Raw genomic sequence first — 53622 nt, forward strand, 5'->3', positions numbered from 1 at the left:
GGCGTCCTCGCCGGCCTCGGAACCGAGGGCTACCAACTCGCAACCCGAAGAATCTGCTCAATCTGCAAGGAAAAGGCCTGATCGCCGCCTGCGCCCCGTCGAGGGGTGCAGGCGGCGCGGGGGCAAGGCCCCCGGGGGCCTCAGCGCGTCGGCACGGGATGCTCGCCCGAATAGTCGTAAAAGCCGCGGCCGGTCTTGCGGCCCAGCCAGCCGGCCTCGACATATTTCACCAGAAGCGGGCAGGGACGGTATTTCGTGTCCGCCAGCCCCTCGTGCAGCACGTTCATGATCGCAAGGCAGGTGTCGAGCCCGATGAAATCCGCCAGTTCCAGCGGCCCCATCGGGTGTTTCGCCCCGAGTTTCAGCGACTGGTCGATGGAACTGACCGATCCCACGCCCTCATAAAGCGTATAGACCGCCTCGTTGATCATCGGCATCAGGATGCGGTTGACGATAAAGGCCGGGAAATCCTCGGCGCTGGCCGCGGTCTTGCCGATCCTGGCCACCACCTCGGCCAGGGTCTTATAGGTGGCCTCATCGGTGGCGATGCCGCGGATCAGTTCGACCAGTTGCATCACCGGCACCGGATTCATGAAATGGAAACCCATGAAGCGCTCGGGGCGGTCGGTGCGGCTGGCCAGCCGGGTGATCGAGATCGAGGAGGTGTTCGAGGTCAGGATGGTATCGGGCTTGAGATGCGGCAGCAGGTCCTCGAAGATCGCCTGCTTGACGGTCTCGCGCTCGGTCGCGGCCTCGATGATCAGGTCGGTCTTGCCCAGATCGGCAAGCGACATGGTGGTGGCGATGCGCTTCATTGCCGCGGCGTGGTCGGCCTCGGAGATCTTGCCGCGATGGACCTGGCGTTCCATATTGTGGTCGATCAGGGCCAGCGCCTTGTCCAGCGCTTCGCGCGAGATATCGGTCATCAGCACGTCATAACCCGCCAGGGCAAAGACATGCGCGATGCCGTTGCCCATCTGCCCGGCACCAACCACGCCCACCGATTGAATCGCCATGAGGTCCATCCTTTTCCCGATCAGCCGGGACGATAGGCACAAGCCCGGGGGCGTTCAATGCCAAAACCGCCCGGGGATGCCGAGCGGCGGCGGGGCCGGTGGCCGGGGGCCTGGCCCCCGCGCCTGCGCGCGCCCCTCGACGGGGCGCGCGCAGGCGTCCCGCCGGGGATCTGCGCGGGGCTAGAGCTTGCCGGTCAGTTCCGGGACCACGCTGAACAGGTCGCCCACAAGGCCGTAATCGGCGATCTGGAAGATCGGCGCCTCCTCGTCCTTGTTGATGGCGACGATCACCTTGCTGTCCTTCATCCCGGCGAGATGCTGGATGGCACCAGAGATCCCCACCGCGACGTAAAGCTCGGGCGCCACGACCTTGCCGGTCTGACCCACCTGCCAGTCGTTCGGGGCATAGCCGCTGTCCACCGCCGCGCGCGAGGCACCCACCGCCGCGCCCAGCTTGTCGGCCAGGGCCTCGATGATCTCGAAGCTTTCCTTCGAGCCAAGGCCGCGCCCGCCCGAGACCACGCGCTTGGCCGAGGTCAATTCGGGCCGGTCGCTTTCGGCGACCTCGTCGGCGATCCAGGCCGACAGCGCCGGATCGGCGGCGCTCGCGGTGTCGGCGACGGCGGCCGCACTACCTTCGCCCGCCGCGTCGAAGCTGGCGGTGCGGATGGTGAAGACCTTCTTGCCGTCGCGCGATTTCACCCTCTGGATGGCATTGCCGGCATAGGTCGGGCGCTCGAACGTATCGGCGTCGATCACCGCCGAGACATCCGACAGCACCATCACGTCCAGCAGCGCCGCGACGCGCGGCATGATGTTCTTGGCATCCGTGGTCGCGGGCGCGGCGATATGGCTGAACTCGCCGGCCAGCCCGACGATCAGCGCCGCCGTCGGCTCGGCCAGGCGGTGGCCGTAAAGCGGCGCCTCGGCCACCAGCACCCGGCTGACGCCGGCGATCCTGGCCGCCGCCTCGCCGGCGGATTTCGCATGTGCGCCGGCGCAAAGCACGGTCACCTCGCCCAGGGCCTTGACCGCCGACACCGCCTTGGCGGTGGCATCGCGGTTCAGTTCGCCATTGGTGACTTCACCCAGCAGAAGAACGGCCATCAGATCACCCCCGCTTCTTTCAGTTTGCCGATCAGCTCGTCCACCGAGGCGACCTTGATGCCGGCCTTGCGGCCCTCGGGTTCGCGGGTCGAGACGATCTCCAGCCGCGGGCTGACATCGACGCCGTAATCACCGGCGGTCTTTTCATCCAGCGGCTTCTTTTTCGCCTTCATGATATTGGGAAGGCTGGCATAGCGCGGTTCGTTCAGGCGCAGGTCGGCGGTGATCACCGCCGGCAGCGCCACCTCGACGGTCTGCAGCCCGCCGTCCACCTCGCGGGTGACTTTCGCCTTCGCGCTCTCGATCTCGACCTTGCTGGCGAATGTCGCCTGGCCCCAGCCCAGAAGTGCTGCCAGCATCTGGCCGGTGGCGTTCATGTCGTTGTCGATCGCCTGCTTGCCGGCGATGACCAGCTGCGCACCCTCGGTCCGGGCCACTTCGGCCAGGATCTTGGCGACGGCCAGCGGCTCGATGTCGGTGGCGACATCATCGGCGGCGACGACCAGGATGGCGCGGTCGGCGCCCATGGCCAGCGCGGTGCGCAGCGTCTCGGCCGCCTGCTTGACGCCGATGCTGACGGCGACGACCTCGCTTGCCACGCCCTTTTCCTTCAGCCGGATCGCCTCCTCGACCGCGATCTCGTCGAACGGGTTCATCGACATCTTCACATTCGCCAGATCGACACCGGATCCGTCGGCCTTTACCCGGGCCTTCACGTTATAGTCGATCACGCGCTTGACCGGCACGAGAACCTTCATCGGACTCTCCCCCTCTTGTTGCGTCTGCTGTCGGCAGCGTGTTAGCGGCCCATCCCCGGCAATGACAGGGAAAAATCGTCCGAGCGGCGCGGTGACGCGGCGATCGGGCGATGTTGACGCTAACGGCTGGCGCCCGGCACCCAGAGGATGTCCTGCCGGCCCTGGTCATTGGCGACGCGCCCGGCCACGAACAGCCAGTCCGACAGGCGGTTGAGATATTTCACCGCCGCGGGGTTGGCGTCCTCGGCGCCGGAAAGGGCCACGGCGGCGCGTTCGGCACGGCGGGCCACGGTGCGTGCCAGATGCAGATGCGCGGCCAGCGCGCTGCCGCCGGGCAGGATGAAGCTGCGCAGCGGCGCGATATGGGCGTTCATCGCGTCGATCTCGCGCTCGAGCCGGTCCACCTGCGATTCGATGATGCGCAGCACCGGATGCGGGGCGGCGGCGTCTTCGTGCATGCGCGGGCGGGCCAGATCGGCGCCAAGATCGAACAGATCGTTCTGGATCACCGCGATGCGCTCGGCCAGCTCGCCCGCGCCATGCAGCCGCGCCAGGCCCAGCGTCGCGTTCAGCTCGTCCACCGTGCCATAGGCGGCGACGCGCAGGCTGTCCTTGCGCACCCTTTCGCCGTTCGAGAGCGCCGTCTCGCCCTTGTCGCCGGTGCGGGTATAGATCCTGTTCAGGACGACCATCATTTGCTCCTTGCCCAGAGATAGATCAGAAAGACCGCGATGGCGACGGCCTGGGCATAGATGCGCCAGCGCATCATGCGGTTGCCATGCTTGCGGTTGAATTCGCCGCCCCGGGCAAAGCCGCCGATGCCGGTGGCCAGGATCACCACCACGGCCAGACAGCAGATCGCCAGCAGGTAGAAAAGCGGATCGTCGCGCATTCCGGGTCCTTTTGCCGCACCCTAGCTGCGGCGCGCGAACCAGTCCAGAGCGCGCGTCGACAGCAGCCGCCGCCCGATCCCCGAGACATGGGTGGGCGTGGTGACGTAATAACGCGGCCGCGGATCCGGCGCCTCCAGCGCCGTGGCGATGCGGGCGCTGACCGCGGCGGGCGGCAGTTCGAACCGGTCCTTTTTCGCCGCCGGCTGATAGAGCCGCTTCAGCAGCGTGGCGCGGTATTCCCCGGCGCGGGGGCTGGCCCGCCAGTCGATCCAGCGCTCGAAATGCGGGATCGAGTTCAGGCGGATGCGGGTGCCGATCGGGCCGGGCTCGATCAGGACGATTCTCACCCCGGTGCCCTGCATTTCAAGGCGCAGCACGTCCGTCAGCCCCTCGAGGGCGAATTTCGTCGCCACATAGGCGCCGCGCCAGGGGATGCCGACCAGCCCGAGGACCGAACTTATGTTCACCACCCGCCCGCCATGGGTGCGGAAATGCGGGATCAGCTGCCGCGTCAGGTCATGCGTGCCAAAGAGATTGGCCTCGAAGATGGCGCGCAGCGCCCCGCGCGGCAGGTCCTCGACCGCGCCGGGAATGGCGAAGGCGGCGTTGTTGACCAGCGCATCCACCCCCAGCGCCGCCGCTTCCTCGGCGCAGGCGGCGACGCTGGCTTCGTCGGCCAGTTCCAGATGCAGCGCGTGAAAGCCCTCGGCGCGGCGTGCCGCCAGGTCCCCGGGCTTGCGGCAGGTCGCCAGCACCCGCCAGCCGCGCGCCCGCAGGTGATGCGCCGCATCCAGGCCGATGCCGGACGAGCAGCCGGTGATCAGAACGGTCCTCATGCGTGCCCCCTGTTGCCGCATGGTTCTGCGCCAGTCCGGCCGCTGGCGCAATACGCGCATTTCCGGCTGGACCGGCGCCCGCGGCGGCCCTATGCAATTCCCCATGTCCGACGATCCGAACAATGCCGGCCCGAACGGGGGCCAGACCTCATCCGAGCCGCTGTCGCGCGCCATTGGCGAGCGCTATCTGACCTATGCGCTGTCCACGATCATGCACCGGGCGCTGCCCGATGCCCGCGACGGGCTCAAGCCCGTGCACCGGCGCATCCTTTACGCCATGCGCGAACTGCGCCTGTCGCCCGGCGGCGCCTTTCGCAAATCAGCCAAGATCTCGGGCGACGTGATGGGCAATTATCACCCCCATGGCGATGCCGCGATCTATGACGCCATGGCGCGGCTCGCGCAGCCCTTTGCCATGCGCTATCCGCTGGTGGACGGGCAGGGAAACTTTGGCAATATCGACGGCGACAACCCCGCCGCCAGCCGCTATACCGAGGCCCGCCTGACCGCGGCTGCCGAGGCGCTGATGGACGGTCTGGCCGAGGACGCGGTCGATTTCCGCCCGAACTATGACGGCACCCTGCAAGAGCCGGTGGTGCTGCCGGCGGCTTTCCCGAACCTTTTGTGCAACGGTGCCTCGGGCATCGCGGTGGGCATGGCGACCAACGTGCCGCCCCACAACCTGCACGAGGTGATCGACGCCTGCCTGCATCTGATCAAGGCGCCGGATGCGCGCGACGATACGCTGGTCTCGATCATGCCGGGGCCGGATTTCCCGACCGGCGGCGTGCTGGTCGAGACCCGCGACACCATCGCCGAGGCCTACCGCACCGGCCGCGGCAGCCTGCGGCTGCGCGCGCGCTGGACGGTCGAGGACCTGGGCCGCGGCAGCTGGCAGATCGTTGTCACCGAGATTCCCTATCAGGTGCAGAAATCGCGCCTGATCGAGCGTCTGGCCGAGGTCATCCAGCAAAAGAAGGTGCCGATCCTGGCCGATGTGCGCGACGAATCGGCCGAGGACATCCGCATCGTCCTCGAGCCGCGCGCCCGCAGCGTCGAGCCCGAGCAGCTGATGGCGGCGCTTTACCGCGTCACCGAGCTTGAGGTGCGCTTTGGCCTGAACATGAACGTGCTGATCGACGGGCGCGTGCCGAAGGTCTGCTCGCTCAAGGAGGTGCTGCGCGCCTTTCTCGACCACCGGCGCGAGGTGCTGGTCCGGCGCGCCAACCACCGGCTCGACAAGATCGCCGCGCGCCTCGAGGTGCTCAAGGGCTACATGATCGCCTTCCTGAACCTCGACCGGGTGATCGCGATCATCCGCCACGAGGACGAGCCCAAGGCGGTGCTGATGGCCGAATTCGCCCTGTCCGAGGTGCAGGTCGAGGCGATCCTGAACATGCGCCTGCGCGCGCTGCGCAAGCTTGAGGAGATCGAGCTGCGCGCCGAGCGCGAGGCGCTGTCGCAGGAGCGCGAGGGCCTGCTGGCCATGCTGGCCGACGACGCCAGCCAATGGGCGAAGATCGCCGCCGAGCTGCGCGAGACGCGGATGAAATTCGGCAAGTCCGCCCCCGGCGGCCAGCGCCGCACCGAGATCGCCGAGGCGGGCGAACCGACCGAGATCGACATGGAATCGATGATCGAGCGCGAGCCGGTCACCGTCATCCTGTCGAAGATGGGCTGGATCCGCGCGCTGAAGGGGCATCAGCCGCTGGACGCGGAACTGAAGTTCAAGGACGGCGACGGCCCCTTCATGGCGCTGCATGCCGAGACCACAGACAAGCTGATGCTCTACGGCGCCAACGGCCGCTTCTATACCCTGCCGGCCAGCAACCTGCCTGGCGGGCGCGGCATGGGGGAACCCCTGCGGCTGATGATCGACCTGCCCAATGACGCCGAGGTGATCGACCTCTTTCCCTGGCGCGAGGGCGAGCGCTATCTGCTGGCGTCAAAAGCCGGCGACGGCTTCATCGTCGCGGCGGGCGACATCCTGGCGCAGACCCGCGCCGGCAAGCAGGTGCTGAACGGCGACGCGCTGCTGATCCGGCGCATCAGTGGCGACCATGTCGCCGTGGTCGGCGAGAACCGCAAGCTGCTGGTCTTTGCCCTGGACGAACTGCCCGAGATGGCGCGCGGCAAGGGCGTACGCCTGCAGAAGTTCAAGGATGGCGGGCTGTCGGACGCAATCTGCCTGACGCTCTCTGACGGGTTGCGCTGGCAGGAAAGCGGCGGGCGCACCCGCACCGAACCGGACCTGACAGAATGGCTGGGCAAGCGTGCCACCGCCGGGCGCATGGCGCCGCGCGGATTCCCGCGCGACAACCGCTTCACCTGAAAACGCAAGGGCGGGATGATCCCGCCCTTGGTCGTTCAACTGCTGGCCTTGGGCCGGATCACCGGGCCGTCGGGTTGCGTGGTCGTGGCACTCTGGTCGGCCGAGATCTTCTTGTGGCCGGCGCAATCCGCAAATGCCGGAGCCGCGATCACCGAAAGCGCCAGGGCCAGGGCGGCGGTCTTGCTGAGCATCGGGCAGCCTCCTTGAGCTCCGCGGGCCTGGGCCCGCCCGGTGATGGTCGCATGCGCGGGGCCGCCGGTCAATTCCGCGCTATTCGTCGCGGATCTGCTTGCGCCCGGTGATCATCGGCCCGATCAGGTCCTCGCGCTTCCAGAAGCGGTAGAAATAGATCATGCCGACATGCAGCGCCACCAAGAGCAGGATCAGCAGCGCGCCCAGATTGTGCCAGCCCACCGCGCGCGAACGCGTGGCCGAGCTGACATGCTGCGCCAGCGGCCCGACATTGATGAAATCATCCGGATCCGAGATCAGCCCGGTGGTCACCTGCGCCGCCAGCACCGCCAGCATGGCGATCACCGACAGCGCCCCCATCGGGTTGTGGCCGGGCCAGTAGCTGGGCTCGCGCAGGAACAGGCGCCGGGCATAGGCGGCAATCGCCCCCGGCCCGCGCAGGAACTGCGAGAACCGCGCCGGAGGCGGGCCGACAAAGCCCCAGACCAGGCGAAAGACCAGCAGTCCCGCCACCACATAGCCCGACCAGAAATGCAGCGTCATCCTGGCCGGCCCGAACTGGCCCAGGCTCCAGGAGATCACCACGAAGACCAGCAGCAGCCAGTGGAAACTGCGCAAGAGCGGGTCCCAGACCCGCGCCTCGCGCACCGGGCCGCGGCCGGCCATCAGCTTTTCTCGCGGAAGGAATCGTGGCAGGCCTTGCAGGCGCCGCCCAGCTTCTGCACCAGGGCGCCGACATTGGCCGCCCCGCCCTTGGCCGCATCGGGGGCGCCGACAGCGGCCTCTTGCAGCCCCGAGAACTTGGCGCGAAACTGGTCGGGATCGGCCCAGATGTCGGGCCGTGCCGCCGTGCCCTTGACCTTGTCCGAGCCGCTGCCCTCAAGGAACAGGCTGGGCAGGTCGTAATGCGTCAGCGTCTCGATATTGGCGGCGGCGCGGCTGGCGGCGGTCTCGTCATAGGGCAGGTCGCCCTTGGCCATGCCGGCCAGCTTGCCCATATTGATCGCCAGCATCTCGTAGAAACCCTGGCGGGCCTCGATCGCCTGTTCGATCGGATCGTCCTGGGCGCTGGCGGTCAGGGGCAGGATGGCAAGGGCGGCGGCAGTCAGAACAAGGCGCATGTCGTCGTATCCTCTCATGTGGCGCGGGCTGCACGTGTCAATTGCATCACGCCAGCCTGACACAAGGAAACCCTTCTGCCAATGCGGGCGCGGATGCCGTTCTCGTGAAGGCGGGTTCCGGCCGCTCAGCGGCAGCGCGCCGGGTTCACCCCCACCGCGGTCAGACCCCAGCCGGTCATCTGGCGCACCAGCTCCTGGCCGGCGGCGTCGAAGGCCGGGATCAGGTCGGCGGTCCTGGTCGAGGGCGCGCTGGTCTCGGCGGTGAACTGGCCGCGCGCCACCACCCGGGCGTCCATCTCGCGCACCATCTGGGCGCTGACCGACAGGCGGATGAGGGCGCCCTTGCCCGCGACCTCGGCGTTGAAATCGTTGATCTCCGAGATCAGCGCGAAATCCCCGGCCGTGCCCAGCGGCGCCCGTCCGACATGGGTGAAGGCGTCATAGACGCGGAAGCTGCGCACCAAAAGCGTCTGCAGCGTCACCGGCACCGTGTCGCCCCAGCGCGCATCCGGCAGATATTGCGTCTGCAGCGCGTTCGGGCGGATCATGATGCGGTCGGTGTCCAGCGTGCCGCGCGCCTTGGGCGGCTCGATCACCAGCTCGGCCAGGCGGCCGTGGCCGCAACGCTGCGGCGTGTCCGACGGCGGGCGCAGTTCGAACACGTCGCGATTGGGCTCGCCCTGCAGCGCGCTGAGCGCGCCGCAGCCGGGCAGGGTCAGCACCAGGGCAAGAAGGGCGGCGGTGGCGCGCATCATGGTCTCCTTCAGCGGCGGAATTCGGGGACGTTCGGTCCCGAGATGATCTGTGACGGGTTGCGGCGCAGGCCCGTGACCAGCCGGTTCATGTTGCCGACCAGGTCACGCATGTCGCCGGTCAGCCGGGTGATCTGCGCCAGCCCGTTGCGGGCGAAATCCTGCACCGGGGCGCTGATGCCGGCCAGCAGCGTGTTCATGGTGCCAAAGGCGGCGCTGGCGCTTTCGGCGGCGATGCGCATCTGTCCGGTGATCTGCGGCAGGTCGACCACCACCTGGTCGATGGCCTCGTTGGCCTTGCCAAGCGTCACCCGCAGGTCCGACATCACCGGGCCGACATCGGTATTGATCACCCGGTCGGCGCCGTCAAAGGCGCGCTCGGCCGCCGCCAGGGTGCGGTTGCCGATCTCCAGCGCCTTGTCGAGGCTGTCCATGCTGCGGTCGGCGCGATTGGTCAGCCGCGTCAGGTCGGTCTGCAGCGTGTCGGCGGTCTGGCCCAGCCGCCGCGTCAGCGGCCTGAGGTCGGCCTCGACATAGGACTGCACCGTATCCAGCGCCTTGGTTCCCGAATCCAGCGCGCTGTCGGTCCGCGCCAGGGTCCTTTCGGCCGCATCGCCCAGCGTGCCGATGCGGGTACCGAATTCCGAGATGTCGGCGGCGGCCGAGGCGATGGAATCGGTCGCGCGCGAGATGTCGGACAGCGACTTGTCCAGGTTGCCGCTTGAACGTTCGACATTGCCGAGGATGGCGTTCACCCGCGCCTGGTTCTGTTCGCCCAGCAGTTCGGTCAGCTGTTCGGCCACGGTGTTCAGCCGCGAGATCATCTCGGGACCCTGGTCCGACAGTGTCTGCAGCGCCGAGCGGTTGGCGGCGATGACCGGCACGGGATCGGCGCTGGCCTCGCGCAGCAGCGGCGCTTCCGGCGTGCCGGCGGTGATTGCCACGGTCGAGATGCCGGTGACTGCCTGGCTCTCGACCGAGGCGCGGGAATCGACGCGCACCGGCGTGTCCTCGGCCACCTCGATGCGCACGCGCACCGGGCCGTTCTCGTTGCCCGAAAGCCGGATCTCGGCCACGCGCCCGACCGAAAGCCCGGCGAAGGTCACGTCCGACGAGGGGCTGAGCCCGGAAACCTCCTGGAAATAGATGTCATACCAGGCGAACTGCCGGTTCAGCTCGAGTTTCGCGAACCACATCAGAAACAGCAGCAGGCCGAGGAAGCCGGCGATGGTAAAGGCCCCGATCAGGACGTAATTGGCCTTGGTCTCCATGCTCTACTCCTTGCTCCGGCTGCTGGTCATCGCGGCGCGGGCGCGCGGTCCGTGGAAATATTCATGCACCCAGGGGTGATCGACCTGCAGCATCTCGGCCATGGTGCCGGTGACCAGCACGCGCTTTTCCGCCAGCACCGCGATGCGGTCGCAGCAGGTGTGCAGCGTGTCAAGGTCATGGGTGACCAGAAACACCGACAGGTTCAGCGCATTGCGCAGTTCAAGGATGAGGCGGTCGAAGGCATCGGCGCCGATCGGGTCCAGCCCGGCGGTCGGCTCGTCCAGAAAGACGATCTCGGGGTCCAGCGCCAGCGCGCGGGCGATGCCGGCGCGTTTCTTCATGCCGCCCGACAGGTCCGAGGGGTATTTCGCATTGGCGATCCAGGGCAGGCCGGCCATCGAGACCTTCAGCTCGGCCAGCCCCCGGCGCGTCTCGTCCGAGAGGCCGGGCACGGCGCGCAGCGGCACCTCGACATTCTCGCGTACGTTCAGCGAGGAAAACAGCGCCCCGCTTTGAAACATGACGCCCCAGCGCCGCTCGAGCGCCTCGCGCGCCGGGCCATGCAGCGCCGCGACATCCTCGCCAAAGACCCGGATGGTGCCGGCCGCCGGGCGGCTGAGCCCGGCGATGCTGCGCAAGAGCACGGATTTGCCGGTGCCCGAGCCGCCGACCACGCCGAGGATCTCGCCCCGCTTCAGGTCGAGGTCCAGCCCGTCATGCACGACATGGCTGCCGAACTGCGTGCGCAACCCGCGCACCTCGATGACATTGCCGCTCATAGCCCGACCGTCGAGAAGAAGATCGAGAACAGCGCATCGGCGATGATCACCGCGAATATCGCATGCACCACCGCGGCCGAGGTCTGCGCGCCCAGCGATTCCGCGTCCTTGCCGACCTTCATGCCGGCATGGCATCCGACGATGCCGATGATCAGCGCAAAGATCGGCGCCTTGCTGAGCCCGACGATGGCGTGATCGACGCTGGTCTCCATCAGCCGGTAGAGAAACAGCGGCGGCGAGATGCCGAGGTCGATCCAGGACATCAGCGCGCCGCCCACCAGCCCCGAGACATTGGCGATCAGCCCCAGGATCGGCAGGGTGATCACCAGCGCCAGCACCCGCGGCAGCACCAGCACCATGTCCGGGCTCAGCCCCAGGGTGCGCATGGCGTCGATTTCCTCGTTCATCTTCATCGAGCCGATCGAGGCGGTCAGCGCCGAGGCGGTGCGGCCGGCGACGATGATCGCGGTCATCAGGATGCCCAGTTCGCGCAGGATGGAAATGGCCAGCAGGTCGACGACAAAGATCTCGGCGCCGAACTGGCGCAGCTGCGTCGCGCCCTGGAATGTCAGCACCACCCCGATCAGGAAGGACATCACCGCGACGATGGGCACGGCGCGCAGCCCGGTCTCCTGGCAGTGCCAGATCAGCGCCGTCAGGCGAAAATCGCGGGGATGGCGGATGGTGCGCGCCAGCGCTGCCAGGAAGCGGCCCAGATATTCCGCCAGTTCGCGCAGAAAGATCAGCGCGGCGACGATGCCGCGCCCGGTGCGTTCAAGCAGCTGATGCCAGTCGGCGCGCGGGGCCGGGGCCGGCTCGGGCCGGGGCAGGGCGGCGCGGACATTGTCAAGCAGCCGCGCCTGGGTCTCGTTCAGCCCCGCAAGGCTGGCGCCGTCGCGTTCGCGGCCCAGCAGGAACCAGGCGGCGGCAGTGTCGAGCCGGGTCAGCCCCGACAGGTCCAGATGCGTCGCGGCATGGACCTGATCGGGCAGCTGCGCCAGCGTCCAGACGGTGAAATCCCCGGCAAGCCGCAGCACCCCGTCCGAGGTCGAGGCGGTCAGTCTGCCGTCTGGGATCGCGTCGGCCATGGGTGTCCTTGCGGCGATTGCGCAGAACTCATCGGGCTTCTGGCGGCGCTTGTCAAACCCCGGCGGCAGCACCTTCGCGACAACAGCTTGGGATTGCGTCCAGACGTGCGGGATTTGTCACATGTTTTACGCTTGCGTGATTTGACGGCGCCGGGCATTTCCGACTATGCTTTTCGGCATAGGTCGCGACCACATGCCCGGCGTGGCCTGCCCCGGGATCCGGGTTCCTTGTTGTTCCTGTTGCCGATTGTCCCGGGGTTGCCTCAACCCTGCGCCAGCGCCCGCATCATCCGCACCGGCTCGGTCCGGGCCAGACGCAGCACATGCGCCATATAGGGTTGCAGCAGGTCCTCGCTGCGGATGCCGGCGTAAAGCCGGCGCAGCATGCCCTGGCGGCCCAGTGCCAGCAGCGCCAGTTCCGCATTGCCCGCCTGCGCCCGCAGCACCCAGTCCGGCATCACCGAGACCCCGCGCCCCGAGGCGACCAGCATCAGCGCGACCGCGGTCTGTTCCACCTGCCGCACATGCGCCGGCTCGATCCCCGCCGGGTCGAGGAACTGCGAAAACACGTCCAGCCGCGCCCGCTCCATCGGATAGGTGATCAGCGTCTCGGTGGCCAGATCGGCGGGCTCGGCATAGCCCCTGGCGGCCAGCGGGTGGTCCGCCGCCACCACCAGGGTCGGCGCATAGTCGAACAGCGGCTGGAAGCTTACCCCGGCGATGCGCTCGGGGTCCGAGGAGATCACCATGTCCACCTGGCCGCGTTCCAGCGCCGGCAGCGCCTTCAGCGCCAGGCTCGAGCGGATGTCCAGATCGACCTCGGGCCAGGCGCGGCGGAACTGGTCCAGCACCGGCAAGAGCCAGTCAAAGCAATGGTGGCATTCCATCGCCACATGCAGCCGCCCGGCGCGGCCCAGTTCCACGGCGCGGAACTCGGCCTCGGCGGCCTCGATCAGCGGCAGCACCTGCTCGGCGGTGCGCAAGAGCCGCATTCCCGCGCCCGACAGCCGCAGGGGCTTGGTGCGGCGCAGGAACAGCTCGACCCCCACCTGTTCCTCCAGCGCCTTGATCTGATGCGACAGGGCCGATTGCGTCAGGTTCAGCACCTCGGCGGCACGGGCCAGCCCGCCCTGATCATGGATGGCGCGCAGGCTGCGCAAATGCCGGAGTTCAAGGTGCATCGTGAATGGAACTCATCATTGTCTTGAGGATTATGAATTTGTCTCACGTCGCGGCGCGTGCGACAAGGTCCTCAGCAAAAGGACAACAGCCATGCCCACGCCCGCCGTCAGCTTCGAATTCTTCCCGCCGCGCAATCTGGACCAGTCGTTCCGGCTGTGGGACACGGCGCGGGCGCTGGCGCCGCTGCGGCCGGATTTCGTCTCGGTGACCTATGGCGCCGGCGGCACCACGCGGCAGTTGACCCATGAGGCGGTGACGGCGCTGGCCAGCCATTACGGGCTGAATGTCGCGGCGCATCTGACCTGCGTCGATGCCACGCGCGAGGAAACCCTGCAGATCGTTGCCGATTACGTCGCCGCCGGCGTCAACGAGATCGTGGCGCTGCGCGGGGACGCGCCGCAGGGCCAGGGCCGCTTTGCCCCCCATGCCGAGGGTTTCGCCAGTTCCGTCGAGCTGATCGAGGCGATCGCCGCGCGCGGCGACGTGACCATCCGCTGCGGCGCCTATCCCGAGCCGCATCCCGACAGCGCCGATACCGCCGCCGATGTCGCCTGGCTGCGGCGCAAGGTGGATGCCGGCGCCAGCAGTGCCATCACGCAGTTCTTCTTCGATGCCGACACGTTCTTCCGCTTTCGCGATGCCTGCGCCGCGGCCGGGATCGCGGCGCCGATCATCCCCGGCATCCTGCCGATCCAGAGCTGGGCCGGCGCGCGCCGCTTTGCCGAGCGTTGCGGCACCTCGGTGCCCGCCTGGGCGGAAGCGGCCTTTGCCGCCGCCGGCAAGGCGGGCGAGTCGCAGCTGGCGCATGATGTCTGTGTGCGCCTGTGCGAGAATCTGGTGGCCGGCGGCGTGGACCGGCTGCATTTCTACACGCTGAACAAGCCGGAACTGGTGGTGAAGGTCTGCGGCGCGCTGGGCGTCGCGCCGGCCGCCGGGCTGTCGCAGGTGGCCTGAGGCGCCGGCGCCCGGATCGGCGCTCAGGCCAGCGCCTTGGCGCCCATGTTCAGGAATTTCTGCCGCCGGTCGCGGATCAGCTCGGCCGGCTTGCGTCCCGCCAGTTCCTCCAGCATGGCGGCGATCGCCACCCCCACCGCCGCAACCGCCTCGCCGGGCGCGCGCTGGGCGCCGCCCACTGGCTCGGCGATGATGCGGTCGATGATCTCCAGCTTTTTCAGATCCTGCGCTGTCAGCTTCAGCGCATGCGCCGCCTCGCGCATCTTCTCGGAATCCTTCCACAGGATCGAGGCGCAGCCCTCGGGCGAGATCACCGAATAGATCGCATGTTCCAGCATGGCGATGCGGTTGGCGGTGGCGAAGGCCACGGCGCCGCCCGAGCCGCCCTCGCCGATGATGACCGAGACCAGCGGCACGCCGATCTGCAGGCATTTCTCGGTGGCGCGCGCGATGGCCTCGCTTTGGCCGCGTTCCTCGGCGCCCTTGCCGGGATAGGCGCCGGGCGTGTCGACCAGGGTGATCACCGGCAGGGCAAAGCGCTCGGCGATCTCCATCAGCCGGATCGCCTTGCGATAGCCCTCGGGGCGGGCCATGCCGAAATTGTGCTCGATGCGCGAGCGGGTGTCGTTGCCCTTTTCATGGCCGATGACCACGCAGGGCGCGTCGCGAAACCGCGCCAGCCCGCCCATGACCGCGTGATCCTCGCCAAAGGCGCGGTCGCCGGCCAGGGGGGTGAATTCGCTGAACAGCGCCTCGATATAGGCGCGGCAATGCGGGCGTTCGGGATGGCGGGCCACCTGGGTCTTGCGCCAGGGATCGAGCTGCCTGTAAAGGTCGCGCAGCATGTCCTGGGCCTTCTTGTCCAGCGCCGCGGCCTCCTTCTCCAGATCGACGCCCTCGCCCTTGCGCGCCAGCGCCCGCAACTCCTCGGCCTTGCCCTCAAGATCGGCCAGGGGTTTTTCGAACTCGAGATAGGTCATGCGGGGCTCCAACCGATCATGCGCGGCGCCTGTATGCTTGGCGCCGGGCGGGAATGCAACTTTTGCCTTACCAGCGCGCCAGCGCGTCCTCATCCTCGTCGCGGGCATCGACCCAGGCGCCGGGGCCCGCGGCGGTGATCTCGCGCTTCCAGAAGGGGGCGCGGGATTTCAGCCAGTCCATCAGATATTCCGCGCCCTCGAAGGCGGCGCGGCGGTGGCGCGCGGCACAGGCCACCATCATGATCGCCTCGCCCGCCTCAAGCCGGCCGTGGCGGTGCACGATGCGCCAATCTTCCAGGTGAAAGCGGCGCGCCGCCTCCAGCCCGTAGGCGGTCAGGGATTTTTCGGTCATGCCGGGATAGTGCTCGATCTCAAGTGCCAGCAGCCGCCCGCCCTCGTCGCGCACCAGGCCGGAAAAGCAGACCACCGCGCCGGCGCCCTGGCCGAAACCCGCCAGTTCGGTGCCCAGGTCGAAGGGCTGGCTCTGCACGCGGGCCGACATCTCAGCCCCCGGTCATCGGCGGAAAGAACGCCACCTCGCGCGCGCCGGCCAGCGGCGCGTCAAGGTCCGACAGTTCCTGATCGATGGCCACGCGCACCGCCGCAAGATCCGCCAGCGCCGCCGCGTGCCATTCGTCCAGCGCGGAAAGTTCGGCCACCAGTTCGCGCACGGTGGCGGCGTCGGTCTCGATGCGTTCGCGCGGCTGGCCGATGCGTTCGCGCAGCCAGGCGAAATACAGGATGTCAAGCGCCATGGCGATCCCTCAGATGCGGGCGGGCCTTGTCGAAATAGTCCCAGCCGGTGACCGCGGTCAGGCCCGCGGCGATCCAGATCAGCAAGAGGCCCAGCTGCGTGGCCAGATCCGACCAGCTGTCGGACCAGGGCAGGCGGGTCTCGCCGACCAGCGGCGGATGGCCGACCTCGTAATATTTCAGCCCCGTGCCCAAAAACAGCACAGCGATGGCGACCATCTGCGCCGTGGTCTTCCATTTTGCCAGTTTCGTGACCTTCAGCAGCCGCGACTGGTCGCCGAGAAATTCGCGCAGCCCCGAGACGAAGACCTCGCGAAACAGGATCACCGTCGAGGGCAGGATCAGCCAGGGGTTCATGCCGGAATAGCCGGTGATGACCACCACGGCGATGATGACCATGGCCTTGTCGGCGATCGGATCCATGGCGGCGCCAAAGCGGCTTTCCTGGCGCCAGGCGCGGGCAAGATAGCCGTCGAACCAGTCGGTGACGGCGGCGACCAGAAACAGCACCAGTGCCGCGAAATCCGCGAACGGCCGGCTGAGGAACAGAAACATCAGCGGCAGCAGCGGCGCGGCCGCCAGTCGCAGCATGGTCAGGATATTGGGCAGGGTCCAGCGCATGACAGCAATCTAGGCACTTGTGCCGGCCGGGGGAAGGGCCAATGGCCGGCGTGCTAGAGGTTGAAGACCCGGCTTGGCTGCACCTCGCCGCCCAGATAGCGGCCGATGCACAGCGCCCGGCCATTGCGGCTGACCCAGACCTCCTCGCCGAATTCGGCATGGCCCAACACCTGGCCGGGGTTGCCGTTCAGGATGCGGGTGGCGCCGGGTTCGGTGGCGCGCATCTCGGGCAGGTCGGCCAGCGCGGCCTGCAGCGGCAGCAGCGCCGCCTCGATCTCGGCCTGGTTGGCGCGGTCGATGCGCGCCAGCGCCATGCCGTCCCGGGCATCGAAGGGGCCCGACCAGATGCGGCGCAGCGCGGCGACATGGCCAAGGCAGCCCAGTTCGCGGCCCAGGTCGCGGGCGATGGCGCGCACATAACCGCCCTTGCCGCAGACCATGCGCAGATCGGCGCTGTCGGCGCGGCTGTCCAGCAGTTCCAGCGATTCGACCCAAAGCGGCCGCGCCGCCAGCTCCGGCACCTCACCCTCGCGCGCCAGGTCATAGGCGCGGGCGCCGTCGACATGCACGGCCGAGACCGCGGGCGGCACCTGCATGATCTTGCCGGTGAATGCGGGCAGAGCCGCGCGGATCGCCTCGGCGGCGGGGCGCGCGTCCGAGGTCCGCGTGACCGTGCCCGAGGCGTCGTCGGTCGAGGTTTCCGCCCCCCAGGTCACGGTGAAGTCATAGGCCTTCAGCGCGTCGGTCAGGATCGGCACGGTTTTCGTCGCCTCGCCCAGGGCAATGGCCAGCACCCCGGTCGCGTCCGGGTCCAGCGTGCCGGCATGGCCGGCCTTCCTCGCGTCCAGCGCCCAGCGCACCTTGCCCACCACATCGGTCGAGCCGACGCCCGCCGGCTTGTCCACGATCAGCCAGCCGTGGATGTCGCGCCCCTTCTTTCGTGCCATTACCGTCTTTCCGTATATCCGATGATCGGCCCCAGCCGGCGCCCGAAATCGGCGCGTCCCAGCGCGGGCGCATAAAGCCGCGAGATCGAGCCGTCAAAGTAAAGCGCGTTCCGCGCCCCCAGCCCGTCGCGAAACAGTCGCCCGAATTCGTGGAAGGTCACTGCCCGGTCCGAGATCGCGAACCAGACCGTCTGCCCGTCGTCTGACACGCCGACACCGTTGCGGATGTGGCGGCTGTCGCTGTCCGTCAGGAACCGCGGATGCAGCGCGCCCTCGATCACCAGCATCGGGCCCGACTGCGTGGCGATGCGGCATTGCGGACGCTGGCGGGCGAAGGCGCGGCTTTCGATCACGCGAAAGGGCTGTGCGCCGCCGGCACAAAAGACGCCATTGGGCAGCAGGCCGAAATTTCCCTCGCCGCCGGCGGTGACCAGGTCGTGGTGCATCGTTCCGTCGCTGACGAACAGCCCGACCGGCGTGTAATCGGGGTGATACATGCCGGCGTTCATGGCAAAGCCCAGCACCCGCTCTGCCGGCAGGCTGCGGCGCAGGGCCGAGAAATCGCCGAAGGGGCTGCCGCCCTCGCCGTTCAGCCACAGGTCCAGCCCCGGCTCCTGCGCGGCCGAGAGCGTGCAGACGGCATAGCCCTGCCCGTCGAAATCGCGCCTTTCGCAGATCCCGGCCAGCGCCGGCAGCGCCATCGCCAGCAGCGCCCCGGCGGCCAGGCCCAGCCGGCGCCTCAGCTCAATCCGCATCATCCGCATCGTCATGTTCGATGTCGCGGCGCACGCGGTCCTCGGACAGCATGCGGCGGGTGTCGTCCATGCGGTCGAAGGTCTCGTCCAGCACGAAGCGCAGCTGCGGCGCGTATTTCAGCGCCATGCCGCGGGCGACCAGATGGCGCAGCTCGCCCGCATTGCGGCGTAGCGCCTCCAGCGCCGCCGCGGCGTCGCGCCCGCCGAGCGGCAGCACATAGGCCGTTGCCACCTTCAGGTCGGGCGAGGTGCGCACCTCGCCCACGGTGATCGAATGCCGGTTCAGGTCCGGGTCGTGCACGTCGCCGCGCAGCAGGACTTCGGACAGCTTGTGGCGGATCAGCTCGCCGACGCGAAGCTGGCGTTGCGAGGGGCCGGGGCCGGAATGAAAGCGGTTCTGTGCCATGGCCGCAGATGTAGGGGGTCGCGGCGCGGGTCGCAACGGGCTAGAACGGCAGGAAACAGGAGATCGAGCATGGACAAGCCGGGAATCGTGGTCACGGGCGCCTCGGGCCGCATGGGGCAGATGCTGGTGCGCAGCGTTCTGGAATCGGACCAGGCGCGCCTGGTCGGCGCGGTCGAGCGCGCCGGCAGCCCCTGGATCGGCCGCGACCTCGGCGAGGCCATGGGCGGCGCGGCGCTGGGCATCAGCGTCACCGACGATGCGGTGGCGGCGATCGCCGGCGCGCAGGCGGTGATCGATTTCACCGCCCCCGAGGCCACGGTGGCATTTGCCGAACTGGCGGCGCAGGCACGCGCCGTGCATGTGATCGGCACCACCGGGCTGAGCGCGGCCGATCTGGCGAAAATCGCCGCCGCGGCCCGTCACGCCCCGATCATCCGCGCCGGCAACATGAGCCTTGGCGTGAACCTGCTGGTCGGGCTGACCCGCCGCGTCGCCGCCGCCCTGGGCGAGGATTGGGACATCGAGGTGGTCGAGGCGCATCACAACCGCAAGGTCGATGCCCCCTCGGGCACCGCGCTGATGCTGGGCGAGGCCGCGGCCGAGGGGCGCGGCCACCGGCTGGACGAGCTGCGGACGCCGGCGCGCGACGGCATCACCGGGGTGCGGGCGCCGGGCGCGATCGGCTTTGCCTCGATCCGCGGCGGCGATGTCGTGGGCGAACATGACGTGATCTTTGCCGCCGCCGGCGAAAGGCTGGTGTTGCGCCATCTGGCCACCGATCGCGCCATCTTTGCCCGCGGCGCGCTGCGCGCGGCCCTCTGGGGCCAGGACAAGGGGCCGGGGCAATATGACATGGCGGATGTGCTTGGGCTGTGATGCCGCGCCGGGATTCTTGCCATGACCCTGATCGCCACGCTTGAGCATGCCGATGCCCTGATGACCGCCTGCCTGGCGCGGGTGATGGCGGCGATCTTGAGGCCCGGCGACGTGGTGGCGCTGCAGGGTCCGGTCGGCGCCGGCAAGACGCATTTCGCCCGCGCCTTCATCCGCGCCCGCCAGGGCGAGGCGGCCGAGGAGGTGCCCAGCCCCACCTTCACCCTGGTCCAGACCTATGCCGACCCGATGGGGACCGAGATCTGGCATGCCGATCTTTACCGCCTGACCCATCCCGACGAGCTGGTGGAACTGGGTCTGGACGAGGCGATGCGCGATGCCGTGGTGCTGGTCGAATGGCCGGATCACGGCGGCCGCCTGCCCGATCCGCTGCTGCTGGGGCTTGAGCCGCAGGCAGAGGATCCGGACCTGCGCCGTATCACCCTGGCCGGGGCCGAGCCGCGCTGGGGCGCCATGGCACGGCTGCCGGCCATGGTGCGGCTGATCCACCGCGCCGGCTGGGCGCAGGCGCGGCTGGCGCCCCTGGCCGGCGACGCCTCGTCGCGGCGCTATTTCCGGCTTCTTGACGGCGAGCGACGCGCAGTGCTGATGGATGCCGCCCCCGGCACCACCGATTCCTATGTCACCATGACGCAATGGCTGCGCGGGCGCGGCTTTCACGCCCCGGAAATCCTCGCCGCCGACCAGGTCGAGGGGCTGTTGCTGCTTGAGGATCTGGGCGACGATCTGGTGGCGCGGGTGCTGGCGGAGCGGCCCGGCCTGGCGCCGCAGATCTATGGCCGGATGACCGATCTGCTGGTCGAGTTGCATGGCCATGGGGCGCCGGATTTCGTGCTGCGGCTGGACGGGCCGGAACTGGCCCGCCAGGTCGGGCTGTTCGCCGAATACTATCCCGCCGCCGCCGGCACCCCCGGCAAGGGCGGCGCGGTGGCCGCGGCCATCGAGGCCCTGCATGCCGAGCTATGCGCCGACCAGCCGCCGGTGCTTGGCCTGCGCGATTTCCATGCCGAGAACCTGATCTGGCAGGGCGCCGCGCCGCTGGGCCTGCTGGATTTCCAGGACGCGGTGGCGGTGCATCCGGCCTATGATCTGGTCTCGGGGCTGCAGGATGCGCGCCGCGACGTGGCCCCCGGGATCGAGGCCGCCGAGATCGCGCGCTATGTCGCGCTGACCGGCGTGGACGAAGGGCGTTTCCGCGCCGCCTATGCGCTTTTGGGCGCGCAGCGTGGCTTGCGCATCATGGGCATCTTTACCCGGCTGGCGCAGCGCGACGGCAAGCGGCGCTATCTGGCGATGATGCCGCGCGTCTGGGCCGCCATCCGCCGCGATCTGGAGCATCCGGCGCTGGCGCCGCTGGCCGCGGCACTGCAGGGCATCCCGGCGCCCACCCCCGCCATCATCGAAAGGATCGCCAGCGCATGAGTCTGCCCCTGATGGTCTTTGCCGCCGGCAAGGGCACGCGCATGGCGCCGCTCAGCGATGTGACGCCCAAGCCCCTGATCCGCGTCGGCGGCCAGACCCTGCTTGACCGGGCGCTGGCGCTGGCGGCAGAGGCGGGCGCCGGGCCAGTGGTGGTGAACATCCACCATCTGGGCGGGCAGATCCGTGATCACATCGCCGGGCGCGGCATCGCCGTCTCGGACGAAAGCGGGCTTTTGCTGGAAACCGGCGGCGGGCTGCGCAAGGCGCTGCCGCTGCTGGGTCCGGGGCCCGTGATCACATTGAACCCGGATGCGGTCTGGACCGGGCCGAACCCGGTCTCGGCGCTGCTGGCCCATTGGCGCGAGGACATGGATGCGCTCTTGATGCTGGTGCCGCTGGTGTGCACGCATGGCCGCCGGGGCGGCGGCGATTTCGGCCTTGATACGGCCGGGCGGCTGAGCCGCGGCGGCGATCTGGTCTATGGCGGGGCGCAGATCATCCGCCCCGATCGGCTGGCGGAAATCCCCGGCGAGGTGTTTTCGCTGAACCGGCTCTGGGATCTGCTGATCGCCGGCGGCCGGGCGCATGGCCTGGTCCATGCGGGGCAATGGTGCGACCTGGGCCGGCCCGACTGCATCGCGCTGGCCGAGGCGCTGCTGTGAGCCGGGCCTGGCAGAACGGCCTTTTTGCCCTGCCCTGCGGCGCGGATTATGCCGGCGCCCTGGCCGAGGGGCTGATCGCGCGCCTGCGGGACCGGCCGCCGCAGGACATGGCGCGGGTCACGGTCTATGCCAATTCCGGCCAGTCGCTCATGGCGCTGCGCGAGGCGCTGATCTGGCGCGGGCCGCTGGTGCTGCCGCGGCTGCGGCTTTTGGCGGATCTGGGCGGCGGGGCCACGGCGCCGCTGGCGCGGCGGCTGGAACTGGGCCGGCTGATCGACGCGGCGCTGACCGCCGAGCCCGATCTGGCGCAGGGGCAGTCGGTGCCCGAACTGGCCGCCTCGCTGGCCGGGCTGATGGCCGAGATGCAGCTCGAGGGGCTGGACGCGACGGCGCTGGCGCGCATCGACGCCCGCGATCACGCGCAGCACTGGGGCCGTTCGCTGGCCTTCCTGAAGATCGCCGCCGGCTATTACCTGTCCGACCCGCCGCAGGACCGCGAATCGCGCCAGCGCGCCGCGGGCGCTTCGCTGGCCGCGGCCTGGGCGCGGGGCGAGGATCTGCCGGACGGGCCGGTGATCGTCGCCGGCTCGACCGGCTCGCACGGGGCGACGCGGGAATTCATCCGCGCCGTCGCCCGCCTGCCCCTGGGGGCGGTGGTGCTCCCGGGGTTCGACGCCGACCTGCCGCAGGCGGTCTGGCAGGGGCTGGACCTGCGGGCCGAGGACCACCCGCAGGCCCGCTATGCCCCGCTTCTGGCGGAATTCGGCCCGCCCGCCGCCTGGATCGCGCAGGCGCCGCCCGACCCGGCACGCAACCGGCTGATCTCGCTGGCGCTGCGCCCGGCGCCGGTGACGGATCAGTGGATCACCGAAGGCCCGGCGCTGGGTCCGCTGCCGCCCGCGACGGCGGGCCTGACACTGATCGAGGCCGCCCGACCCGGAGAGGAGGCCGAGGCGGTGGCACTGCTCATCCGCGCCACGCTCGAGCAGGGCCGGCCGGTGACCCTGATCGCCGCCGACCGCATGCTGACCCGACGCGTGCACTCGGCGCTGGACCGCTGGGGCATCATCCCCGACGATTCCGCCGGCCAGCCCCTGCCGCTGACCGCGCCCGGGCTGTTCCTGCGCCATGTCGCGGATCTGTTCGGAGCCGAGCTGATGATCGACGGGCTGCTGGTGTTGCTCAAGCATCCGGTGACGGCGACCGGGTTGGGCGCGGATTTCCGGCGCGAGCACAACCGTCAGAGCCGCGATCTGGAACTGCAGCTGCGCCGGCACGGCCCGGCCTTTCCCGACGCTGCTGCGCTGCGCGACTGGGCCGGGCGCGGCGACCGGACGCGCAAGACCTGGGCCCTGTGGCTGGCCGGGCTGCTGGAACGGATCCTGCCGCTGGCGCAGGATCGCGGCTCGCGCCCCCTGGCGGCGCGCGTCCAGGACCTGCGCGCGCTGGCCGAGGATCTGGCGGCGGGGCCGGGCGGCGATGCTGCGGCATCCGAACTGTGGGGCGCGGCGGCGGGGGGGCTGGCGCGCGCGGTGCTGGACCATCTGGCCGATCACGCGGCGCTGGGCCACGACCTGCGCGCCAGCGAATTCCGCGACCTGCTGCATGAGGAATTGCAGGCCCAGGCGGTGCGCCAGGACGTGGCGGCGCATCCGCTGGTGCGCTTTCGCGGCCCGCGCGAGGCCCGGACCGAGGCCGCGGGCCCGGATGCCGGCCTGGTCATCCTGTCGGGGCTGAACGAGGGCGGCTGGCCGCAGGCGCTGCCGCCCGATCCCTGGCTGTCGCGGCCGATGCGGCTGGCGGCGGGGCTGACGCTGCCGGAACGCCGGGTCGGACTCTCGGCGCATGATTTCCAGCAGGCGGTCGGCGCCGCCGAGGTGGTGCTGACGCGCGCCCGCCGCGATGCCGAGGCCGAGACCATCCCCTCGCGCTGGCTGAACCGGCTGGTGAACCTGCTGGCCGGCCTGCCCGGGCAGCAGGGGCCGCAGGCGCTGGCAATGATGCGCGGCCGCGGGCAATACTGGCTGGACCTGGCGGCGCTGCAGGGCCGGCCGCGCCAGACCCTGCCACCGGCGCCGCGCCCGGCGCCGATCCCGCCCGCGCCGGCGCTGCGGCAGCTGTCGGTGACCGAGGTCAGGACGCTGATCCGCGACCCCTATGCCGTCTATGCCCGCCGCGTGCTGGGCCTGTCGGCACTGGAGCCGCTGCGCCCGCTGCCGGATGCAGCCGAGCGCGGCACGGTGCTGCATGCGATCATGGACGCCTTCCTGCGCGGCCTGCCCGATCTGCCCGAGGCCCCCGAGGCGATGAAGGCGCGGCTGCTGGCGGCGAGCGATGCGGCGCTGGCCGAGCTGCCCTGGCCCTCGGCGCGGCTGTTCTGGCGCGCGCGCATCGCCGGCATCGCCGACCGGCTGCTGGCCGACGAGGCGGCGCGCCTGGCGACCGGCCGGCCGGTGGTGATCGAGGATTATGCCGAACTGTCGGTGCCGGGGCAGGACTTCCGCCTGATCGCGCGCCCCGACCGGCTGGACCTGCTGACGGACGGGCAGGTGCAGGTCTATGACTACAAGTCCGGCAAGCCGCCCACCGACGCGCAGATCGCGCATTTCGACAAGCAGCTGCCGCTTGAGGCGGCGATGGTGCAACATGGCGCCTTTCGCGCGCTGGGCGCGGCCGAGGTCGCGGGCATCAGCTATGTGCAGCTGGGCGGCGAGGGCCGGACCGAGCCGCGCAGCTTTGACCCCGCCCTGGCCGAAAGCACCTGGCAGGGCTTCGTGCGGCTGATCGGGCGCTATCTTTCCGGCGAGCGCGGCTTTGTCGCGCGCCTCGCCATGGAACGCACGGACCAGGCCAGCGATTACGACCACCTGTCGCGGCATGGCGAATGGGACGCGACCCGGCCCGCGACCCCGGAAAGGATCGGCGATGGATGAGGCGACGCAGGCGCAGGTCAGGGCGGCGGACCCGCTGCGCTCGACCTGGCTTACGGCCAATGCGGGTTCGGGCAAGACGCGGGTGCTGACCGACCGGGTGGCGCGGCTCTTGCTGGCCGGGACCGCGCCCGAGCGCATCCTGTGCCTGACCTATACCAAGGCCGCCGCGACCGAGATGCAAAACCGCCTGCTGGCGCGGCTGGGGCAATGGGCCATGCTGCCCGAGGACCGGCTGCTGGCGGAACTGGCGCTGCTGGGCGAGGGTGCCGCGCCCGACCTGCCCGCCGCGCGGCGCCTGTTCGCCCGCGCCATCGAGACCCCGGGCGGGCTGAAGGTGCAGACGATCCACAGCTTCTGCGCCGGCGTGCTGCGCCGCTTTCCGATCGAGGCCGGCGTGCCGCATGGCTTTGCCGAACTGGACGACCGCAGCGCCGCGCTGATCCGCGCCGAGATCATCGAGGACATGGCGCGCGAGGGCCATCCGGTGCTGGAGGACCTGCTGGCGCTGCATTCGGGCGAAAGGCTTGACGCCTTCCTGGCCGGCCTGCGAGGTTTCGATGCCCCCGCCGACCGGCCGGCGATCTGGCGCGCCTGCGGCCTGGCGCCGGGCGAGGACATGGCCGGGCTGCTGGCCGAAACCTTCGCCGATGGCGCGCTGGTCGTGCCGGCGCTGATCCCGCATCTGTCAAGGGGCGGCAGCACCGACCAGAAGGCGGCGGCGAAACTGGCGCCCGGCGACTGGACGCGGCCGGGGCTGGCGGAACTGGCGATCCTCGAAGGCGTGCTGCTGACCGGCGCCGGCGCCAAGGCGCCGTTCAGCGCCAAATACGACAGCTTTCCGACCAAGGCGCTGCGCAACGGGTCCTGCGCCGAACTGACCGACGACCTCGCGATCCTGATGGCGCGCGTCGAGGCCGCCCGCCCGCGCCGCATCGCGCTGACCCATGCGCAAAAGACCCTGTCGCTGCACCGCTTCGGCCATGAATTCCTGAACCGCTATCGCGCGCAAAAGGCGGCGCGCGGGCATCTGGATTTCGATGACCTGATCGAGCGCACCGCCCGGCTGCTGTCGGAAAGCAGCATGGCGCAATGGGTGCTGTTCCGGCTGGACGGCGGCATCGACCACATCCTGGTCGACGAGGCCCAGGACACCAGCCCGGCGCAATGGCAGGTGATCGAGCGGCTGAGCGACGAATTCACCGCCGGAGAGGGCGCGCGCGCGCCCGGATCGCGCAGCCTTTTCGTGGTCGGCGATCCGAAACAGTCGATCTATTCCTTCCAGGGCGCCGACATCGCCGTGTTCGAGGCGCGCCGGGCGGGTTTTGCCGCCGCCTTCAGGGCTGCGGGCAATCCGATGCAGATCGAGGAACTGCGCCACAGTTTCCGCAGTTCGACCGCGATCCTCGGGCTGGTCGATCAGGTCTTTGCCGGCGATGTTGCCCGCGGCCTTGGCGGACAGCCACAGCATCTGGCCTTTTTCGGCGAGATGCCGGGCCGCGTCGATCTGTGGCCGGCCATCCCCCGCCCCGAGCGGCCCAAGCCAGGCGACTGGAGCGATCCGGTGGACCAGCCGGCCGAGAACTCCGAGATCGTGCAACTGGCCCGCGCCATCGCCCACGGCGTCCGCGACATGCTGGGCCAGCCGCTGCCGGGCACGAAACACGGCGGCACGCGGCGGGTGCGTGCCGGCGATGTGCTGATCCTGGTCCAGCGCCGCTCGGAGCTGTTCGCGGAAATCATCGCCGCGCTCAAGGCCGAGAACCTGCCGGTGGCCGGCGCCGACCGGCTGAAGCTGGCGGGGGAACTGGCGGTCAGGGACATCCGCGCCCTGCTGGCGGTTCTGGCAACGCCCGAGGACGACCTGTCGCTGGCGGCGGTGCTGCGTTCGCCGCTGGTCGGGCTGAGCGAGGCCGAGCTTTACCGCCTGGCGGCGGGGCGCGGACCGGGCGAATACCTGTGGCGGCGGCTGCGCCAGTCCGGCCATCGCGCCGCAGTGGCGATGCTGGCGGACCTGATGGGCCAGACCGGCTTCCTGCGCCCGCACGACCTGATCCAGCGCCTGCTGATCCGCCACGGCGGGCGCGAGCGGCTGCTGGCCCGCCTTGGTCCCGAGGCCGAGGACGGCATCGACGAGCTCTTGTCGCAGGCGCTGGGCTATGAGGGGTCCGAGACGCCCTCGCTGACCGGGTTTCTGGTCTGGCTGCAAGGCGACGATGTCGAGGTGCGCCGCCAGCCCGGCGGCGCGGGCGAGGACGGCCAGGGGCTGATCCGGGTGATGACGGTGCATGGCTCCAAGGGTCTGGAAAGCCCGGTGGTCATCATTCCCGATGCCGGCAAACGCCGCCCCCCGCGCGAGGGCCAGGTGCTGCCCGGCCCGGACGGCATGGCCCTGTGGCGCGGGAAAAAGGACGAGCGCCCCGATACCGTCGAGGATCTGGCGGCTGCGCAGACGGCGCGGCAGCTGCAGGAACGCAAGCGGCTGCTTTACGTCGGGCTGACGCGGGCGGAAAGCTGGCTGATCGTCGCCGCCGCCGGCGAGACCGGCGAGGCCGAGGACAGCTGGCACGCGCTGGTCGAAGCGGGTTTTGACCGCAACGAGTTGCCCGGGCATGGCCTGAGCGAGACCCGCCTGCCCGCGCCCTTTGGCGGCGAGATCCGGCGCCTCAGCCATGGCGACTGGCCCAGCGAGGCGCCCGAGCCGGTGCTGTCGCAGGCCGCGCCGCTTGCCGCGCCCGGCTGGCTGCGTGCGCCGCCTCCGGCGCTGCCGCCCAGGCACCGGCCGGTGCCGGCGACGGCGCTGGGCGGCTCCAAGGTGCTGGCCGGCGGCGCGGGCGACGGTGCCGCCGCGATGCTGTTTGGCACGCGGCTGCACCTGCTGCTGGAACAGCTTCCGGGCCTTGCCCCCGGCGAATGGCCGGCCCGGGCGCGCGACATCCTGGCCACGGCCGAGGGCGGCTTGCCAGCTGACGCCGATCTGGCGCTGCTGCTGGCAGAGGCGCGGGCGGTGATCGCGGCGCCCGATCTGGCTGAGGTCTTTCACCTGCCCGCGGCGGCCGAGGTGCTGACGGAACTGGCGCTGGTGGCGCCCATTCCCGGCATCGGCATGGTCTCGGGTGCCATCGACAGGCTTGTGATCACAAAGACCCGCCTGCTGGCCGTGGATTACAAGTCGAACCGCGAGGTTCCTGCCCGCCCCGAGGACACGCCCCCGGGCATCCTGCGCCAGATGGCGGCCTATCGCGCTGCGCTGCGCCAGATCTGGCCCGGGCATCGCGTCGAGATCATGGTGTTGTGGACCGCGACACGCAGCCTGATGGCGCTGCCCGATGCGGTTCTGGACCGGGCGCTGGCGGGCCTTGACCCCCGCCCCGGCCATGCCTAGCTGTTGCCCCATGTGCCCAGCCGGCGTCGCCGGCCCTTAGCAGGAGAAGCCCGATGGCCAAGACCCAAGCCGTTTCCGACGCCGATTTCGACAGTCAGGTTCGTCAGTCCCCGACCCCGGTCGTGGTGGATTTCTGGGCGGAATGGTGCGGCCCCTGCCGCCAGATCGGCCCCTCGCTTGAGGAACTGGCGGCGGAATATGCCGGCCGGGTCAAGATCGTGAAGGTCAATGTCGACGAGAACCCGGAAAGCCCGGCGGCGCTGGGCGTGCGCGGCATTCCGGCGCTGTTCCTGTTCAAGGACGGCAAGGTGGTCTCGAACAAGATCGGCGCCGCGCCCAAGGCGGCGCTGAAGGCCTGGATCGACGAATCGATCTGATGCCCCGCGCGCGGGCGGCGGTCAGATCGGCCAGCCATGCCCGCGCAGGGTGGCAAGGATGCGCGCCCCGGCATCGGGGCGCGCGGCATTGATCGCCTGCTGCTGCAGGAACCAGAACAGATAGCGTTCGAATTCGGGCGTGTGGCTCTCGGCCAGGGCCAGAGCGCGTTCGGCGCCCAACTCGGCGACATTCAGCCCGATGTGGTGAAAGTCGATCTGCGCGAACAGCACCGCGGGCTTGCCCAGCAGATAGCCGTCAAAGGCGAGGGCGCTGTTTTCCGTGGCCACGAAGGCGCAGTCGCGCAGCGCCCGCAGGCTGTCGCCGCCGATGCGCAGGTTGGGGTGGCGCGCCACCAGCCGCGCCAGCGCGCGGTGATCGGCAGGGCGGTAGCTTTCCTTCGGATGCAGCGTCGCGATCACCGGCCGGCCGCTGGCGCAGACGGCGGCAAGCATGTCGATCGGGCTCATGCACTGGAATGACCGGCGGCGGCGGATCTGGCCCTGCAGCGGCACCAGCACCGCATCGCCCCGGCCCGGCATTGGCCCGGGCAGGACGCGGGCGCGCAGCCCGGCGGCAAAGGCGCGGGCGGCGTCCGGGTCGATCGCCTGCGCGTCGAAGCGGGCCCGCGCCACGGCAAAGCGCCAGCGCTGCGCCACGGGCTCGATCTGCCAGAAGGGATAGTGATAGGCGCGGCGCAAGGTCAGGGCGCGGCCATGCGTCGGCGCCTGCAGGTGAAACAGCGCATGCCCCCGGCGCCATGGCGCCATCAGCCGCGCAAGCCTTCCGGTTTCGTGCCATTCCAGCCGCCAGCCTGCGCCCTCGACCGCGGCCTTCAGCACATTGGCGAAGTTGAAGCTGCCGGCGCGCGCGCCGGCCAGCATCGAGCCTTCCAGATAGACGCGCAGCACCCGGGCATCGTTCATGGCCGGCAGGCTAATCGCCGGCCCCGGCTTGCGAAAGCCCCCTGGCGCCCATATCTGACGGGCCAGACAGAAACGGAGCACAGGCATGTCCGACGACAGATTTCCCGGCTGGCACGGCACGACGATCCTGGCGGTGCGCCGCGGCGGCAAGGTCGTGGTGGCGGGCGATGGCCAGGTCAGCGTCGGGCAGACGGTGATGAAGGGCACGGCGCGCAAGGTGCGCAAGCTGTCCCCGGGCGGCCATGACGTGGTGGTGGGTTTCGCTGGCTCGACCGCCGATGCCTTCACCCTGCTCGAGCGGCTGGAGAAAAAGCTGGAATCGGCGCCAGGGCAGCTGGCGCGCGCCTGCGTCGATCTGGCCAAGGACTGGCGCATGGACAAGTATCTGCGCAACCTCGAGGCCATGCTGATCGTCACCGACGGGCGCGACATATTCGTGGTGACCGGCGCGGGCGACGTGCTGGAACCCGAACATGACGTGGCCGCCATCGGCTCGGGCGGGAATTTCGCCCTTGCGGCGGCGCGCGGGCTGATGTCGGGCGATCTGGACGCCGAGGCAGTGGCGCGCCAGGCCATGGCGATCGCCGCCGACATCTGCGTCTATACCAATGGCAATCTGACGGTCGAAATCTTGGGCTGAGGGGGCCTGGCCCCCGCGCGGCGGGCCCCTCGACGGGGCCCGCCGCGCGTCCCCCGGCATATCTGGGCAGCCCTGGGCCACGGCCCCTGCCCGCGACAGGAAAGGCAGAACATGAGTGACTTGACCCCGCGCGAGATCGTCAGCGAACTCGACCGTTTCATCATCGGCCAGCGCGAGGCCAAGCGCGCCGTGGCGGTGGCGCTGCGCAACCGCTGGCGGCGGCGCCAGCTAGCCGACGACCTGCGCGACGAGGTCTATCCCAAGAACATCCTGATGATCGGCCCCACGGGCGTCGGCAAGACCGAGATCTCGCGCCGGCTGGCGAAACTGGCCCGCGCCCCCTTCCTGAAGGTCGAGGCGACCAAGTTCACCGAGGTGGGCTATGTCGGGCGCGATGTCGAACAGATCATCCGCGACCTGGCCGATGCCGCCGTCATCGAAACGCGCGAGCGCATGCGCGAGGAGGTCAAGGCCCGCGCCCACAAATCCGCCGAGGATCGCGTGCTCGCCGCCCTGGCCGGCGAGGGCGCGCGCGAGCAGACGCGCGAGATGTTTCGCGACAAGCTCAAGCGCGGCGAGATGGACGACAAGCTGATCGAGCTGGAGCTGCAGGACAATTCCAGCCCCTTCGGCATGATGGAGATGCCCGGCCAGCCCGGTCAGGGCATGGGCGGCATGATGGACCTCTCGGGTCTGCTGAAGGCGTTCGGCGGGCGCCGGGTGCGCCGCAAGGTCACCGTGGCGGAAAGCTATGAGCTGCTGATTGCCGAAGAGGCCGACAAGCTGCTGGACGACGAGGCGGTCAAGGCGGCGGCGCTGGAATCGGTGCAGGAAAACGGCATCGTCTTCATCGACGAGATCGACAAGGTGGCGGCGCGCAGCGACGCGCGCGGCGGCGATGTCTCGCGCGAGGGTGTGCAGCGCGACCTGCTGCCCTTGATCGAGGGCACCACCGTCTCGACGAAATACGGGCCGGTCCGGACCGACCACATCCTGTTCATCGCCAGCGGAGCCTTCCACATCGCCAAGCCCTCGGACCTGCTGCCGGAACTGCAGGGCCGGCTGCCGATCCGCGTCGAGCTGCGCGCCCTGACCGAGGAGGATTTCATCCGCATCCTGACCGAGACCGACAACGCCCTGACCCGGCAATATACCGCGCTGATGGCGACCGAGGGCGTCGAGGTCACCTTCTCCGAGGACGGCATCCGGGCCCTGGCGCGCATCGCCGCCGAGGTGAACGGCGCGGTCGAGAACATCGGCGCGCGCCGGCTTTACACGGTGATCGAGCGGGTGTTCGAGGAACTGTCCTTCACCGCCCCCGACCGATCCGGCGAGCGCATCAGCGTCGATGCCGCCTTCGTTGAGAAGCATCTGGGCGATCTGGCGCGCTCCTCGGACCTGTCGCGCTACGTCCTGTAAGGGAACCGCTGCCCGCCTTCGCCGTTATGTCCCGACGAAAGGACGGGGGCGGGCATGAACCTTCTGCTGGGCGTCATCATCTTCGCGCTGGATGTCTGGGCCATCGCCTCGATCATCAACACCAGTGAATCGACCGGGACCAAGCTGCTGTGGGTGCTGCTGGTGGCCTTCCTGCCGGTGATCGGGCTGATCATCTGGTGGTTCGCCGGACCCAAGGCCGATTACGGCTGATCGCCGGGCCGGCGGCGCAGATAGACATAATAGGCGCCCTCGCCGCCATGGCGGCGATGCGCCGGCCGCACCTGCAGCACCACGCCCGCCAGCGGCGGCGCGCCCAGCCAATGCGGCACATTGTGGCGCAGCGCCCCGGGCCGGATCGGCAGCGGCGCCCAGCTGTCGCCCTGCCGGCCCTTGCCGGTGATCACCAGCAGCAGCCGCCGGCCCTGGGCATGCGCCTGCAGGACAAAGCGCGTCAGCACCGGCTGCGCGGCGCTCAGCGTCAGCCCGTGCAGGTCGATGCGCGCATCCGGCGCCACCTTGCCGCGGGTCATCTGCCTGTGCGTCTTGTGATCCATGCGCAGCGCGGCGCCGCGCAGCACCTCGGGGGCGGCGGGCGCCAGGTCGATGCGGGTCGCGCTGCGCCCGGCCTTGCCGGTGATGCGCAGATCAGGCGGCAACAGCGGCGCGGGTGCGGGCCGGGACTTGGCCATCGAGGACTTGGCCAATGAGGGCTTGGCCAGCGAGGGCTTGGCTGTCGGGCGGGCCGGAGGCTCGGCGGGCGGCGGAGCAGGCAGCGGATCTGGCCGCGCCGGGTGCAGCGGCTGGGCAGTCGCCGCCACGCGCGACCAAAGCGCCTCCTCCTCGGCCGAGAGCCGGCGTCGCCGCGCCATGGCTCAGGCCGTGGCGACGAGCTGCCAGTTCGGGTCGTCCTGGCCCATGCGGCGGGCAAAGGTCCAGGTGTCGCGCTGCTTGCGCGCCGCCTTGGGATCGCCCTCGACGACATTGCCCTGGGCGTCGCGGGTGGCGGCGATCATCTCGCCGACGAAGCGGACCGAAAGCTCGGCCATGCCGGTGCCGGGGTTGAACTCGGCCGCCGCCAGCGCCGTCTCGCGCGTGCCGAGAAATTGCGCCTCGGTCACCAGGCCGCGGCTGCGCCGGTCCGAGACCACCGATTCGAAGGCATCGGCCACCTGCGGCGCAAGGAAGGCCTGCACTTCGGTCAGGTCGCCGCGCTCAAAGGCCATCAGGATCATCTCATAGGCGGATTTCGCGCCGGTCAGGAACGGGCCGAGCGCAAAGGAGGGCTCGGCGCGCTTCATCTCGGTCAGGGTGCGGATCATCGGGCTGCCGGCCTCGACATGGTCGGTGATGTCGCTGTCACCCTGCTCGGCCGAGCCCTCGATCACGTCGAAACGCTGGCGCTGGCTGGGCTGCTCGGGCAGGCGCGGCGGCTCGAACCCGTCGCGCGTGCCCAGGACCCCGCGCAGGCGCAGGATCAGGAACACGGCGATCGCCGCCAGGACAAGCAGTTGCAGCAGGGGGTTCGACATCGGCGGTCCTGACAATCTTTGTAACGGTGATACAGGATGCTTATGTAGGGTGCGGCCCGGCCCAAGTCCAGTTTGGCGCCGGAATTTGCAATGCCCCGGAGGGAAGGCAACATGTGGCTTGTGCTGGCATTCGTGATCCTGCCGATCGTCGAGATCGCGCTGTTCATCGAGGTGGGGGGCGCGATCGGCGCGCTGCCGGTGATCGCGCTGGTCATCGGCTCGGCGGTGCTGGGCATGGCGGTGATGCGCCGCAGGGGGGCGCTGGCCATGCTCGACATGCAGCGCGCCATGCAGGAGTTCCGCGACCCGGGCCGGCCCATGGCGCAGGCGGCGCTGGTGATGCTGGCGGGCATGCTGCTGGTGGTGCCCGGGCTTCTGACCAGCGCCGTCGGGCTGGTGTTGCTGATCCCAGGGGTGCAGCGGCTGATCCTGCGCCGCATGGCCGCGCGCGTGCATGTGGTTGCCACGTCCCATGGTCGGCGGGGCTTTGGCCCGGATGCGGATTACGACGCGGACTATCCGCTGCGCGATCGCCCGGGCCCGCGCGACATCGACGGCGAATATACCGTGGTGGACGACCCGCCGGCGCCGGTGCGCGAGGGGCTGACCGACCAAGGGGCCGCGCGGCCCGGCAAATCCGGCTGGACCCGGCATTGAGCGGCGCCGGGCAGGGTGCTAGAAGCGCCCCAGTTCCGAGGAGAAGCCCATGAGCGACGAGACCCCCAACGGTGCGGCAACGCCCGAAGCCCAGAATGCCGGCCAGCCCGGCGTGCGGCTGCAGATCCTGACGCAATATATCCGCGACCTGTCCTTCGAGAATGCGGTGGCGCAGAAGGGCCTGCCCAGCGGCGAGGTCCAGCCCGAGATCGCGGTGCAGGTCAGCCTGGACGCGCGCAAGCGCCCCGGCGATCATCAATACGAGGTGATCAGCAAGTTCCGCGTGCAATCGACCAATGCCAGGGACAATTCCACCCTGTTCCTGTGCGAGCTGGATTACGGCGGCATCTTTCATGTCGAGGGCGTACCCGAGGACCAGCTGCATGCCTTCCTGCTGATCGAATGCCCGCGCATGATGTTTCCCTATGTGCGGCGCATCGTCTCGGACATGACCCGCGACGGCGGTTTCCCGCCCTTCAACATGGATCCGGTGGATTTCGTCTCGCTTTACCGCCAGGAGATCGCCCGCCGCATGCAGGCCGAGCGTCCGGCCGACCAGCCGCTGTCCTGACCGCCGGCGCGCGGGGCCCGCAATGGCCCCGCAGCCATGTCCCCGCCCTGCCCCAGTCACGGAGAAACGCATGGCGCGACCGGCGCAACGGGCCTGGCAGAGGATGCTCTCGGGGCGCAGGCTGGACCTGCTCGACCCGACGCCCATGGATATCGAGATCGCCGACATCGCGCATGGCCTGGCCTTTGTCGCGCGCTGGAACGGCCAGACGCATGGCGACTGGGCCTATAGCGTGGCCGAGCATTCGCTGCTGGTCGAGGAGATCCACGCGCGCACGGCCCCTGATGCCGCGCCGCGCTGGCGGCTGGCAGCCCTGCTGCATGATGCGCCCGAATATGTCATCGGCGACATGATCTCGCCGGTGAAGGCGGCGATGGGGCGCGAATACGGCGAGATGGACGCGCGGCTGAGCGCCGCCATCCACCGCCGTTTCGGCCTGCCGGCGGTGCTGCCGCTGGCAGTCAAGCGGGCGATCAAGCGTGCCGACCGTATCTCGGCCTGGCTGGAGGCGGTGCAGATCGCCGGATTCTCAAGGCCCGAGGCCGACCGGTTGTTTCCGGTGCCGGATCCGCAGATCCTGCGGGGGCTTGAAATCCGCCTGCGGCCGCCGACCGAAACCCGCCATGCCTATCTGGCGCGCTTTGCCGCGATCATCGCGGAGATGGACGCAGGCGGCTGAAGAAAAAGACCCCTGCGGCTGGCGCGGGGGTCTTGCGGGTCAAAGCGCCATGTCCTCAAGCTTGCGGCCGGCGGCCAGCGCCTCGTCAAGCCAGCGCGGCCGGCGTCCGCGTCCGGTCCAGGTCTGCGCGGGATTGGCGGGATTGGCATATCTGGCCGCACCCTTGCCGTGGGCCGGTTTCGTGCCGGTCAGCTCGGCCAGATTGAAGCCGAATTCGCGCACCGCATTCTCGGCGGCATTCAGCGCCTCGCGTTTGCGCCGATCCTCGAACGAGGCAATGGCGCGGTCGATTTTCGTGCGCAGATCCCGCAGGTCGCGAAGCGACATTGCGTCCAGATCGATGCTCATTTTGTGTTTCCCTGTCGTGGTATGCCGGCCCAATATTTGCCTTCCGAAATGAAATGCAAACGAATTCCGGGCCGCAATCCTATTTCGGGCTTCTTTTCGCCAATATGCGTTGCAATGTGCGCCGGTGCATATGCAGACGGCGGGCGGTTTCGCTGACATTGCGATCGCATTGCTCATAGACGCGCTGGATATGTTCCCAGCGCACGCGGTCGGCCGACATCGGCGCCTCGGGAGGCGGCGGCAGGGTCTCGCCGCGCGACAGCAGGGCGCGGGTGATGTCATCGGCATCGGCGGGTTTCGAGAGATAGTCCACGGCGCCCATCTTGACCGCTGCCACCGCGGTGGCGATGGCGCCATATCCGGTCAGCACCACGATGCGGGCATCCTGGCGCGCCTCGCGCAGCGCATCCACCACGTCCAGCCCGTTGCCGTCCTCAAGGCGCAGGTCGACCACAGCATAGGCGGGCGCCTGGCCGGCCAAGGCGCCGCGGGCCTCGGCCACCGAGAGGGCGCGGGTCACGGCAAAGCCGCGCTTTTCCATGGCGCGCGCCAGCCGGGTCAGAAAGATCTCGTCATCATCGACCAGAAGCAGGCTCGGATCCTTGCCGATGTCGTATTCCTCGGTCATGCTGGCTTGCCTCCGGTGTTTCCCCAGACAGTTAGGACGTTTTGCCCCTGCGGTCAAATGCCGCGCTTTCGGGCGGGCGGGAGTTGCGGGCGCATTGAACGCGCCCCCTCGGGCCGTTATCAATGCGAAAGCATGTCCCTCGCCCGAGCCGCCGATGCCCCTTGGACTGGTTTCCCGCCGCTTTGCCCTGCTGCCCGGCCAGCCTCTGCCCGAGCCGATCCGGCTGCGCATCCTGATCATGCTGCGCTGGGTGGCGATCGCCGGCCAGCTTGCCGCAGTCGGTGCGGCGCTGCTGATCGGCGCGCATTTCCCGCTGGGGCCGGTGCTGGCGGTGATCGGCATGGCGATGCTGCTGAACCTGGCGCTGGGCCTGCGCTCGCGCCGCCGCATCCATGCGCGCGAGGCGGCCTGGCAGCTGGGCTTCGATCTGGCGCAGATGGCGACGCTGCTGGCGCTGACCGGCGGTCTGGCCAACCCCTTTGCGCTGCTGCTCCTGGCGCCGGTGACCATCGCCGCGACGGCGCTGCCGGGGCGGCATCTGCTGGCACTGGGCGCCGCCACGCTGCTGATGCTGACGCTGGCGGCGTTGTTTGCGCAGCCCCTGACCTTCGCGCCCGATCCGCCGCTGCGCCTCGGCCAGCCGCTGCTGGTCGGGCACTGGTTCGCCATCGTCATCGGCGCGCTGTTCTTTGCCGGCTTCGCCCGCCTGGTCGCGGCCGAGATCACCGCGACTTCGGATGCGCTGTTTGCCGCACGCATGGCGCTCGAGCGCGAGCAGAAGCTGCAGCACCTGGGCGGGGTCGTCGCCGCCGCCGCGCATGAGCTGGGCACACCGCTGGCCACGATCAAGCTGGTCAGCACCGAACTGGCGGATGAGCTTGCGGAGCTGTTGCCCGAACGGCAGGATCTGGCCGAGGATGTCGGGCTGCTGCGCCAGTCCGCCGACCGCTGCCGCGACATCCTGAAATCCATGGGCAGCGCCGGGCGCGAGGATCTGCTGATCCGCTCGGCGCCGCTGGCGGTGGTGCTGGCCGAGGCCGCCGCCCCGCATCAGGGTCGCGGCAGCGAGATCCGTCTGCTGGTCGCCCCCGATGATCTGGTCATCCAGCGCGATGCCGCGGTGATCCACGGGCTGCGCAACCTGATCCAGAACGGCGTCGATTTCGCCCGCCGGGTGGTCACGGTCGAGGCCGGCGCCGACCAGCGTGACATCTGGGTGCGGGTCTCGGACGATGGGCCGGGGTTTCCGCCGGCGCTGCTGCCGCGCATCGGCAGCCCCTTCCTGACCACCCGCCCCCGGGCGGAGGACGGGCGCAACTATGAGGGCATGGGCCTTGGCCTGTTCATTGCCAAGGCGCTGCTGGAACGCTCGGGGGCGCGGCTGCGCTTTGACAATGGCAGCCCGGGCGCCGAGATCCTGGTCACCTGGCCGCGCGAGGCGCTTGAGACCAGCGACCGCGAGCCGCTTGGCCCCAATCCCGAAATTCGCGTCTGACGGGAAAATTCCATTAACCCCATCTTAAATTGTCACGCTATAGTTGTATTCATCTGTTGACGATGGGTGCAATCCATGGCTGTGCAATTCCTGATCGCCCTTGCGGCCGCGGCGCTGGCGCTGTTGCCGGTGCTGGTCATGCTGCCGCAGTTCGGGCGCCGCGCGGGCCGGGCCGCGGCGCGTACCCTTGTCGGCGGCCCCGAGCCCATCGTCTTTCTGTTCCGCCAGCAACATCTGGTCGACGCCACGCCGCCGGCGCGGGCGCTGCTGGCGACGCTGCCGGGCGAGGGGGACTGGCAGCGGCTGCTGGCATGGCTGGGCATGCGCCTGCCGGATTTTGCCGCGGCGCTGCCCGATCTGGGCGGCGAGATCCGGCTTGCCACCCCGACCGGTGCCGCGCCGCTGCACGCCTGCGCGGAACTGGTGGCACCGGACCTGCTGCGGCTGACGCTGGCCGATGCCACGGCCGAAAATGCCGGAATCACCGTCGATTCGCTGTCGCTTGCCGCCATGGAGCAGGAGCTTGAGATCCTGCGCAGCACCATGGACCATTCGCCGATGCTGGCCTGGCGCCAGGACGGGCAGGGCCAGATCACCTGGGCGAATTCCGCCTATCTGGGCCTGGCCGAGGCGCGGGCCGCGGGTGTGACGCTCTGGCCGCTGCCGCTGCTCATCGACCTGACCGCCCGGCCGCTGCCCGGCAGCCCGGCCGGCGGCGCGGCGCGGCGCGCACATCTTGAACTGGACGGCCAAAGCCGCTGGTTCGATTGCCACACGCATGAGATCGCCGGCCAGGCGGTGACCATCGCCCTGCCCGCCGATGCCGCGGTGCGCGCCGAACGCAGCCTGCGCGAATTCGTCCAGACCCTGACCAAGACCTTTGCCGACCTGCCGATCGGGCTGGCGATCTTTGATCGCGAACGCAATCTGCAGCTGTTCAATCCGGCGCTGATCGACCTGACCGGGCTGGCGGCGGGCTTCCTGACCGCGCGCCCGACGCTTTACGCCTTTCTGGACCGCCTGCGCGAGGCGCGCATGGTTCCCGAGCCCAAGGACTATCGCAGCTGGCGCAACCAGATGAGCTCGCTCGAGGCGGCGGCGGCCTCGGGGCATCATGTCGAGACCTGGTCGCTGCCGGGCGGCCAGACATATCGCGTCACCGGGCGGCCGCATCCCGATGGCGCGGTGGCCTTCCTGTTCGAGGACATCACCTCGGAAATCTCGCTGACCCGCAAGTTTCGCGCCGATCTGCGGCTGGGGGCCGAGGTGCTGGACGCGCTGCCCGATGCGGTGGCGGTCTTTGCCGCCAATGGCGAGCTGCTGATGCAGAACCGGCGCTATGCCGGTCTCTGGGGGGAGGCATCGCGCGGCACGCTGCTGGATCATCTGGCGCAATGGACCACGGCCTGCGGCGACAGCCCCGGCCTTGCCGCGCTGCATGCGGCGCTGCAGGCCCAGGCGACGGACCAGCCACTGCAAGGCGCGATGGCCGGGCCCAGCGGCGGGCTGCTGGCCTGGGGGGTGCGCGGGCTTTCGGGGGGCCGGGTCCTGGTCAGCTTTGCCCTGCCGGTTCCGGCCATCGCACAGGCGCAGATGCGCTCGCAGGCGCCAGGGGCGGCGGCGCAGCGCGTGCTGGCCGGCTGACGGGGGCTTGCCCCTGGCGGCGGTGCGGGCTTTCCTGTCGCCCGGGCAAGGGAAAGGGTCGGGGTCATGGATCTGGATCGTCTGGGCGGGCGGCGGGTGCTTTTCGTGATGGCGCTGGATGCGGAATACGGGCCGGCGCTGCGCGCCCGCATCCAGCCGCTGATGACCGGCGTCGGCCCGGTCGAGGCGGCGGTGGTGCTGACGGCCAGCCTTGCCGGGCTTGCGGCGCGGGACGCGCTGCCGGATCTGGTGGTGTCCCTGGGCTCGGCCGGCTCGCGCCGGCTAAGCCAGCTCGGCGTCTATCAGGTCGCATCGGTCGAATACCGCGACATGGATGCCAGCGCGCTGGGCTTTGCCCCGGGCGAGACGCCGATGCTGGGCCTGCCGGCGCGGCTGGAACTGCCGCTGCGAATCCCGGGGCTGCAGGCCGCCAGCCTGGCCACCGGCGCCAGCATCGTCAGCGGCAGCGCCTATGACGCGCTCGCGGCCGAGATGGTGGACATGGAAACCTATGCGGTGCTGCGCGCCTGCCAGCGCTTTGGCGTGCCGATGATCGGGCTGCGCGGCATTTCCGACGGCGCCGGGGAACTGGCGCAGCTTTCGGACTGGACGCAATATCTGCATCTGGTGGATCAGCGCCTTGCCACAGCGGTGGACCGGCTGGCAGAGGCGCTGGCGCGGGGAGAGATCGCCCTGGCCGGCGCGTCCCCGGACCATGCCGCCGGGGGGTGATCCGCGGGGTCAGTTCGCGTCGATCAGAACCTTGCCCTCGGGCCAGCGCAAGCGGGTGGTCAGGCGGATCTCGCGCGTTTCGCCGGGAAGAAGGCGGCTTTGCCAGACCAGCAGTCCGCGCTGGCCTTCGGGGTCGGTCTTGTCCGGTACCGGATCGGCGCTCCAGTCGATGCGCAGCTCGTCCTGCCTTGAGACCGGGACCTGGTCGATCACCCGCAGTGGCCATTCCTGATCCGTCAGGTTGCGGATCTCCAGCAGCGCGGTTTCCCTGCGTTCGGAGGATTTCGAGACCAGCCCGCGCGCGCCCTCGCTTTCGTCGGGGGTTCGGCGCGCCAGCCGGATGCCGTCCAGCGGGCCGAAGCCCAGCTTCATGCGCGCGCCGGCCGCGGTCAGTTCCAGCGCCCCGCGCCCGACCAGCGCGCCATCGGCGTGAAAGCTGGCGTCGCCCGGCAGGATCGCCTGTCCGGTGGTGTTTACCGCCTCGGCGACCAGATAGGCACTGTCGTCGCGCCGCGGCACCGCCTCGGCCAGAACGGTGGCGGCCAGGTCGTGGCTGCCCAGCGGCAGGCGCAGCGCATCCGCGCCGCTGCGCAGGGTGACCGGGGTCGGATAGTCATGCATCACCGTCTCGCCGATCAGCAGGGTCTGCACCGCGCCTGCCACCGGCGCCCCGGCATCGGCCAGCGACGCGGGGGCGGCCAGCTTGGCCTCGGGCGCGGCCAGGGCAAGATCCTGGCGCGGGCTGGCAAGGCGCAGGAATTCGGGCACCAGCGTGGCGGGCGCCGACTGGTCCATCGGCCGCGCAGTCGAGAAGGTCAGATGCGCGTCCAGCCAGTCCTCGCCGGTGTTCTGGCTGACCAGCAGGCCCGAATCAAGCCGCAGCCGGCCGGCCTGTCTTTGCAGCGACAGGTCATGGACCGGCACCCAGAACGCCTGATGCGTCAACGAGGTGATGCGGATGCGCGCCGGCGCGCCCTGGCCCTGCAGGGCGATGACCAGCGTACCGCCAGCGGGCTGCGGGGCGCTCAGCGCCGCAAGCTGCGCCTCGGCGCGCGCCAGTTCCAAGGCCAGATCCTTGCGGTCGCGGTCGGCGGTCTCGGCCCGGTCGGCGACCTGCGCCTGCCGGGCCGCCAGCAGCCTGTCGCCGACGGTTGTGGCAAGGGCTGCGATGTCGCCGCGGCCGGCGGCATCGGATTCGGCCAGGTTCATCAGAAAACGGATCAGGTCGCCGGCGGCCTCGGCGCGGGCGCGGATGCCGGCCACGGCGGCGTCATGGCGGGCCAGCGCGTCCTGGTGGCGGGCAAGTTCGGCCTCGGCGGCGCGCAGCTCGGCTGTCGGGGCCGGGGTTGCGGGCAGGGCGCGCTGCTGCTGGAAGCCCACGGCGCCGATGCTCGCGCCCTCGCCGGTGATGCGCAGGCTGGCGGGGTCAAGCCCCTCGGGCAGGCCGGGAATGACCAGCTCATGTGCGCCCGCGGGCAGATCGAGCCGCGCCTCGCGCGTGACGCTGGCCCCCCAGGGATAGACGGTGGCCGCGGTGACCGGGGCCGCGGCCTGAAACCGGTCGGCAAGGGCCGGTCCGGCCAGCAGAAGGGCGGCGGAAAGCAGCAGGTTGCGCATGGAAGCCTCGCTCTGGACCATGCCAGCGTCCGTGACCGCATCCGGAAAGGCAAGAGGGCGCCCGGTCGGGGCGCCCTCACGTCTGCGTTGGTGGCGATCAGCCCTTCTTCAGGGCGCGATTGCCCAGCAGTTCGGCGATCTGCACCGCGTTCAGCGCCGCGCCCTTGCGCAGATTGTCCGAGACGCACCACAGGTTGATGCCGTTTTCCACCGTCACGTCCTGGCGGATGCGGCTGATGAAGGTGGCGAAATCGCCCACGCATTCGACCGGGGTGGCGTAGCCGCCAGGCTCGCGCTTGTCGATGACCAGGATGCCCGGCGCCTCGCGCAGGATGTCGCGGGCCTCGTCCTCGTCGAGGAAGTCCTCGAACTCGATGTTGATCGATTCCGAATGGCCGACGAAGACCGGCACACGCACGCAGGTCGCGGTGACCTTGATCGCGGGGTCGAGGATCTTCTTGGTCTCGGCCACCATCTTCCATTCCTCCTTGGTGTCGCCGCTGTCGAGAAAGACATCGATCTGCGGGATCACGTTGAAGGCGATCTGCTTTTGGAACTTCTTCGGCGCCACCTCCTGGCCCGGGACATACATGCCCTTGGTCTGGTTCCACAATTCGTCCATGCCGTCCTTGCCGGCGCCCGAGACCGACTGATAGGTCGAGACGACGACGCGCCTGATGCGGGCGCGGTCGTGCAGCGGCTTCAGCGCCACCACCATCTGCGCCGTCGAGCAGTTGGGGTTGGCGATGATCATCTTGTTGCGGTAATGCTCGATCGCCTCGGGGTTCACCTCGGGCACGATCAGCGGGATCTCGGGGTCGTAGCGGTAAAGCGAGGAATTGTCGATCACCACGCAGCCCTGCGATGCGGCGATCGGGGCGTAGGTCCGGGTCGCCTCCGAGCCGATGGCGAATAGCGCGATGTCGCAACCGGTAAAGTCGAAACCCTCGATGTCCTTGCATTTCAAGGTCTTGTCACCATAGCTGACCTCAGTGCCCAGGCTCCGGCGCGACGCCAGAGCGATCACCTCGTCAGCGGGAAACTGGCGCTCGGCCAGGATGTTCAGCATTTCACGGCCCACGTTCCCCGTGGCGCCGGCGACAGCGACCTTGTAGCCCAATTCGGGTCTCCTTCTGCAAAGGACGCTGCGGTATAGGTCAGGGCGCCGGAAAGCGAAAGCAACATTATGGCATTTCGCCCGATGTTTCGGCGGTTTTGTGGCTTAATGCCGGAATATCCGTTGATCTGACAGGATGAGCCGCTCTACCCAGGCGGATTCGCCAGCAAAATCATGCGGCACCTGATCGGCGCGGCGCCGCCCCGAGAGCGAGAGCGAGGCAAAGAAGTCGAAGCCGTAAAGATCGAGCCGCGCCATGCGTGATGCCGCGATCAGCGCGATCATCATCGCCCCGGTGGTGGGCGGCGCGCCCAGATCGTCGCGCAGTGCCCGGAAATCGGCCAGCGGATGCAGGTAAAAGCCGGGGCTGCGTGCGGTCTGCCAATCCAGCCGCTTGCGCTTGGGCGAGAGCCACAGGATGCGGGTGGGCGCCAGCCGCGCGCGGTCAGCCTTGCCCAGCCGCGTCGCCAGCGCCAGCCAGTCGCAGCGCGTCCCATGGCTTTCGGTTGCCGGCATGGGCGCACGGTTGATGCGGATGACCAGATCGGCGGCGTCGATCCGCGCGCCCTGCCGGGCCTCGGCCAGGGCGCGGGCATTGCCGACCAGGGCGATGCTTTTGCCCGCCAGCTCCGCCAGCAGCTCCGCCTGCGGCGCGGACAGCCGCTGCAGCGCCGCCTCGTTGCGCAGGGTCCGGGCCAGCAGAAAGCCGCAGCGCGTCACCCCAGCAGCTTTCGATAGACCTCGGTGATGGCCGCGGCCTCGGCCTCGATGGCGTGGTTGGCGGCGACATGGGCCCGCGCCGCCTGGCCGGCGGCGGAGCGGGCGGCATCGTCGTCCAGCCAATGCGCCAGCGCCGCACTCAGCGCGGCTATGTCGTCGCGGGCCACCAGGCTGCCGGTCTCACCGTCGCGGATCAGGGTCTCATAGGCGCCAACGCGGGCGGCGACGGTCGGCACGCCGCAGGCCATGGCCTCGAGCGGCGTCAGGCCGAAGCCCTCCCAGCGGGCGGGGGCGGCGAAGAGGTCCAGCGCCTGATAGTGGCGCACCACCTGCTCCCAGGGCAGTTCGCCCAGGAATCGGATGCGTTCGGCCAGGCCGGCGTCGCGGATGCGCGCCTGCAGCCCGTCGAGGAACGCCTGGTTGTCCGGGGTGACGCGGCCGGTAAAGACCAGCTTCGCCCGCGGCCGGGACGGGAAAAGCTGCAACGCCGCCTCGACCAGCAGATCGACGCCCTTCTGCGCCCGGATGCGGCCAAAGCAGCCGGTCACGATGTCCCCGGGGGCAAATCCCAACTCGGCGCGCAGTGCCGCGCGGTCGGCGGCGGGGTGGAACACCGACAGGTCGACCCCGTGCAGGATGACGGTGGCCGGGCGTTCCAGATAGCTGGCGGCCTGCGGCGAGGTGGCGATCAGCGCATCCTGGCGCGCGATCAGCCAGCGGGTAAAGCCGGTATGCCGCCGCTGCGCCGCCGAGGTGAACAGCAGCCGATAGCGCCGGCGCAGCCCATGGCGCAGGATCAGCCCCAGCACCATTTCCGTATTGCGCCTTGCGTGCCAGACCCGCCAGCGGTCGCGCGGCATCAGCGCGGCGCGGATCAGCGGCAGATGCGGCAGGTCGGGCGGCAGGCCGGGGCCGGTGGCGACGATGCCGATCATCCGCGCCTGCACCGGGATCAGCCGCACCACGGTGGCGGTCACGCCCGAAAGCCGGCGCTTGAGATTGGGCGCGATCACCTCGATCGGGTCGGGCAGGTCAGGCATCGGGGGTCTCGGGTGTCAGGAAATACAGCACGAATCCCAGGGTAAGCGGAATCAGGAAGAACAGGAACAGGGTGCCGTAGGCCTCGGCCGGGGTGCCGGCGGCATGGGCCCAGCGATAGACCGGGCGCGAGCCGAACTGCATGATCCCCGCGCCGCCGATCGAGAACAGGTTGAGGAAGGTGACCCCGCGCCCGACCAGATGCGGCGGCAGGAACGCCCGGCCATGCGCCATCAGCAGCGTATAGGAGGCCCCGACCACCCCCAGCGCCGCCAGCAGCGCGATCGAGAGGCCGGCGCTGGCGTCCGGGGCCAGCCACAGCCCGGCCAGGACCAGCACACCGCCGCCATTGACCCACAGCGCCAGCCGCCGCACCGATCCCGCCAGGCGCACTGCCGGCCCGATCAGAAAGCTGGCGACGACCATGGCAAGGCCCATGGCCAGCGTGGCATGACCGATCAGCCGCTCGGAGGCGTCATGCACCTCGGCCATGTAGGGCCCGGCCCAAAGCCCGCGGATCGCCGCCGTCGAGGCATAGCTGACGGTCATCAGCGGCAGGATGAACCACAGCGCCCGCAGCCGCAAGAGCTCGGCCAGCGAGGCGCGGGGCTGGCCGTCTTCGGACAGGCGTTCGGGGTCGCGCACCAGCGCGAAGATCGCCAGCGCCACCGCCAGCGTCACCAGTGCCAGCCCCGCCAGCGTCGCCCGCCAGCCGATGGCGCCGATCACCCAGACCAGCGGCGAGGCGCCGAGGATATTGCCCAGCGAGCCGAACCCCACCGTTGCCCCGGCCAGGGTGCCGAACAGCGCCGGCGGATAGCTGCGGGCATAGATGTAATAGCTGCCCATCAGCGCCGGCGCGCAGCCGACCCCCATCAGCGCCAGCGCGACATGCAGTTGCCAGGGCGCGCCCGCAAGCGCAAAGACCGCTGCCCCGCCGCCGCCGCCAAGGGCCAGCAGCAGCGACACGGTCAGCCGCGGCCCGATCCGGTCCAGCGCCCAGCCCAGAGGCAGCTGCATCAGCGAGAACGTCAGGAACCACAGCCCCGAGGACAGCGCCAGATCGTCCGGCGCCGCCCCCAGTTCGGCCTGCAGCACCGGCGCCAGCACGGCCAGGAAGGCGCGGTAGAACTGGCTCAGCGCATAGGCCAGGATCAGGCTGATGATCCCCGCCGATGCCAATGCCCGCATGTCCGCCCCCCGCTGCCGCCGCCGGCGCCAGACTTGCCCATCGCGCCGGCGGGCGCAATGGGCGCGCGGGGCTTACGGCAGCTTCGTCTCGGCGTCCCAGGCGTCAAGCGGCGCCGTGCTCCATTCGCCATAGGTCGGATTCGGGAACACGATCCAGTCGGCGCCGAACCGTGCGGCGTTCTTGTCCACCTCGGCGCGTTTCACATCGGTCGTGGCCTTGCGGAACACGCCGTCGAAATCATGCAGCGTGTCGCCCAGCAGCAGAACGATCTGGTGGTCCTTCTCGACCACGGCGCGGCGCTCGGCCTTGGAGGTGCCGTAAAGCAGCACATGGTCGTCCGAGACCTGCGGGAAGCCCAGTTCCTTCAGCGTGGCGATGGTGGCGGCCTTGTTCTCGGGCTCGCCGAAACGGTCCGAGATGTAATAGATGGCGACCCCGGCCTTGTCGGCAAAGTCGAAGAACTCCAGCGCGCCGGGGATCACCCGGGGCTTGCCGCGCAGTTCCCAGTCGCCCCAGGTGTCCCAGCTGTCATAGACGTGGCAGTTCTGCATGTCGCGCACCAAGAGGGCGGTGTTGTCGATCGCCGTCTCGTCGAGGTCGGTGACCACGGCCAGTTTCGACGGGTCGTCCGCCTTGGCCAGCGCCGCCTTCAGATTGGCGGTGGCCAGCGCATAGCCTTGCAGTTGCAGGGCACGCGCCTCGGCCGACTGCTGCTGATAGCGCAGGCCCATGGCAAACTCGCGCACCGGGCATTCGGCGGCGGCAGCGGCGACCGGCGCCGGGGCGGCGCTTTCGGCCAGCGCGACGCCCGCCGGCATGGCAGATGCGGCCAGCCCGGCCATGAGTGCGACATGAAGAAGTTTCGGCATCAGGTTCTCCTGGTTGCAAGGCGGGCGCGCGGGTCGGCCGCGGCCGGAGGCTAGCGGCGCATCGGGCGCGCGGTCAATGCCCGTCAGGCCGCCGCCATCCGTGCCGGCGCCTCGCGCACCGGCAGATGGATCAGGGCGGAAAAGGCGCCGACGCCGACCCCCACCCACCAGACCAGGGTATAGTCGCCATAGATATCATACATGCGCCCGCCCAGCCAGACCCCCAGGAACGAGCCGAGCTGATGGCTGAGAAAGACAAAGCCGTAAAGCGTGCCCATGTAGCGCAGCCCGTAGATATGCGCCACGAGCCCCGAGGTCAGCGGCACCGTGGCCAGCCACAGCGCCCCCATGACCAGCGAGAACAGGATGACGCTGGTGGGCGTGATCGGCAGCACGATGAAGGTCGCGGCGGCCAGGGTGCGCAGGGTGTAGATGCCCGCCAGAAGGTATTTCCTGCTATAGTGCCGGCCCAGCCAGCCCGCCAGGATCGAGCCGCCGATGTTGGCCAGCCCGATCAGGCTGATCGCCGCCGCCCCAAGCCCGGAGGTGGTGGTGATGCCCAGCGCGGCCAGGTTGCCCATCGGGCTGATCGGCCCGCACATCTCGGTGACCATGGCCGGGAAATGCGCGGTGATGAAGGCCAGCTGGTAGCCGCAGGAAAAGAACCCGGCAAAGATCATCAGATATGAGGGGTCGCTGAAGGCGCGCTTCAGCACGCTGCCCATGCTTTCCTCAAGCTCGTGGCGGCTGGCGGGCCGGCCCTGGCCCAGCATGGGCAGAAACAGCAGGCAGGACAGCACCAGGATGCCGAAGATGACGAAGACCGTCTGCCAGGGGAAATGCCCCAGCAGCACCTGCGCCAGCGGCGCGCCGAACACCTGCCCGGCCGAGCCGGCGGCGGTGGCGATCCCCAGCGCCAGGCTGCGGTTCTCATCGCTGGCGGCGCGGCCGACCACCGCCAGGATGACGCCGAATCCGGTGCCGGCGATGCCAAAGCCGATCACCACCTCCAGCAGCTGCATGGTCAGCGGATCGCGGGCCATGGCGGTCAGGATCAGCCCGGCGGAATAGAGCACTGTCCCGATGATCACCGACCAGCGGTCGCCCCAGCGCTCGGCCAGCGCGCCGAAGATCGGCTGGCCGATGCCCCAGGCCAGGTTCTGGATGGCGATCGCCAGACTGAACTCGCTGCGCGGCCAGTCGAATTCCGCCGCGATCGGGATCTGGAACACGCCAAAGCTGGCGCGCAGCGCGAAATTGATCATCAGGATGATCGAGCCGCCGATCAGCACCGGGGTGAACAGCGGGGCGCGGGCGGTGGCGGTCATGGCGGGTCTCCTGCTGGCTGCCGACAAGTCCTGCGCCCGGCGCGCGCCGGCGTCAATGCCGTGCATTGCCTGAATCGTGCGCCGGCGCTAGCCTAGGGCCCAGCCATGCAGGAAGGCCGCCCATGTATCAGGTGATCGGAACCGGCAAGAGCCGGGCGCTGCGCGTGCTCTGGATGCTCGAGGAACTGGGCGAGGCCTATGAACATGTCGCCGTCGATCCGCACAGCGACAGGGTGACGCCGCTGAACCCGGCCGGCAAGGTGCCGGTGCTGGTGGTGGACGGCACGCCCGTGGTGGATTCGACTGCGATCCTGACCTATCTGGCCGACCGGCACGGGGCGCTGACCCATCCGGCCGGAACGCTGGAGCGCGCCCGCCAGGACAGCCTGACGCAGTTCATCCTGGACGAATTCGACGCCGCGCTCTGGCTGGCGGCGCGCCACAGCTTCATCCTTCCCGAGGAGATGCGGCTCTCGGCGATCAAGAACACGCTGCGCTGGGAATTCGAGCGCAGCCAGAAGACCCTGGTGCATCGCATGGCCGAACAGGGCTTCCTGATGGGGGAGGACCTGACAGTGCCCGACATCATCCTGACGCATTGCCTGATCTGGGCGCTCAGTGCGCGCTTTCCGATCACCGAACACCGGCTGACGGAATATCTTGCGATGATGCGCGCGCGCCCGGCCTTTCAGCGCGCCGCCGCCAGATAGGCCGCCGCCCCCTGCCCGGCTCGCCGCCCGGTCGCAAGGCAGCCGGTCAGCAGATAGCCGCCGGTCGGCGCCTCCCAGTCCAGCATCTCGCCGGCGGCAAAGACCCCGGGCATGGCGCGCAGACCCAGGTCCGGGGTCAGGCTTTCCGCGGTGATTCCCCCGGCCGAAGAGATCGCCCGCGCCAGATCCATCGGCCCTGCATGGCGCAGCGTCAGCGCCTTGGCGCGGCGGGCCAGCGCCAGCGGCTCGGGGGGCAGCGGCTGGCCCCATTCCAGCAGCAGCGCCGCGCGCAGCGGATCGCTCAGCACCCGACGCAGGCGGTTGCCGACCGAAAGCTTCGCCGGCACCCGCGCCAGACGCCCGGCCAGCGCCTCGGGCGACAGGTCCGGCGCCAGGTCCAGCAGCGCCGCGGCGCCGTCGCGCATGGCGCTCGACACTTCATAGATGCCGCCGCCCTCGACGCCCTGCGCCGTCACCACCCATTCCCCGCGGCTGCGCAGATCGCCGGCGCGCAGCGCCACGCCCTTGACCGCCTGCCCGGCGAAACGCGCCATCTGCGCCGACCAGGCCACGCGAAATCCCATGTTCGCCGGGCGGAAGGGCGCGATGCCGATGCCGCGCGCCGCAAGCCAGGGCACCCAGGCCGCGTCCGATCCCAACCGCGGCCAGCTCGCACCCCCCAGCGCCAGCACCACCGCCCGCGGCTGCAGGACCCTGACCCCTTCCGGCGTGGCGAATCGCCAGCCCCCGGCGTCAAACCCGCACCAGCGCCAGCGCAGACGCATCTCGACCCCCAGCCCGGCCAGCCGCGCCAACCAGGCCCGCAGCAAGGGCGAGGCCTTCATCCCCACCGGAAACACCCGCCCGGTCGAGCCGGCAAACAGCGCGATCCCCAGGCCCCGCGCCCAGTCCATGACCTCCGCCGGACCCATTTCTTCGTTCCCGAAATACTCCGGGGGGGGCCGCAGGCCGGGGGCAGAGCCCCCATAGCGCGCGACAAAGGCTGCCCGCGGCTCGTCCTTGGTCAGGTTCAGCCCGGACTTTCCGGCCATCAGGAGTTTGCGCGCCGGCGTCGGCATGGCCTCAAGGATCGTGACCCGCACGCCCTGCCCGGCCAGCACTTCGGCGGCCATCAGCCCGGCCGGGCCGGCACCGATGACCAGCGTCTCGCTCACCGGTTGCCCCGCGGCATCATGCACAGGCGCAGCAGCACCCGCTCGACCAGCGCCATGCCCGGGGCCCTTGAGGCCGAGCGCAGTTGCAGATCGGTCTCCAGCAGCTGGTGCAGGGCCTCTTCCAGCGCGCGCATGCCCCAGGCCTGCGCCTGACGGATCATGCGCTCGCGGCGCGGGCCAAAGACCGGCGGGCGCAGCCGTGACAGCCCCGCCCCCGGCCCGCCCGGATCGGCGGCGCCGGCATGCAGGGCGCGGAAATGCCGTGTGGCCGCGATGCACAGCGCGACCGGGGCGATGCCCTGGCCCTCGATGCGCCGCATCAGCAGCGCAAAGTCGCGCGCCCGGCCCTCGGCCACGCAATCGATCAGGTCATCGACCTCGGCCTCGATGGTGGCGGGCGCGAGGGCCGCGATCTCGGCCCCGGTCAGCGGCGCCGGGTCGCCATGCTTGTAAAGCCCGATCTTTTCCAGCGTCTGGCGAAAGTCGCCGGGGTCCAGCGCCCGGCTCAGCGCTGTCAGGTCGCGCATCGCCTCGCGGGGCAGGTCGTGCAGCCCGGCCGCTTCCAGCCAGCGCCGGATCTCCTCCTCACCCGGCGGGTCGTCATAGATCGGTGCGCAGACCGCCGCCGGGTGCGGCTCGAACAGCTTGCGCAGCGCCGAGGATTTGCCCAAGGCCCCCGCCGCCGCCACGATCACCGCGTCTCCCGCCCGCCATTCGGCCAGCGCCGCTGCCACGGCGGGCGCTGCGGCATCGGGGGCGTCGTCGACCAGCACCACGCGCGGCCCGGGAAAGAACCCCACCGCCTTCATGGCATCCAGCAACAATGCCGGGTCCTTGCGCAGATCGGCGCCGGCAATGCGGGTCAGGCGCATCTCCTCCTCGGCGCCGGGACCGGTCAGCGACGCGACCGCCTCGGCGCGCTTCAGCGCCACGCGCATGGCGTCCTGGCCATGGATCAGCAGTCCGGGGCGCGAGGGGTCGGGCCGCGCCAGATAGCGGGCGATCTCGGCCCCTTTCAGGATCATGGCAGCCGGGCCGGGTCCAGCGCCAGCAGGCGCGTCACCACCTGGTCGGCCAGCATGCGCGCCAGGCGTTCATGCGCGTCCTGCTCGGCCGCCATGGTGGCGATGGTGGTGCCGGTGGTCGAATAGGAGGTGAAGCTGCTGACCCTGCCGCGCGTCACCACCCGGTCCGAGCCGATCTCGGTCAGCAAGAAATCGGCGCTGCCGTTCAGGGAATAGCGGGTGGTCACCTCCTCGGGGGTGATCGCCTGCGCCACCACGGCGATGCTGAGCCGCCAGTCCAGCCGCAGGCGCGCCTGTTCTTCCGGGCCCAGCCGCTCGGCGATGCGGCCGGCAAAGGCAAAATCGTCAGGCGTGCGCGGATCGGCGGTGCGGACCCGGCCGGTCAGGCGCCCGCCGCTGCCGCCGGGGCCATAGACCGGGGCAAAGCCGCAGCCGGTCAGCGACAGTGCGGCAAGGACCAGGGCGCGCCTAGACCACCACATTGACGATCCGGCCCGGCACGACGATCAGCTTTTTCGGCGCGCCCCCCTGCATGAAGCGTTGCACGGTCTCGTCGGCCAGCACGATCTGCTCGATCTCTGCCTTGGACATGTCGCGGGGCACGGCGATCTCGGCGCGGCGCTTGCCGTTGATCTGGATCGGCAACACCACGCTGTCCGAGACCAGCAGCGCCGGGTCGGCCTTGGGCCAGGGCGCATCGACCACCAGGCCCTGGCCGCCGGATTTCGCCCAGACCTCCTCGGCCAGATGCGGCACCATCGGCGCCATGAGCTGCGCAAGGATGCGCAGCGCCGCGCGCCGGTGCTCGCCGCCGGCCGGGGACTTGCCGATGGCATTGGCCAACTCGTAAAGCTTGGCCACCGCCTTGTTGAAGGCGAAGCCCTCGATGGATCTCGTCACCTCGTCGATGGCGCGATGCGCAGCGCGCAGCAGCTCCGGATCGGCGCCGTCGCCCTGGATCTCGTCGGCCAGGCGCCAGACGCGGGCCAGAAAGCGGTTCGCGGCCTCGGCGCCGGCGGCGGTCCATTCCACGTCGCGCTCGGGCGGGCTGTCCGACAGCATGAACCAGCGCGCGGTATCGGCGCCGAAACTGGTAACGATATTCACCGGATCGACGACGTTCTTTTTCGACTTCGACATCTTGGCCGAGGGAATCACCTCGACCGCGCTGCCATCCGCAAGCCTGCCGTCAACCACATCCTCGGGCAGGTGATAGAGCGGGCGGCCGCGCGCGTCGCGGGTCATGTAGATCTCATGCGTGACCATGCCCTGGGTGAACAGCGCATCGAACGGCTCGCGCGCACTTTCCGGCAGGTGGCCGGTCCTGACCATGGCGCGGGCGAAGAAGCGCGAATACAGCAGATGCAGGATCGCGTGTTCGATGCCGCCGATATACTGGTCCACGTTCATCCAGTAATCGGCATCGCTGCGGTCCGTGGGCGTCGCGGCATGGGGCGAGGTGAAGCGGGCGAAATACCAGGACGAATCGACGAATGTGTCCATGGTGTCGGTCTCGCGCCGGGCCGGGCCGCCGCATTTCGGGCAGGCGGCTTGCGCCCAGGTCGGGTGGCGGTCCAGCGGGTTGCCGGGCCGGTCGAAGCCGACATCGCGCGGCAGAAGCACCGGCAGGCTGGCGCGCGATTCGGGGACGGTGCCGCAGGCCGGGCAATGCAGCACCGGAATCGGGCAGCCCCAGTAGCGCTGGCGCGAGATGCCCCAGTCGCGCAGCCGGAACTTGGTCACGCCCTCGCCATAGCCCTGCGCCTCGGCGTGGCGGATGGCGGCATCGACGGCGGCCTCGCCGGTCTGGTCGTGACTGCCGGCGAATCCGCGCACATAGCTGACGCTTTCGGATTTCAGCGGCACATAGGGCGCAGCCGCCACCAGCGCGTCGGCCTCGGCCTGGTCCATGCCCGGCGGGCCGAAGGTGGCGCGGATCGGCAGGCCGTATTTCACCGCGAATTCATGGTCGCGCTCGTCATGCGCCGGACTGCCGAAGATCGCGCCGGTGCCGTAATCCATCAGCACGAAATTCGCGATCCAGATCGGAAGTTCCCATGCCGGATCAAGCGGATGGCGCACGGTCAGCCCGGTGTCGAACCCAAGTTTCGGCGCGGTCTCGATGGCTTCCTCGGTGGTGCCGACGCGGCGGCACTCGGCGACGAAAGCGGCGATCTCGGGGCGGGTTGCGGCCAGCGCCCGGATCAGCGGATGATCGGGCGAAAGCGCGGCAAAGCTCGCGCCCATCAGCGTGTCGGGGCGGGTGGTATAGACCTCGATGCTGTCGAAACCCTCGGGCGCGCCCGGGCATTCAAAACGGAACTGCAGGCCGCGCGACTTGCCGATCCAGTTCGCCTGCATCAGGCGGACCTTTTCCGGCCAGCCCGACAGCCCGTCCAGCGCCGAAAGCAGCTCGTCCGAATAGTCCGAGATGCGGAAGAACCACTGCGTCAGCTCGCGCCGCTCGACCTGCGCGCCCGAGCGCCAGCCCTTGCCGTCGATCACCTGTTCATTGGCCAGCACCGTCATGTCCACCGGGTCCCAGTTCACCATGGCGGATTTGCGGTAGATCAGCCCGGCCTCCAGGAAATCCAGAAACAGCGCCTGCTGCTGCGCGACATAATCATCGTCGCAGGTGGCGAATTCGCGGCTCCAGTCGATCGACAGGCCTAAGGGTCGCAGCTGGTCGCGCATGGTGGCGATATTGGCATAGGTCCAGTCGCGGGGATGGCCGCCCTGCTCCATGGCGGCATTCTCGGCCGGCATGCCGAAGGCGTCCCAGCCCATCGGATGCAGCACCGAATAGCCCTGCGCCCGCTTGAAGCGCGCCACCACGTCGCCCATGGTATAGTTGCGCACATGCCCCATGTGGATGCGCCCCGACGGATAGGGAAACATCTCGAGCACATAATACTTGGGCCGCTCGTCGCGCGTGGCGCGGAACGTGCCGGCCTGGTCCCACGCCTCTTGCCAGCGCGGCTCGCTGAATGCGGGATCATAGGGCATGGGAACCTCCGGGCGTCAGATTGCCCGCCGGGGTTTATCCGTTTGGCCCAGACAGGTCCAGCAGGCTTACAGCTTGCCGTCGCGCACCCGCATCTGCCGGGCGCGGGTCAGGATCGCGTCCTCG

General features: G+C 69.7%; 56 protein-coding genes (1 of these 56 only partly in view). 18 read left to right on the plus strand and 38 right to left on the minus strand.

What is annotated here, in order from left to right:
- Nucleotides 1-140: 140 nt before the first annotated feature.
- The 6 genes from WMK75_RS07370 to WMK75_RS07395 form a co-directional block, all read right to left on the minus strand.
- Nucleotides 141-1016: a 3-hydroxybutyryl-CoA dehydrogenase gene (locus WMK75_RS07370; RefSeq protein WP_347267026.1), complete on the minus strand. Its 876-nt coding sequence runs from the start codon at nt 1014-1016 to the stop codon at nt 141-143.
- A gap of 180 nt (nt 1017-1196) precedes the next feature.
- Nucleotides 1197-2123, minus strand: coding sequence for an electron transfer flavoprotein subunit alpha/FixB family protein (locus WMK75_RS07375; RefSeq protein WP_347267027.1), 927 nt, complete (start codon nt 2121-2123; stop codon nt 1197-1199).
- On the minus strand, nt 2123-2881 hold the full coding sequence (locus WMK75_RS07380) for an electron transfer flavoprotein subunit beta/FixA family protein (RefSeq protein ID WP_347267028.1): 759 nt from the start codon (nt 2879-2881) through the stop codon (nt 2123-2125). Before WMK75_RS07380 ends, WMK75_RS07375 begins: the two co-directional genes overlap by 1 nt.
- A 119-nt stretch (nt 2882-3000) precedes the next feature.
- A complete protein-coding gene (locus tag WMK75_RS07385) occupies nt 3001-3573 on the minus strand; it encodes a cob(I)yrinic acid a,c-diamide adenosyltransferase (protein ID WP_347267029.1) in 573 nt (190 codons plus the stop codon).
- A complete protein-coding gene (locus WMK75_RS07390) occupies nt 3573-3773 on the minus strand; it encodes a twin transmembrane helix small protein (protein ID WP_347267030.1) in 201 nt (66 codons plus the stop codon). The genes WMK75_RS07385 and WMK75_RS07390 overlap by 1 nt, the downstream gene beginning before the upstream one ends.
- Before the next feature lie 21 nt (nt 3774-3794).
- Nucleotides 3795-4610 (minus strand): SDR family NAD(P)-dependent oxidoreductase, encoded by an 816-nt coding sequence (locus WMK75_RS07395; RefSeq protein ID WP_347267031.1) that lies wholly within the window; start codon nt 4608-4610, stop codon nt 3795-3797.
- Nucleotides 4611-4713: 103 nt separating this feature from the next.
- On the opposite strand from WMK75_RS07395, the gene parC reads away from it, so the two are divergent.
- A complete protein-coding gene (gene parC, locus WMK75_RS07400) occupies nt 4714-6942 on the plus strand; it encodes a DNA topoisomerase IV subunit A (RefSeq protein ID WP_347267032.1) in 2229 nt (742 codons plus the stop codon).
- 35 nt (nt 6943-6977) lie between these two features.
- Here parC and WMK75_RS07405 read toward each other — a convergent pair whose 3' ends face one another.
- The 8 genes from WMK75_RS07405 to WMK75_RS07440 form a co-directional block, all read right to left on the minus strand.
- Nucleotides 6978-7133, minus strand: a complete 156-nt coding sequence (locus tag WMK75_RS07405) for a hypothetical protein (RefSeq protein WP_347267033.1) — start codon at nt 7131-7133, stop codon at nt 6978-6980.
- Nucleotides 7134-7212: 79 nt separating this feature from the next.
- Nucleotides 7213-7800: a cytochrome b/b6 domain-containing protein gene (locus tag WMK75_RS07410; protein WP_347267034.1), complete on the minus strand. Its 588-nt coding sequence runs from the start codon at nt 7798-7800 to the stop codon at nt 7213-7215.
- A complete protein-coding gene (locus WMK75_RS07415; RefSeq protein ID WP_347267035.1) occupies nt 7800-8255 on the minus strand; it encodes a cytochrome c in 456 nt (151 codons plus the stop codon). Before WMK75_RS07415 ends, WMK75_RS07410 begins: the two co-directional genes overlap by 1 nt.
- A 125-nt stretch (nt 8256-8380) precedes the next feature.
- The gene (locus WMK75_RS07420) at nt 8381-9007 is read right to left on the minus strand and encodes an ABC-type transport auxiliary lipoprotein family protein (RefSeq protein ID WP_347267036.1); all 627 of its coding nucleotides are present in this window, start codon (nt 9005-9007) and stop codon (nt 8381-8383) included.
- A gap of 11 nt (nt 9008-9018) precedes the next feature.
- Nucleotides 9019-10278: an MlaD family protein gene (locus WMK75_RS07425; protein WP_347267037.1), complete on the minus strand. Its 1260-nt coding sequence runs from the start codon at nt 10276-10278 to the stop codon at nt 9019-9021.
- A gap of 3 nt (nt 10279-10281) precedes the next feature.
- Nucleotides 10282-11058 (minus strand): ABC transporter ATP-binding protein, encoded by a 777-nt coding sequence (locus tag WMK75_RS07430; RefSeq protein WP_347267038.1) that lies wholly within the window; start codon nt 11056-11058, stop codon nt 10282-10284.
- On the minus strand, nt 11055-12146 hold the full coding sequence (locus tag WMK75_RS07435) for an ABC transporter permease (RefSeq protein ID WP_347267039.1): 1092 nt from the start codon (nt 12144-12146) through the stop codon (nt 11055-11057). The genes WMK75_RS07430 and WMK75_RS07435 overlap by 4 nt, the downstream gene beginning before the upstream one ends.
- A 263-nt stretch (nt 12147-12409) precedes the next feature.
- The gene (locus tag WMK75_RS07440) at nt 12410-13327 is read right to left on the minus strand and encodes a LysR substrate-binding domain-containing protein (RefSeq protein ID WP_347267040.1); all 918 of its coding nucleotides are present in this window, start codon (nt 13325-13327) and stop codon (nt 12410-12412) included.
- Nucleotides 13328-13418: 91 nt separating this feature from the next.
- Here WMK75_RS07440 and metF point away from each other — a divergent pair, with 91 nt between their 5' ends.
- A complete protein-coding gene (gene metF / locus WMK75_RS07445; RefSeq protein WP_347267041.1) occupies nt 13419-14282 on the plus strand; it encodes a methylenetetrahydrofolate reductase [NAD(P)H] in 864 nt (287 codons plus the stop codon).
- Between the two features lie 23 nt (nt 14283-14305).
- Here metF and WMK75_RS07450 read toward each other — a convergent pair whose 3' ends face one another.
- From WMK75_RS07450 to rbfA, 7 genes are all read right to left on the minus strand, one after another.
- Nucleotides 14306-15262, minus strand: coding sequence for an acetyl-CoA carboxylase carboxyltransferase subunit alpha (locus tag WMK75_RS07450; protein WP_347267042.1), 957 nt, complete (start codon nt 15260-15262; stop codon nt 14306-14308).
- 67 nt (nt 15263-15329) lie between these two features.
- Nucleotides 15330-15764, minus strand: coding sequence for a molybdenum cofactor biosynthesis protein MoaE (locus tag WMK75_RS07455; RefSeq protein WP_347267043.1), 435 nt, complete (start codon nt 15762-15764; stop codon nt 15330-15332).
- 1 nt (nt 15765) lies between these two features.
- Complete coding sequence (moaD, locus tag WMK75_RS07460) at nt 15766-16017, minus strand: molybdopterin converting factor subunit 1 (RefSeq protein ID WP_347267044.1); 252 nt, start codon at nt 16015-16017, stop codon at nt 15766-15768.
- Complete coding sequence (pgsA, locus tag WMK75_RS07465; RefSeq protein ID WP_347267045.1) at nt 16007-16636, minus strand: CDP-diacylglycerol--glycerol-3-phosphate 3-phosphatidyltransferase; 630 nt, start codon at nt 16634-16636, stop codon at nt 16007-16009. Before pgsA ends, moaD begins: the two co-directional genes overlap by 11 nt.
- A 53-nt stretch (nt 16637-16689) precedes the next feature.
- Complete coding sequence (truB, locus tag WMK75_RS07470; RefSeq protein WP_347267046.1) at nt 16690-17583, minus strand: tRNA pseudouridine(55) synthase TruB; 894 nt, start codon at nt 17581-17583, stop codon at nt 16690-16692.
- Complete coding sequence (locus tag WMK75_RS07475; protein ID WP_347267089.1) at nt 17583-18338, minus strand: phosphodiester glycosidase family protein; 756 nt, start codon at nt 18336-18338, stop codon at nt 17583-17585. The genes truB and WMK75_RS07475 overlap by 1 nt, the downstream gene beginning before the upstream one ends.
- The gene (rbfA, locus tag WMK75_RS07480) at nt 18328-18744 is read right to left on the minus strand and encodes a 30S ribosome-binding factor RbfA (protein ID WP_347267047.1); all 417 of its coding nucleotides are present in this window, start codon (nt 18742-18744) and stop codon (nt 18328-18330) included. The genes WMK75_RS07475 and rbfA overlap by 11 nt, the downstream gene beginning before the upstream one ends.
- A 69-nt stretch (nt 18745-18813) precedes the next feature.
- Between rbfA and dapB the strand changes: the two genes are divergently transcribed.
- From dapB to trxA, 6 genes are read left to right on the plus strand one after another with little or no spacing between them, the layout of a single operon-like run.
- Complete coding sequence (gene dapB / locus WMK75_RS07485; protein ID WP_347267048.1) at nt 18814-19620, plus strand: 4-hydroxy-tetrahydrodipicolinate reductase; 807 nt, start codon at nt 18814-18816, stop codon at nt 19618-19620.
- Nucleotides 19621-19641: 21 nt separating this feature from the next.
- Nucleotides 19642-21060 (plus strand): tRNA (adenosine(37)-N6)-threonylcarbamoyltransferase complex ATPase subunit type 1 TsaE, encoded by a 1419-nt coding sequence (gene tsaE, locus WMK75_RS07490; protein ID WP_347267049.1) that lies wholly within the window; start codon nt 19642-19644, stop codon nt 21058-21060.
- Nucleotides 21057-21722, plus strand: a complete 666-nt coding sequence (locus tag WMK75_RS07495; RefSeq protein ID WP_347267050.1) for a nucleotidyltransferase family protein — start codon at nt 21057-21059, stop codon at nt 21720-21722. Before tsaE ends, WMK75_RS07495 begins: the two co-directional genes overlap by 4 nt.
- On the plus strand, nt 21719-24655 hold the full coding sequence (gene addB / locus WMK75_RS07500; protein ID WP_347267051.1) for a double-strand break repair protein AddB: 2937 nt from the start codon (nt 21719-21721) through the stop codon (nt 24653-24655). Before WMK75_RS07495 ends, addB begins: the two co-directional genes overlap by 4 nt.
- Nucleotides 24648-28037 (plus strand): double-strand break repair helicase AddA, encoded by a 3390-nt coding sequence (gene addA / locus WMK75_RS07505; protein ID WP_347267052.1) that lies wholly within the window; start codon nt 24648-24650, stop codon nt 28035-28037. The genes addB and addA overlap by 8 nt, the downstream gene beginning before the upstream one ends.
- A gap of 53 nt (nt 28038-28090) precedes the next feature.
- On the plus strand, nt 28091-28414 hold the full coding sequence (gene trxA, locus WMK75_RS07510) for a thioredoxin (protein WP_347267053.1): 324 nt from the start codon (nt 28091-28093) through the stop codon (nt 28412-28414).
- 21 nt (nt 28415-28435) lie between these two features.
- Here the strand turns inward: trxA and WMK75_RS07515 are convergent, their stop codons facing one another.
- Complete coding sequence (locus WMK75_RS07515; RefSeq protein WP_347267054.1) at nt 28436-29338, minus strand: hypothetical protein; 903 nt, start codon at nt 29336-29338, stop codon at nt 28436-28438.
- Nucleotides 29339-29423: 85 nt separating this feature from the next.
- Between WMK75_RS07515 and hslV the strand changes: the two genes are divergently transcribed.
- From hslV to WMK75_RS07530, 3 genes are all read left to right on the plus strand, one after another.
- Nucleotides 29424-29978 (plus strand): ATP-dependent protease subunit HslV, encoded by a 555-nt coding sequence (gene hslV / locus WMK75_RS07520; RefSeq protein ID WP_347267055.1) that lies wholly within the window; start codon nt 29424-29426, stop codon nt 29976-29978.
- Between the two features lie 111 nt (nt 29979-30089).
- A complete protein-coding gene (gene hslU / locus WMK75_RS07525) occupies nt 30090-31397 on the plus strand; it encodes an ATP-dependent protease ATPase subunit HslU (RefSeq protein ID WP_347267056.1) in 1308 nt (435 codons plus the stop codon).
- Between the two features lie 54 nt (nt 31398-31451).
- The gene (locus tag WMK75_RS07530; protein WP_347267057.1) at nt 31452-31628 is read left to right on the plus strand and encodes a PLD nuclease N-terminal domain-containing protein; all 177 of its coding nucleotides are present in this window, start codon (nt 31452-31454) and stop codon (nt 31626-31628) included.
- On the opposite strand, the gene WMK75_RS07535 is transcribed toward WMK75_RS07530, so the two are convergent.
- On the minus strand, nt 31619-32287 hold the full coding sequence (locus tag WMK75_RS07535; protein WP_347267058.1) for a Smr/MutS family protein: 669 nt from the start codon (nt 32285-32287) through the stop codon (nt 31619-31621). The two genes, WMK75_RS07530 and WMK75_RS07535, sit on opposite strands and share 10 nt — an antisense overlap.
- Before the next feature lie 3 nt (nt 32288-32290).
- Nucleotides 32291-32947, minus strand: a complete 657-nt coding sequence (locus tag WMK75_RS07540) for a Tim44/TimA family putative adaptor protein (RefSeq protein WP_347267059.1) — start codon at nt 32945-32947, stop codon at nt 32291-32293.
- Nucleotides 32948-33058: 111 nt separating this feature from the next.
- On the opposite strand from WMK75_RS07540, the gene WMK75_RS07545 reads away from it, so the two are divergent.
- The 3 genes from WMK75_RS07545 to WMK75_RS07555 all read left to right on the plus strand — a co-directional run bounded on the left by WMK75_RS07545 (nt 33059) and on the right by WMK75_RS07555 (nt 34854).
- Nucleotides 33059-33604 (plus strand): FxsA family protein, encoded by a 546-nt coding sequence (locus WMK75_RS07545; protein WP_347267060.1) that lies wholly within the window; start codon nt 33059-33061, stop codon nt 33602-33604.
- A 49-nt stretch (nt 33605-33653) separates the two neighbouring features.
- Nucleotides 33654-34175 (plus strand): protein-export chaperone SecB, encoded by a 522-nt coding sequence (gene secB, locus WMK75_RS07550; protein ID WP_347267061.1) that lies wholly within the window; start codon nt 33654-33656, stop codon nt 34173-34175.
- A gap of 70 nt (nt 34176-34245) precedes the next feature.
- Complete coding sequence (locus WMK75_RS07555) at nt 34246-34854, plus strand: HD family hydrolase (RefSeq protein ID WP_347267062.1); 609 nt, start codon at nt 34246-34248, stop codon at nt 34852-34854.
- A 39-nt stretch (nt 34855-34893) separates the two neighbouring features.
- Here WMK75_RS07555 and WMK75_RS07560 read toward each other — a convergent pair whose 3' ends face one another.
- Nucleotides 34894-35202: an H-NS histone family protein gene (locus WMK75_RS07560; protein ID WP_347267063.1), complete on the minus strand. Its 309-nt coding sequence runs from the start codon at nt 35200-35202 to the stop codon at nt 34894-34896.
- A gap of 79 nt (nt 35203-35281) precedes the next feature.
- Entirely contained in the window at nt 35282-35830 is a 549-nt protein-coding gene (locus WMK75_RS07565; RefSeq protein ID WP_347267064.1) for an ActR/PrrA/RegA family redox response regulator transcription factor, read from the minus strand.
- 154 nt (nt 35831-35984) lie between these two features.
- On the opposite strand from WMK75_RS07565, the gene WMK75_RS07570 reads away from it, so the two are divergent.
- The 3 genes from WMK75_RS07570 (at nt 35985) to WMK75_RS07580 (ending at nt 39701) form a co-directional block, all read left to right on the plus strand.
- Complete coding sequence (locus WMK75_RS07570) at nt 35985-37325, plus strand: ActS/PrrB/RegB family redox-sensitive histidine kinase (RefSeq protein WP_347267065.1); 1341 nt, start codon at nt 35985-35987, stop codon at nt 37323-37325.
- A gap of 75 nt (nt 37326-37400) precedes the next feature.
- Nucleotides 37401-38969 carry a PAS-domain containing protein gene (locus WMK75_RS07575; RefSeq protein ID WP_347267066.1) on the plus strand — a complete coding sequence of 523 codons (1569 nt, stop codon included), beginning with the start codon at nt 37401-37403 and terminating at the stop codon, nt 38967-38969.
- Nucleotides 38970-39035: 66 nt separating this feature from the next.
- Entirely contained in the window at nt 39036-39701 is a 666-nt protein-coding gene (locus tag WMK75_RS07580) for a 5'-methylthioadenosine/S-adenosylhomocysteine nucleosidase (protein ID WP_347267067.1), read from the plus strand.
- Nucleotides 39702-39710: 9 nt separating this feature from the next.
- On the opposite strand, the gene WMK75_RS07585 is transcribed toward WMK75_RS07580, so the two are convergent.
- The 7 genes from WMK75_RS07585 to WMK75_RS07615 all read right to left on the minus strand — a co-directional run bounded on the left by WMK75_RS07585 (nt 39711) and on the right by WMK75_RS07615 (nt 47582).
- A complete protein-coding gene (locus tag WMK75_RS07585; protein ID WP_347267068.1) occupies nt 39711-41339 on the minus strand; it encodes a DUF4139 domain-containing protein in 1629 nt (542 codons plus the stop codon).
- Nucleotides 41340-41415: 76 nt separating this feature from the next.
- Nucleotides 41416-42438 (minus strand): aspartate-semialdehyde dehydrogenase, encoded by a 1023-nt coding sequence (locus WMK75_RS07590; RefSeq protein WP_347267069.1) that lies wholly within the window; start codon nt 42436-42438, stop codon nt 41416-41418.
- Nucleotides 42439-42540: 102 nt separating this feature from the next.
- Nucleotides 42541-43155, minus strand: a complete 615-nt coding sequence (locus WMK75_RS07595; RefSeq protein WP_347267070.1) for a glycosyltransferase family 29 protein — start codon at nt 43153-43155, stop codon at nt 42541-42543.
- Nucleotides 43152-44195, minus strand: a complete 1044-nt coding sequence (locus WMK75_RS07600; protein ID WP_347267071.1) for a glycosyltransferase family 4 protein — start codon at nt 44193-44195, stop codon at nt 43152-43154. The genes WMK75_RS07595 and WMK75_RS07600 overlap by 4 nt, the downstream gene beginning before the upstream one ends.
- Entirely contained in the window at nt 44188-45384 is a 1197-nt protein-coding gene (locus WMK75_RS07605; RefSeq protein ID WP_347267072.1) for an MFS transporter, read from the minus strand. The genes WMK75_RS07600 and WMK75_RS07605 overlap by 8 nt, the downstream gene beginning before the upstream one ends.
- 72 nt (nt 45385-45456) lie before the next feature.
- Nucleotides 45457-46254 carry a 5'-nucleotidase, lipoprotein e(P4) family gene (locus WMK75_RS07610; protein WP_347267073.1) on the minus strand — a complete coding sequence of 266 codons (798 nt, stop codon included), beginning with the start codon at nt 46252-46254 and terminating at the stop codon, nt 45457-45459.
- A gap of 83 nt (nt 46255-46337) precedes the next feature.
- Nucleotides 46338-47582 carry an MFS transporter gene (locus WMK75_RS07615; protein WP_347267074.1) on the minus strand — a complete coding sequence of 415 codons (1245 nt, stop codon included), beginning with the start codon at nt 47580-47582 and terminating at the stop codon, nt 46338-46340.
- 122 nt (nt 47583-47704) lie between these two features.
- Between WMK75_RS07615 and WMK75_RS07620 the strand changes: the two genes are divergently transcribed.
- Complete coding sequence (locus WMK75_RS07620) at nt 47705-48292, plus strand: glutathione S-transferase family protein (RefSeq protein WP_347267075.1); 588 nt, start codon at nt 47705-47707, stop codon at nt 48290-48292.
- On the opposite strand, the gene WMK75_RS07625 is transcribed toward WMK75_RS07620, so the two are convergent.
- From WMK75_RS07625 to WMK75_RS07645, 5 genes are all read right to left on the minus strand, one after another.
- Nucleotides 48271-49467, minus strand: coding sequence for a TIGR03862 family flavoprotein (locus WMK75_RS07625; RefSeq protein WP_347267076.1), 1197 nt, complete (start codon nt 49465-49467; stop codon nt 48271-48273). The two genes, WMK75_RS07620 and WMK75_RS07625, sit on opposite strands and share 22 nt — an antisense overlap.
- Nucleotides 49464-50492 carry a DNA polymerase III subunit delta gene (gene holA, locus WMK75_RS07630; protein ID WP_347267077.1) on the minus strand — a complete coding sequence of 343 codons (1029 nt, stop codon included), beginning with the start codon at nt 50490-50492 and terminating at the stop codon, nt 49464-49466. Before holA ends, WMK75_RS07625 begins: the two co-directional genes overlap by 4 nt.
- On the minus strand, nt 50489-50974 hold the full coding sequence (gene lptE / locus WMK75_RS07635) for an LPS assembly lipoprotein LptE (RefSeq protein ID WP_347267078.1): 486 nt from the start codon (nt 50972-50974) through the stop codon (nt 50489-50491). Before lptE ends, holA begins: the two co-directional genes overlap by 4 nt.
- Nucleotides 50961-53498, minus strand: a complete 2538-nt coding sequence (leuS, locus tag WMK75_RS07640) for a leucine--tRNA ligase (RefSeq protein ID WP_347267079.1) — start codon at nt 53496-53498, stop codon at nt 50961-50963. Before leuS ends, lptE begins: the two co-directional genes overlap by 14 nt.
- Before the next feature lie 66 nt (nt 53499-53564).
- Nucleotides 53565-53622, minus strand: partial view of a DUF3576 domain-containing protein gene (locus WMK75_RS07645; RefSeq protein ID WP_347267080.1) — the 3' portion only. Its footprint extends 446 nt past the window's final position; 58 of the gene's 504 nt are visible here — the last part of the coding sequence; the start codon falls outside the window, past its right edge — the gene reads right to left on this strand; it ends in the stop codon at nt 53565-53567.

Origin of the sequence: Paracoccus sp. (in: a-proteobacteria) (genome assembly GCF_039808215.1) — a bacterium.
GTDB lineage: Bacteria > Pseudomonadota > Alphaproteobacteria > Rhodobacterales > Rhodobacteraceae > Paracoccus.

What these genes read in the sequence shown, in the direction of transcription:
- WMK75_RS07370 (WP_347267026.1), bottom strand. Translation starts at nt 1,016, where the DNA reads ATGGCGATTCAATCGGTGGGCGTGGTTGGTGCCGGGCAGATGGGCAAC.
- WMK75_RS07375 (WP_347267027.1), bottom strand. Translation starts at nt 2,123, where the DNA reads ATGGCCGTTCTTCTGCTGGGTGAAGTCACCAATGGCGAACTGAACCGC.
- WMK75_RS07380 (WP_347267028.1), bottom strand. Translation starts at nt 2,881, where the DNA reads ATGAAGGTTCTCGTGCCGGTCAAGCGCGTGATCGACTATAACGTGAAG.
- WMK75_RS07385 (WP_347267029.1), bottom strand. Translation starts at nt 3,573, where the DNA reads ATGGTCGTCCTGAACAGGATCTATACCCGCACCGGCGACAAGGGCGAG.
- WMK75_RS07390 (WP_347267030.1), bottom strand. Translation starts at nt 3,773, where the DNA reads ATGCGCGACGATCCGCTTTTCTACCTGCTGGCGATCTGCTGTCTGGCC.
- WMK75_RS07395 (WP_347267031.1), bottom strand. Translation starts at nt 4,610, where the DNA reads ATGAGGACCGTTCTGATCACCGGCTGCTCGTCCGGCATCGGCCTGGAT.
- parC (WP_347267032.1), top strand. Translation starts at nt 4,714, where the DNA reads ATGTCCGACGATCCGAACAATGCCGGCCCGAACGGGGGCCAGACCTCA.
- WMK75_RS07405 (WP_347267033.1), bottom strand. Translation starts at nt 7,133, where the DNA reads ATGCTCAGCAAGACCGCCGCCCTGGCCCTGGCGCTTTCGGTGATCGCG.
- WMK75_RS07410 (WP_347267034.1), bottom strand. Translation starts at nt 7,800, where the DNA reads ATGGCCGGCCGCGGCCCGGTGCGCGAGGCGCGGGTCTGGGACCCGCTC.
- WMK75_RS07415 (WP_347267035.1), bottom strand. Translation starts at nt 8,255, where the DNA reads ATGCGCCTTGTTCTGACTGCCGCCGCCCTTGCCATCCTGCCCCTGACC.
- WMK75_RS07420 (WP_347267036.1), bottom strand. Translation starts at nt 9,007, where the DNA reads ATGCGCGCCACCGCCGCCCTTCTTGCCCTGGTGCTGACCCTGCCCGGC.
- WMK75_RS07425 (WP_347267037.1), bottom strand. Translation starts at nt 10,278, where the DNA reads ATGGAGACCAAGGCCAATTACGTCCTGATCGGGGCCTTTACCATCGCC.
- WMK75_RS07430 (WP_347267038.1), bottom strand. Translation starts at nt 11,058, where the DNA reads ATGAGCGGCAATGTCATCGAGGTGCGCGGGTTGCGCACGCAGTTCGGC.
- WMK75_RS07435 (WP_347267039.1), bottom strand. Translation starts at nt 12,146, where the DNA reads ATGGCCGACGCGATCCCAGACGGCAGACTGACCGCCTCGACCTCGGAC.
- WMK75_RS07440 (WP_347267040.1), bottom strand. Translation starts at nt 13,327, where the DNA reads ATGCACCTTGAACTCCGGCATTTGCGCAGCCTGCGCGCCATCCATGAT.
- metF (WP_347267041.1), top strand. Translation starts at nt 13,419, where the DNA reads ATGCCCACGCCCGCCGTCAGCTTCGAATTCTTCCCGCCGCGCAATCTG.
- WMK75_RS07450 (WP_347267042.1), bottom strand. Translation starts at nt 15,262, where the DNA reads ATGACCTATCTCGAGTTCGAAAAACCCCTGGCCGATCTTGAGGGCAAG.
- WMK75_RS07455 (WP_347267043.1), bottom strand. Translation starts at nt 15,764, where the DNA reads ATGTCGGCCCGCGTGCAGAGCCAGCCCTTCGACCTGGGCACCGAACTG.
- moaD (WP_347267044.1), bottom strand. Translation starts at nt 16,017, where the DNA reads ATGGCGCTTGACATCCTGTATTTCGCCTGGCTGCGCGAACGCATCGGC.
- pgsA (WP_347267045.1), bottom strand. Translation starts at nt 16,636, where the DNA reads ATGCGCTGGACCCTGCCCAATATCCTGACCATGCTGCGACTGGCGGCC.
- truB (WP_347267046.1), bottom strand. Translation starts at nt 17,583, where the DNA reads ATGGCACGAAAGAAGGGGCGCGACATCCACGGCTGGCTGATCGTGGAC.
- WMK75_RS07475 (WP_347267089.1), bottom strand. Translation starts at nt 18,338, where the DNA reads ATGCGGATTGAGCTGAGGCGCCGGCTGGGCCTGGCCGCCGGGGCGCTG.
- rbfA (WP_347267047.1), bottom strand. Translation starts at nt 18,744, where the DNA reads ATGGCACAGAACCGCTTTCATTCCGGCCCCGGCCCCTCGCAACGCCAG.
- dapB (WP_347267048.1), top strand. Translation starts at nt 18,814, where the DNA reads ATGGACAAGCCGGGAATCGTGGTCACGGGCGCCTCGGGCCGCATGGGG.
- tsaE (WP_347267049.1), top strand. Translation starts at nt 19,642, where the DNA reads ATGACCCTGATCGCCACGCTTGAGCATGCCGATGCCCTGATGACCGCC.
- WMK75_RS07495 (WP_347267050.1), top strand. Translation starts at nt 21,057, where the DNA reads ATGAGTCTGCCCCTGATGGTCTTTGCCGCCGGCAAGGGCACGCGCATG.
- addA (WP_347267052.1), top strand. Translation starts at nt 24,648, where the DNA reads ATGGATGAGGCGACGCAGGCGCAGGTCAGGGCGGCGGACCCGCTGCGC.
- trxA (WP_347267053.1), top strand. Translation starts at nt 28,091, where the DNA reads ATGGCCAAGACCCAAGCCGTTTCCGACGCCGATTTCGACAGTCAGGTT.
- WMK75_RS07515 (WP_347267054.1), bottom strand. Translation starts at nt 29,338, where the DNA reads ATGAACGATGCCCGGGTGCTGCGCGTCTATCTGGAAGGCTCGATGCTG.
- hslV (WP_347267055.1), top strand. Translation starts at nt 29,424, where the DNA reads ATGTCCGACGACAGATTTCCCGGCTGGCACGGCACGACGATCCTGGCG.
- hslU (WP_347267056.1), top strand. Translation starts at nt 30,090, where the DNA reads ATGAGTGACTTGACCCCGCGCGAGATCGTCAGCGAACTCGACCGTTTC.
- WMK75_RS07530 (WP_347267057.1), top strand. Translation starts at nt 31,452, where the DNA reads ATGAACCTTCTGCTGGGCGTCATCATCTTCGCGCTGGATGTCTGGGCC.
- WMK75_RS07535 (WP_347267058.1), bottom strand. Translation starts at nt 32,287, where the DNA reads ATGGCGCGGCGACGCCGGCTCTCGGCCGAGGAGGAGGCGCTTTGGTCG.
- WMK75_RS07540 (WP_347267059.1), bottom strand. Translation starts at nt 32,947, where the DNA reads ATGTCGAACCCCCTGCTGCAACTGCTTGTCCTGGCGGCGATCGCCGTG.
- WMK75_RS07545 (WP_347267060.1), top strand. Translation starts at nt 33,059, where the DNA reads ATGTGGCTTGTGCTGGCATTCGTGATCCTGCCGATCGTCGAGATCGCG.
- secB (WP_347267061.1), top strand. Translation starts at nt 33,654, where the DNA reads ATGAGCGACGAGACCCCCAACGGTGCGGCAACGCCCGAAGCCCAGAAT.
- WMK75_RS07555 (WP_347267062.1), top strand. Translation starts at nt 34,246, where the DNA reads ATGGCGCGACCGGCGCAACGGGCCTGGCAGAGGATGCTCTCGGGGCGC.
- WMK75_RS07560 (WP_347267063.1), bottom strand. Translation starts at nt 35,202, where the DNA reads ATGAGCATCGATCTGGACGCAATGTCGCTTCGCGACCTGCGGGATCTG.
- WMK75_RS07565 (WP_347267064.1), bottom strand. Translation starts at nt 35,830, where the DNA reads ATGACCGAGGAATACGACATCGGCAAGGATCCGAGCCTGCTTCTGGTC.
- WMK75_RS07570 (WP_347267065.1), top strand. Translation starts at nt 35,985, where the DNA reads ATGCCCCTTGGACTGGTTTCCCGCCGCTTTGCCCTGCTGCCCGGCCAG.
- WMK75_RS07575 (WP_347267066.1), top strand. Translation starts at nt 37,401, where the DNA reads ATGGCTGTGCAATTCCTGATCGCCCTTGCGGCCGCGGCGCTGGCGCTG.
- WMK75_RS07580 (WP_347267067.1), top strand. Translation starts at nt 39,036, where the DNA reads ATGGATCTGGATCGTCTGGGCGGGCGGCGGGTGCTTTTCGTGATGGCG.
- WMK75_RS07585 (WP_347267068.1), bottom strand. Translation starts at nt 41,339, where the DNA reads ATGGTCCAGAGCGAGGCTTCCATGCGCAACCTGCTGCTTTCCGCCGCC.
- WMK75_RS07600 (WP_347267071.1), bottom strand. Translation starts at nt 44,195, where the DNA reads ATGCCTGACCTGCCCGACCCGATCGAGGTGATCGCGCCCAATCTCAAG.
- WMK75_RS07605 (WP_347267072.1), bottom strand. Translation starts at nt 45,384, where the DNA reads ATGCGGGCATTGGCATCGGCGGGGATCATCAGCCTGATCCTGGCCTAT.
- WMK75_RS07610 (WP_347267073.1), bottom strand. Translation starts at nt 46,254, where the DNA reads ATGCCGAAACTTCTTCATGTCGCACTCATGGCCGGGCTGGCCGCATCT.
- WMK75_RS07615 (WP_347267074.1), bottom strand. Translation starts at nt 47,582, where the DNA reads ATGACCGCCACCGCCCGCGCCCCGCTGTTCACCCCGGTGCTGATCGGC.
- WMK75_RS07620 (WP_347267075.1), top strand. Translation starts at nt 47,705, where the DNA reads ATGTATCAGGTGATCGGAACCGGCAAGAGCCGGGCGCTGCGCGTGCTC.
- holA (WP_347267077.1), bottom strand. Translation starts at nt 50,492, where the DNA reads ATGATCCTGAAAGGGGCCGAGATCGCCCGCTATCTGGCGCGGCCCGAC.
- lptE (WP_347267078.1), bottom strand. Translation starts at nt 50,974, where the DNA reads ATGTGGTGGTCTAGGCGCGCCCTGGTCCTTGCCGCACTGTCGCTGACC.
- leuS (WP_347267079.1), bottom strand. Translation starts at nt 53,498, where the DNA reads ATGCCCTATGATCCCGCATTCAGCGAGCCGCGCTGGCAAGAGGCGTGG.